52 protein-coding genes and 1 tRNA gene (1 of these 53 running past the window's edge) are annotated in these 57,671 nt (G+C 44.9%); 26 read left to right on the top strand and 27 right to left on the bottom strand.

What is annotated here, in order from left to right:
• On the top strand, window positions 1–223 hold the 3' portion of the coding sequence (locus tag H8B19_RS11580; RefSeq protein WP_186507049.1) for a class I SAM-dependent methyltransferase. Its footprint begins 623 nt before the window's first position; only the last 223 of its 846 coding nucleotides appear in the window; its start codon lies off the left edge, out of view; it ends in the stop codon at window positions 221–223.
• 37 nt (window positions 224–260) lie between these two features.
• Here the strand turns inward: H8B19_RS11580 and tusA are convergent, their stop codons facing one another.
• The 3 genes from tusA to rph are packed head-to-tail and all read right to left on the bottom strand — an operon-like array spanning window position 261 to window position 1,863.
• Window positions 261–509, bottom strand: a complete 249-nt coding sequence (gene tusA, locus H8B19_RS11575) for a sulfurtransferase TusA (RefSeq protein ID WP_186507048.1) — start codon at window positions 507–509, stop codon at window positions 261–263.
• Window positions 499–1,140 (bottom strand): orotate phosphoribosyltransferase, encoded by a 642-nt coding sequence (gene pyrE, locus H8B19_RS11570; RefSeq protein WP_186507047.1) that lies wholly within the window; start codon window positions 1,138–1,140, stop codon window positions 499–501. The genes tusA and pyrE overlap by 11 nt, the downstream gene beginning before the upstream one ends.
• A gap of 9 nt (window positions 1,141–1,149) precedes the next feature.
• On the bottom strand, window positions 1,150–1,863 hold the full coding sequence (gene rph / locus H8B19_RS11565; protein WP_186507046.1) for a ribonuclease PH: 714 nt from the start codon (window positions 1,861–1,863) through the stop codon (window positions 1,150–1,152).
• A 133-nt stretch (window positions 1,864–1,996) separates the two neighbouring features.
• Between rph and H8B19_RS11560 the strand changes: the two genes are divergently transcribed.
• From H8B19_RS11560 to H8B19_RS11550, 3 genes are all read left to right on the top strand, one after another.
• Window positions 1,997–2,860 (top strand): YicC/YloC family endoribonuclease, encoded by an 864-nt coding sequence (locus H8B19_RS11560; RefSeq protein ID WP_186507045.1) that lies wholly within the window; start codon window positions 1,997–1,999, stop codon window positions 2,858–2,860.
• Window positions 2,861–3,129: 269 nt separating this feature from the next.
• Window positions 3,130–3,417 (top strand): helix-turn-helix domain-containing protein, encoded by a 288-nt coding sequence (locus H8B19_RS11555; RefSeq protein WP_186507044.1) that lies wholly within the window; start codon window positions 3,130–3,132, stop codon window positions 3,415–3,417.
• A gap of 3 nt (window positions 3,418–3,420) precedes the next feature.
• A complete protein-coding gene (locus H8B19_RS11550) occupies window positions 3,421–4,755 on the top strand; it encodes a HipA domain-containing protein (protein ID WP_186507043.1) in 1,335 nt (444 codons plus the stop codon).
• A 68-nt stretch (window positions 4,756–4,823) separates the two neighbouring features.
• Here H8B19_RS11550 and H8B19_RS11545 read toward each other — a convergent pair whose 3' ends face one another.
• Window positions 4,824–5,834: a serine hydrolase domain-containing protein gene (locus H8B19_RS11545; RefSeq protein WP_186507042.1), complete on the bottom strand. Its 1,011-nt coding sequence runs from the start codon at window positions 5,832–5,834 to the stop codon at window positions 4,824–4,826.
• A 138-nt stretch (window positions 5,835–5,972) separates the two neighbouring features.
• On the opposite strand from H8B19_RS11545, the gene H8B19_RS11540 reads away from it, so the two are divergent.
• Both H8B19_RS11540 and H8B19_RS11535 read left to right on the top strand, forming a co-directional pair.
• Window positions 5,973–7,076, top strand: coding sequence for a helix-turn-helix domain-containing protein (locus H8B19_RS11540; protein ID WP_186507041.1), 1,104 nt, complete (start codon window positions 5,973–5,975; stop codon window positions 7,074–7,076).
• A 111-nt stretch (window positions 7,077–7,187) separates the two neighbouring features.
• Entirely contained in the window at window positions 7,188–7,904 is a 717-nt protein-coding gene (locus H8B19_RS11535) for a choice-of-anchor H family protein (RefSeq protein WP_186507040.1), read from the top strand.
• A gap of 112 nt (window positions 7,905–8,016) precedes the next feature.
• On the opposite strand, the gene H8B19_RS11530 is transcribed toward H8B19_RS11535, so the two are convergent.
• A complete protein-coding gene (locus H8B19_RS11530) occupies window positions 8,017–8,508 on the bottom strand; it encodes a helix-turn-helix transcriptional regulator (protein ID WP_186507039.1) in 492 nt (163 codons plus the stop codon).
• Between the two features lie 111 nt (window positions 8,509–8,619).
• On the opposite strand from H8B19_RS11530, the gene H8B19_RS11525 reads away from it, so the two are divergent.
• Genes H8B19_RS11525 through H8B19_RS11510 form a run of 4 tightly spaced genes read left to right on the top strand, consistent with a single transcriptional unit; the run spans window position 8,620 to window position 14,193 of the window.
• On the top strand, window positions 8,620–9,801 hold the full coding sequence (locus H8B19_RS11525) for a TolC family protein (RefSeq protein ID WP_186507038.1): 1,182 nt from the start codon (window positions 8,620–8,622) through the stop codon (window positions 9,799–9,801).
• The gene (locus tag H8B19_RS11520) at window positions 9,798–10,820 is read left to right on the top strand and encodes a hypothetical protein (RefSeq protein WP_186507037.1); all 1,023 of its coding nucleotides are present in this window, start codon (window positions 9,798–9,800) and stop codon (window positions 10,818–10,820) included. The genes H8B19_RS11525 and H8B19_RS11520 overlap by 4 nt, the downstream gene beginning before the upstream one ends.
• Window positions 10,821–13,892 (top strand): CusA/CzcA family heavy metal efflux RND transporter, encoded by a 3,072-nt coding sequence (locus H8B19_RS11515; RefSeq protein ID WP_186507036.1) that lies wholly within the window; start codon window positions 10,821–10,823, stop codon window positions 13,890–13,892.
• Window positions 13,879–14,193 carry a DUF3240 family protein gene (locus H8B19_RS11510; RefSeq protein WP_186507035.1) on the top strand — a complete coding sequence of 105 codons (315 nt, stop codon included), beginning with the start codon at window positions 13,879–13,881 and terminating at the stop codon, window positions 14,191–14,193. The genes H8B19_RS11515 and H8B19_RS11510 overlap by 14 nt, the downstream gene beginning before the upstream one ends.
• Window positions 14,194–14,396: 203 nt before the next feature.
• Here the strand turns inward: H8B19_RS11510 and H8B19_RS11505 are convergent, their stop codons facing one another.
• Together H8B19_RS11505 and H8B19_RS11500 are read right to left on the bottom strand one after the other, a co-directional pair.
• Entirely contained in the window at window positions 14,397–15,770 is a 1,374-nt protein-coding gene (locus tag H8B19_RS11505; protein ID WP_186507034.1) for a hypothetical protein, read from the bottom strand.
• 284 nt (window positions 15,771–16,054) lie between these two features.
• A tRNA-Arg gene (locus tag H8B19_RS11500) sits at window positions 16,055–16,131 on the bottom strand.
• Window positions 16,132–16,400: 269 nt separating this feature from the next.
• Between H8B19_RS11500 and H8B19_RS11495 the strand changes: the two genes are divergently transcribed.
• Together H8B19_RS11495 and H8B19_RS11490 are read left to right on the top strand one after the other, a co-directional pair.
• Window positions 16,401–16,802, top strand: a complete 402-nt coding sequence (locus H8B19_RS11495; RefSeq protein ID WP_422121158.1) for a c-type cytochrome — start codon at window positions 16,401–16,403, stop codon at window positions 16,800–16,802.
• A gap of 133 nt (window positions 16,803–16,935) precedes the next feature.
• Window positions 16,936–19,554 (top strand): sensor domain-containing phosphodiesterase, encoded by a 2,619-nt coding sequence (locus H8B19_RS11490; protein WP_186507033.1) that lies wholly within the window; start codon window positions 16,936–16,938, stop codon window positions 19,552–19,554.
• A gap of 268 nt (window positions 19,555–19,822) precedes the next feature.
• Here the strand turns inward: H8B19_RS11490 and rep are convergent, their stop codons facing one another.
• Window positions 19,823–21,838 carry a DNA helicase Rep gene (gene rep / locus H8B19_RS11485; protein ID WP_186507032.1) on the bottom strand — a complete coding sequence of 672 codons (2,016 nt, stop codon included), beginning with the start codon at window positions 21,836–21,838 and terminating at the stop codon, window positions 19,823–19,825.
• 137 nt (window positions 21,839–21,975) lie between these two features.
• Here rep and ubiK point away from each other — a divergent pair, with 137 nt between their 5' ends.
• Window positions 21,976–22,227: a ubiquinone biosynthesis accessory factor UbiK gene (gene ubiK / locus H8B19_RS11480; RefSeq protein WP_186507031.1), complete on the top strand. Its 252-nt coding sequence runs from the start codon at window positions 21,976–21,978 to the stop codon at window positions 22,225–22,227.
• Window positions 22,228–22,231: 4 nt separating this feature from the next.
• Here the strand turns inward: ubiK and ilvA are convergent, their stop codons facing one another.
• Window positions 22,232–23,776 (bottom strand): threonine ammonia-lyase, biosynthetic, encoded by a 1,545-nt coding sequence (gene ilvA / locus H8B19_RS11475; RefSeq protein ID WP_186507030.1) that lies wholly within the window; start codon window positions 23,774–23,776, stop codon window positions 22,232–22,234.
• Window positions 23,777–23,785: 9 nt separating this feature from the next.
• Window positions 23,786–25,630, bottom strand: coding sequence for a dihydroxy-acid dehydratase (ilvD, locus tag H8B19_RS11470; protein WP_186507029.1), 1,845 nt, complete (start codon window positions 25,628–25,630; stop codon window positions 23,786–23,788).
• Window positions 25,631–25,947: 317 nt separating this feature from the next.
• Here ilvD and H8B19_RS11465 point away from each other — a divergent pair, with 317 nt between their 5' ends.
• A complete protein-coding gene (locus H8B19_RS11465; protein WP_186507028.1) occupies window positions 25,948–26,556 on the top strand; it encodes a trimeric intracellular cation channel family protein in 609 nt (202 codons plus the stop codon).
• Window positions 26,557–26,577: 21 nt separating this feature from the next.
• On the opposite strand, the gene H8B19_RS11460 is transcribed toward H8B19_RS11465, so the two are convergent.
• From H8B19_RS11460 to H8B19_RS11455, 3 genes are read right to left on the bottom strand one after another with little or no spacing between them, the layout of a single operon-like run.
• Window positions 26,578–28,167: a type IV pilus assembly protein FimV gene (locus H8B19_RS11460; RefSeq protein WP_186507027.1), complete on the bottom strand. Its 1,590-nt coding sequence runs from the start codon at window positions 28,165–28,167 to the stop codon at window positions 26,578–26,580.
• An 18-nt stretch (window positions 28,168–28,185) separates the two neighbouring features.
• The gene (locus H8B19_RS18875; protein ID WP_206683184.1) at window positions 28,186–28,980 is read right to left on the bottom strand and encodes an outer membrane lipoprotein-sorting protein; all 795 of its coding nucleotides are present in this window, start codon (window positions 28,978–28,980) and stop codon (window positions 28,186–28,188) included.
• Window positions 28,973–31,279 carry an efflux RND transporter permease subunit gene (locus H8B19_RS11455; RefSeq protein WP_206683183.1) on the bottom strand — a complete coding sequence of 769 codons (2,307 nt, stop codon included), beginning with the start codon at window positions 31,277–31,279 and terminating at the stop codon, window positions 28,973–28,975. Before H8B19_RS11455 ends, H8B19_RS18875 begins: the two co-directional genes overlap by 8 nt.
• Window positions 31,280–31,500: 221 nt before the next feature.
• Between H8B19_RS11455 and H8B19_RS11450 the strand changes: the two genes are divergently transcribed.
• Window positions 31,501–33,012, top strand: a complete 1,512-nt coding sequence (locus H8B19_RS11450) for a YifB family Mg chelatase-like AAA ATPase (protein WP_186507026.1) — start codon at window positions 31,501–31,503, stop codon at window positions 33,010–33,012.
• Between the two features lie 6 nt (window positions 33,013–33,018).
• Here H8B19_RS11450 and ilvY read toward each other — a convergent pair whose 3' ends face one another.
• On the bottom strand, window positions 33,019–33,876 hold the full coding sequence (gene ilvY, locus H8B19_RS11445; protein ID WP_186507025.1) for an HTH-type transcriptional activator IlvY: 858 nt from the start codon (window positions 33,874–33,876) through the stop codon (window positions 33,019–33,021).
• A 117-nt stretch (window positions 33,877–33,993) separates the two neighbouring features.
• On the opposite strand from ilvY, the gene ilvC reads away from it, so the two are divergent.
• Both ilvC and H8B19_RS11435 read left to right on the top strand, forming a co-directional pair.
• Entirely contained in the window at window positions 33,994–35,478 is a 1,485-nt protein-coding gene (gene ilvC, locus H8B19_RS11440; protein ID WP_186507024.1) for a ketol-acid reductoisomerase, read from the top strand.
• Between the two features lie 149 nt (window positions 35,479–35,627).
• Window positions 35,628–35,948 carry an antibiotic biosynthesis monooxygenase family protein gene (locus H8B19_RS11435; RefSeq protein ID WP_186507023.1) on the top strand — a complete coding sequence of 107 codons (321 nt, stop codon included), beginning with the start codon at window positions 35,628–35,630 and terminating at the stop codon, window positions 35,946–35,948.
• 339 nt (window positions 35,949–36,287) lie between these two features.
• Here H8B19_RS11435 and H8B19_RS11430 read toward each other — a convergent pair whose 3' ends face one another.
• The 13 genes from H8B19_RS11430 to cyaY form a co-directional block, all read right to left on the bottom strand.
• Window positions 36,288–37,334, bottom strand: coding sequence for a CNNM domain-containing protein (locus H8B19_RS11430; protein WP_186507022.1), 1,047 nt, complete (start codon window positions 37,332–37,334; stop codon window positions 36,288–36,290).
• Window positions 37,335–37,403: 69 nt separating this feature from the next.
• Entirely contained in the window at window positions 37,404–38,303 is a 900-nt protein-coding gene (locus H8B19_RS11425) for a DMT family transporter (protein WP_186507021.1), read from the bottom strand.
• An 88-nt stretch (window positions 38,304–38,391) separates the two neighbouring features.
• Entirely contained in the window at window positions 38,392–39,642 is a 1,251-nt protein-coding gene (locus H8B19_RS11420; protein WP_186507020.1) for a glutamate-5-semialdehyde dehydrogenase, read from the bottom strand.
• Window positions 39,643–39,752: 110 nt separating this feature from the next.
• Window positions 39,753–40,913 carry a heme biosynthesis HemY N-terminal domain-containing protein gene (locus tag H8B19_RS11415; RefSeq protein ID WP_186507019.1) on the bottom strand — a complete coding sequence of 387 codons (1,161 nt, stop codon included), beginning with the start codon at window positions 40,911–40,913 and terminating at the stop codon, window positions 39,753–39,755.
• Window positions 40,910–42,826 (bottom strand): uroporphyrinogen-III C-methyltransferase, encoded by a 1,917-nt coding sequence (locus H8B19_RS11410; protein ID WP_186507018.1) that lies wholly within the window; start codon window positions 42,824–42,826, stop codon window positions 40,910–40,912. Before H8B19_RS11410 ends, H8B19_RS11415 begins: the two co-directional genes overlap by 4 nt.
• On the bottom strand, window positions 42,823–43,749 hold the full coding sequence (hemC, locus tag H8B19_RS11405; protein ID WP_186507017.1) for a hydroxymethylbilane synthase: 927 nt from the start codon (window positions 43,747–43,749) through the stop codon (window positions 42,823–42,825). Before hemC ends, H8B19_RS11410 begins: the two co-directional genes overlap by 4 nt.
• Window positions 43,750–43,836: 87 nt before the next feature.
• Window positions 43,837–44,613: an EAL domain-containing protein gene (locus tag H8B19_RS11400; protein ID WP_186507016.1), complete on the bottom strand. Its 777-nt coding sequence runs from the start codon at window positions 44,611–44,613 to the stop codon at window positions 43,837–43,839.
• A 61-nt stretch (window positions 44,614–44,674) separates the two neighbouring features.
• Complete coding sequence (locus H8B19_RS11395) at window positions 44,675–46,204, bottom strand: DHA2 family efflux MFS transporter permease subunit (protein ID WP_186507015.1); 1,530 nt, start codon at window positions 46,202–46,204, stop codon at window positions 44,675–44,677.
• Between the two features lies 1 nt (window position 46,205).
• A complete protein-coding gene (locus H8B19_RS11390) occupies window positions 46,206–47,270 on the bottom strand; it encodes an HlyD family secretion protein (RefSeq protein ID WP_186507014.1) in 1,065 nt (354 codons plus the stop codon).
• 21 nt (window positions 47,271–47,291) lie between these two features.
• Complete coding sequence (locus tag H8B19_RS11385; protein ID WP_186507013.1) at window positions 47,292–47,720, bottom strand: MarR family winged helix-turn-helix transcriptional regulator; 429 nt, start codon at window positions 47,718–47,720, stop codon at window positions 47,292–47,294.
• A gap of 85 nt (window positions 47,721–47,805) precedes the next feature.
• Window positions 47,806–48,195: a DUF2914 domain-containing protein gene (locus H8B19_RS11380; RefSeq protein WP_186507012.1), complete on the bottom strand. Its 390-nt coding sequence runs from the start codon at window positions 48,193–48,195 to the stop codon at window positions 47,806–47,808.
• Window positions 48,196–48,216: 21 nt separating this feature from the next.
• Entirely contained in the window at window positions 48,217–48,888 is a 672-nt protein-coding gene (locus H8B19_RS11375) for an alpha/beta hydrolase (RefSeq protein ID WP_186507011.1), read from the bottom strand.
• Window position 48,889: 1 nt separating this feature from the next.
• Window positions 48,890–49,213 (bottom strand): iron donor protein CyaY, encoded by a 324-nt coding sequence (gene cyaY / locus H8B19_RS11370; protein ID WP_186507010.1) that lies wholly within the window; start codon window positions 49,211–49,213, stop codon window positions 48,890–48,892.
• A 138-nt stretch (window positions 49,214–49,351) separates the two neighbouring features.
• Here cyaY and gmk point away from each other — a divergent pair, with 138 nt between their 5' ends.
• From gmk to H8B19_RS11325, 9 genes are all read left to right on the top strand, one after another.
• On the top strand, window positions 49,352–49,987 hold the full coding sequence (gmk, locus tag H8B19_RS11365; protein WP_422121157.1) for a guanylate kinase: 636 nt from the start codon (window positions 49,352–49,354) through the stop codon (window positions 49,985–49,987).
• 104 nt (window positions 49,988–50,091) lie between these two features.
• Window positions 50,092–50,367: a DNA-directed RNA polymerase subunit omega gene (gene rpoZ / locus H8B19_RS11360; protein WP_186507008.1), complete on the top strand. Its 276-nt coding sequence runs from the start codon at window positions 50,092–50,094 to the stop codon at window positions 50,365–50,367.
• 135 nt (window positions 50,368–50,502) lie between these two features.
• Window positions 50,503–52,623, top strand: coding sequence for a bifunctional GTP diphosphokinase/guanosine-3',5'-bis pyrophosphate 3'-pyrophosphohydrolase (gene spoT / locus H8B19_RS11355; protein WP_186507007.1), 2,121 nt, complete (start codon window positions 50,503–50,505; stop codon window positions 52,621–52,623).
• A gap of 14 nt (window positions 52,624–52,637) precedes the next feature.
• Complete coding sequence (locus H8B19_RS11350; protein WP_186507006.1) at window positions 52,638–53,018, top strand: RidA family protein; 381 nt, start codon at window positions 52,638–52,640, stop codon at window positions 53,016–53,018.
• A gap of 92 nt (window positions 53,019–53,110) precedes the next feature.
• Window positions 53,111–53,743, top strand: a complete 633-nt coding sequence (locus H8B19_RS11345) for a peroxiredoxin-like family protein (protein ID WP_186507005.1) — start codon at window positions 53,111–53,113, stop codon at window positions 53,741–53,743.
• A gap of 7 nt (window positions 53,744–53,750) precedes the next feature.
• Window positions 53,751–55,826, top strand: a complete 2,076-nt coding sequence (gene recG, locus H8B19_RS11340; protein WP_186507004.1) for an ATP-dependent DNA helicase RecG — start codon at window positions 53,751–53,753, stop codon at window positions 55,824–55,826.
• Window positions 55,819–56,580, top strand: a complete 762-nt coding sequence (locus H8B19_RS11335; RefSeq protein ID WP_241737587.1) for a class I SAM-dependent methyltransferase — start codon at window positions 55,819–55,821, stop codon at window positions 56,578–56,580. The genes recG and H8B19_RS11335 overlap by 8 nt, the downstream gene beginning before the upstream one ends.
• 70 nt (window positions 56,581–56,650) lie before the next feature.
• On the top strand, window positions 56,651–57,043 hold the full coding sequence (locus H8B19_RS11330; RefSeq protein WP_186507002.1) for a DUF3224 domain-containing protein: 393 nt from the start codon (window positions 56,651–56,653) through the stop codon (window positions 57,041–57,043).
• 32 nt (window positions 57,044–57,075) lie between these two features.
• Window positions 57,076–57,549: a peroxiredoxin gene (locus H8B19_RS11325; protein WP_186507001.1), complete on the top strand. Its 474-nt coding sequence runs from the start codon at window positions 57,076–57,078 to the stop codon at window positions 57,547–57,549.
• The last annotated feature ends 122 nt before the right edge of the window (window positions 57,550–57,671 follow it).

Below are 57,671 nucleotides of genomic sequence, written 5' to 3'. Positions count from 1 at the left end.
CGGTTACATTTCTACCGAGCGCGTTATAGCAGCGGCGGAAAAAGCCGGCTTTAAGTTAGTGGCAGAATCACAAGTGCTGGATAACCCGAAAGATAGCAAAGATCACCCCAAAGGGGTTTGGACACTTCCACCATCAATGGCAATGGGTGAAACCGACGCCGCTAAATATAAAGCAATTGGTGAAAGCGACCGCTTTTTACTCAAATTTGTAAAACCTGAATAAATATAAAATGTAGAAAAGGCGCCATTTGGCGCCTTTTTCATAATCCTTTTTTGATCAGGTAACGATAGGGGGCAGATTCGGTATCACTCTCAATTAACTGGTGATCCATAAAACGACAAAAACTCGGAATATCACGCGTGGTAGACGGATCATCCGCTGTAATCGTCAGGGTTTCTCCATCCTGCATATTTCGAATCGTTAAACGCACCATCATCACCGGCTCAGGACAGCGCAGTCCTAGCGCATCCAGCTGATGATCCGCCTCACTAAAAAGATCAGATGCCATACTGCTGACGATACGCCTGAATATTAGTTAAATGCTCCGCCATTTCCGGTTTTTGCTGCAGATATTCAACCAAATCAGCCAGTGTTACGATTGATATCACCTGCGTATTAAAATCGCGCTCCACTTCCTGAATAGCAGACAACTCACCTTTACCTTTTTCCTGACGATCAAGTGCAATTAATACACCGGCCAAAGTGGCATTGTTGTCTTCAATAATCTGCATCGATTCACGAATCGCGGTACCTGCTGTGATCACGTCATCCACTAACATCACTTTGCCAGTTAATGCACTGCCCACCAGATTACCGCCTTCACCGTGCTCTTTTTTCTCTTTGCGGTTAAAACAATAAGGTTTGTCGATATCGTGTTTATCCGCCAAAGCCACTGCCGTGGTGGTAGCAATTGGAATGCCTTTGTAAGCTGGACCAAACAACAAGTCGTAATCAATACCGGCATTGACCAACGCGGCGGCATAAAACTGGCCTAATTTGGCCAGATCACGTCCGGTATTAAACAATCCTGCATTAAAAAAGTACGGACTGGTACGGCCGGATTTCAGGGTAAATTCACCAAAGCGCAATACATTACGCTGTAGTGCAAATTCAATAAATTCAATCTGATACGCTTTCATCTGCCGCTCTTAATTTAAAGCTGATTTTTGTAGGTCGAAAATTTCACGCAGGCCGTGTTTAGCCAGTTCCATCATTTCCTGCATTTCATCAAAGCTGAACGGTTCTTCTTCTGCGGTACCTTGTACTTCGATTAGCTTACCAGTATCGGTCATGACCACGTTCATATCGGTTTCTGCGGCAGAATCTTCCACATATTCCAGATCGGCAATTGGCGTACCCTGATACACTCCGACCGATAATGCAGCAATCATATGTTTTAACGGATTGGTTTTGATTAAACCTTTGGCACGCATCCAGTTAAGTGCATCCACTAACGCCACGCAGGCACCAGTAATAGACGCAGTACGTGTACCACCATCGGCCTGAATCACATCACAATCCACTACTATGGTATTTTCACCCAGTTGTTTAAGATCAACCGCTGCACGCAAAGAACGTGCGATTAAACGCTGAATTTCCAGTGTACGACCGCTTTGTTTACCACGTGCCGCTTCACGATCACTACGAGTATGGGTAGAACGCGGCAGCATGCTGTATTCCGCCGTTACCCAGCCCTTGCCCTGACCTTTCATAAAACGTGGTACACCTTCTTCCACGGTGGCGTTACACAACACCTTGGTATTGCCAAACTCAACTAAAACTGAGCCTTCTGCATGACAGGTAAATTGACGGGTAAAACTAACTGGGCGGATTTGATTGGCGGTTCTTCCACTTGGACGCATGCTGTTTCCTTAGGGTAAATGTAATGCTTAATTATACCCACTTTACCTCGGTCAAAAAACCGCAAATGTTCGCGCTTGAGGCACAAATTGGTATACTGGCGGCTTATTTGCAGAATATGGAACGCAAAACTTTATGATCTACAGCATGACGGCCTTCGCCCGCCAGGAACAAAAAGCAGACTGGGGAACCGCAGTTTGGGAAATCCGCTCGGTTAATCAACGTTTTCTTGAAACCTACTTCCGTTTACCTGAACAATTCAGAGGTATGGAACCAGTATTAAGAGAAAAATTCCGCAAACAATTACAACGCGGAAAAGTTGAATGCACCCTGCGCTTCAGCGGCAATGACGCAGCCGTAGGTCAGTTAAATCTTAATCAGGATTTAGCCAAACAATTGCTACACGCAGCAGACTGGGTTCAGTCTCATGGCCAGTCATCTGGTGTAAACCCGGTGGATATTTTACGTTGGCCAGGTGTCATCAGTGCCGAAGAAACCGATCTCGACAGCATCCAGGCCGATCTGATCAACAGTTTTAACCAGTGTCTGGAAGAATTTATTCAGGTACGAGCCAACGAAGGTGCTGCGTTAAAACAATTAATCGAACAACGTTTAGATGGCATTGAAGTAGAAGCAGCCAAAGTTGCCGAACACATGCCAAGCATCATTGAATGGCAGAAAGAAAAACTACTAAGCCGCTTTGAAGAAGCCAAAATCGAACTTGAACCAACCCGTTTGGAACAAGAAATGGTGATGCTGGCGCAAAAGGTAGACGTAGCCGAAGAACTGGATCGCTTAAATTGCCATATTGCAGAAACACGTAAAATTCTTAAAAAAGGCGGAGCCTGTGGCCGTCGTCTCGATTTTATGATGCAGGAATTCAACCGTGAATCGAATACTTTGGGTTCAAAATCAATTAACGCAGAAGTCACTCAATCAGCTGTAGAATTAAAGGTTCTGGTTGAGCAAATGCGCGAGCAAATTCAAAACATCGAATAGTGTTTCATTAATACTCTAAGCCCCTAATTAAAGGGGCTTTTCTTTATTAGTTGCGGTGCAGCTTAAAACTATTAGTAACTCTAAACACTAGTAATATCTCACTTTACACATATTTCTCCATTTATTAATCACCATTATCGGTGAATTATCTAGTAAACTCTCCAATCGCAACCGTATATTCACCGTTATCAGTGATTATATTTGAAAATTCTTAGAACCTCCCTATAATCACCATTTATGGTGAATATAGGTTAAAAGCGTCTCATACCATGGCAAAGAAAGTGACGGTTTCAGATATGCCTGATTCAGGTTTTATCGATAACGCAGAGATACTGGGGCAATTGATCAAAGCCAAGCGAACAGAACTCGGCATTAAACTGGCCGACTGTGCAGCACTGTGTGGGATTGGAATTAACACCTTGTCACGTATTGAAAACGGTAACGCAAATTGCACCCTGGCTGCGGTTTTCTCTGTACTAAATGGACTGGGTATTAAACTGACATCGAAAGCGCTAACGCCAACAGCAAGCTCCTTATCAGACGAGGAATGGATTTAACCAATGGCGAACACCAATGCATACCAACTGAATGTCAGTTACGGCAATGATGTCATCGCTACATTGGCACTGGATAGCACCACCAACCTTTTAAAACTAAGCTATTCGCCACAGTGGCAGCAAAATGGTTTTGCCATTTCCCCTCATTTGCCGCTGAACAACCGGCATACGCCAGAAGTCGCCTATAACTACCTTGATAACGCCTTACCTGAGGGAGAAACACGCAAGTTGCTGGCTGAAAACCTGGGTGTTTCAGAAAAAAACGTATACTCGCAAGTCCGTGCCATTGGTAATGATTTAGCCGGGGCGGTGACCTTTAAACCATCCCAGGACAATCAGGTAGACGAGACTCACCCCATTTTTAGAGCGCTTGAAGACGCAGAACTCATTGAAAGGCTGGATAAAAAGGAAGAGTTTGGCCTGCTGACATGGGATGACAAGCCACGGCTCAGCGTGGCGGGCGTGCAAGACAAACTGAATGTCTTTATTGATAAAACGGGACAAATTGGTTTTGGCGACGGCGCATTGTGCTCCACCCATATTCTGAAGTTTGAAAAGAAAAACTGCCCCAATCTGGTATTAAATGAATTCTTCTGTATGAAGCTTTCCAGCGCGATTGGCTTACCCACTGCCGATGTAACGTTTAGACCTTTTGGCTCGCACCCGGCACTTATCGTCAAACGATTTGATCGCAAATATGTGAGTGACAAAAACAAAGTGTTAAGGCGTCACGTGATAGATGGTTGCCAGGCCCTCAACTTATCCAGAGATCACAAATACGAACGCAACCTTGGTGATGGGCGAGATGTTCAGCACATTCGGGATGGAGCCAGTTTACAGAAACTGTTTGAATTTTGTCAGGGCATGTCTTCACCCGTTGAAAGCACACAATGGCTGATCCAGTGGCAATTATTCAATCTAATGATCAGCAATTACGACAGTCACGGCAAAAATGTCTCGCTATATTTTGATAAACACAACGCACGATTTACGCCGGCTTATGATTTGGTAAATATCGCCCTGTTCCCTCAGTTTAAACATGTGTTAGCCATGGCAATGGGAGATGAATTTGAACCAAAGGACATCCATGCTTATCAACTGGCGGACTTTGCTGAAACCTGCAACATCGATAAAAAACTCTTGTCAAGACTACTGGTTGGACTCGCAGATAGAGTGCTGAACCAACTTTCTGGAAATGTTTTTATTAATTACCTGCAAGAACAACCGTATGTCACGGCCGACGATATTACTTATTTTGAGGCATTACGTGACAACATTGTCGAAAGAACAAAATACTTAAAAGCACAGGCAGCAGATATCCCTTTTATCACGGTTTAAGCGTGGGATAACAGCCTGAGTCTGCCAAGTACCAATTAAGCCCTGTCTTCACAGGGCTTTTTAATCAGCTATTTATATTGTTCATCCAGCCATTGCTGTTTATAAGCAGCGCGATCTACCTCTTGTGAATTTACCATCAATGCATAACCTGATTTGCGTTTTGGGTCATACATCAACACTGACTTAAAGGGGCCATTGCTGCCTGTTTGCATACTTAAAAAGTGTTGCTCGCCAGCTGCATCGGGATAAAACTGATATCGGCCACCAAAGGCATAATGCTGCTCTTCGGTATAAACCTTAGTTATCTGTTTAGTTATATCTGCCGAAAAGTGGGCAAAATGAAACTGCGATATTTTCAATAAATCGGTAGGTGTTGATGCAACCCCACCGGTACAGGCTAAAAAGGGCGGCATACCACGCGCTTTAGTCTGATTAATTAACACATCACTGTTAGTAATCTGCTGCACAAAAATACTGGTATTGCGGGTGTTTGCCGGTTTAAAAATCCGGTTTCTTAGAATGTCTGCAATTGGTTTCTGCTCAGCGTGCTCCAAAATCGCCTGCACCAAAACCCAGTTGATCGTCAAATAATCAAATTCCTGTCCAGGAGTCGCTCCCGGCTTTTTACTGATAAGTTTATTCGCGGCCTGAAGCGCACTGGCATTGGAATTAACAAACCCGGGCTCGGCTTTAAGCACCTGATGCAATTTGGTCGTTAAACCAGAGCGATTAGATAAGATGTTTGTCAGGGTAATTTTATTGGCGTCAGGATGGTCAAATCCCGGCAGCAGAGTGGTCAAAGTATCGTCAAAAGATAACTTATGTTCAGCCACCAAATCGGATGCGGCCAAGGTGCAAATATATTTCGCGATTGAACCCGCCTGAAAAGTTGTTGAGGCATCACCGTTTTCAACCTTAGTTTTGGTGCTATTGCCATCCAGCCACGCCTGACTGATAACAATCGACTCACTATCGATAGGTGTTTTACTTTCATCTGCAAAAACAGGTTGTGTTATCTGTTGTTGACTCAAAACAGCCAGCAACAAAACCAGTAAAAATTTGAATTTAATATTGTACATCAGACTACCGCCCCTTAAATTGGCATAACAAAGTGGCAATTATGTTTGCATGACAACAAATCCTAGATCGTCTCAACTTTATGAAAAACATAAAAAATTAATTTGAGACCTGTATCAAATTGAATTTTCAGGACTCAAATGAGTGAAATAAACTTCTTTAACTGGCATTCAGTGGCACTTGCAGTCATTGTGATGATGATCATTATCAATTGCATCATGCTATTACTGAGACAAGAAGAACAGCATGCAAATCACACGTTAGTTTGGCTGTTAGTTTTCACTATGGGGCTGATTGTGCCAGATGTGTTAGGTTTTGCTGGCGTCTACAATCACATATCCTTTTTCCGTCATTTGCCTCTTTCAATAGAAACCGCCATTGGCCCACTTGTGATGCTGTATTACGCCAGATTAACCAAGCAGCATATAAGCAAAATCCTCAAGTATTTGTTAATCATTCCATGCATCGAATTTATCTATCGACTGAGCATGTATTACCTGCCTTCCGGTACTCAGAGCTGGTGGTTAGAACACTGGCATGAGCCCTTGTTTGATTCAGCCATTACTATAGTCGCAGTGGCATTAATTGCAGTCAGTGTGATTTGGGTATTTGTTATGAATCGTCAGTATAACCAATGGCTGGCTGATAACAGTTCCGAGAAAGCAGATTTAGATACCAGCTGGCTCAGCCGCTCGTTATGGCTTTTACTGGCAATCGCCTTGTACTGGGCATACATCGATATTACCGATATTTTTATTACCGTGCTCAATCATCAGGCAGAATATCCCTTTTATTTTGCCTTGGGACTGGCTGCATATTTGCTGTCGCAAATGGTGATTTTTCAGGGAGAAAAAACTTATCCAAAAATGCCCCAGCGTATAACCATCCGCTCAGAGCAAAGTATTAATCATCAGCAACACAACCAAATCACCGCCCGGTTTGAATCTCAACACTTGTATTTACAACCCAGATTAAGCCTGGCCGATACGTTATCTGCGTTAGCTATAACGGACGAACAACTGGCTGGGGTAATAAAAGCAAGTCATTCAGCTAACTTTAATCAGTTTATCAATCATTACCGTGTGGAATGTGCCAAAAAGCTATTGCAGCAGGAAAATAGGGATATCCTGAGTATTGCGCTTGATTCAGGGTTTAATAGTAAGGCGTCATTTAACCGGGTATTTAAAGATCAAACGGGTAAAACCCCCTCAGAGTTCAGACATACCTTACTTAAAATCCATTAGTCAGGGCACGTTGAACTTTACTGTTTTTTCAAAGAGTTAAACTAAATTCAGTTTTGGTTCACCCAACAAACACAACACTTCACTACGTAATGATAAAAATGGAGTAAGCAAATGAATAGAATCGCTCTTGCATTTTTGATTGGATGTAGCGTTGCATCGTATTCAGTGTCGGCCGATGAACACAACTGGAAGGCCCGCTCAACCGAAGGCCAGTATTCCAAACGCAGTGAAATAACCGAAAAAAGCAGTAAAGGTGTTAAAGCCTTCAGCTCTGCAAGCAGTGCGACCCGCCAACATGCGGCAGCGAAAGTATTAAGTAGCCGAACAGTGGTCGATGACCCGGATTTCTGGATTTATGATGCATGGATCACACTGGATGTAGATACAGACGGAGATGGATATTATTCAGGGTTCAGCGTGGAATTTGATGCAGACACCATATACAGCCACGCTGATGTCTACGCGCGTTTATATTTAAGCCGTGGCGACGAAGATTTTTACGAATACCACACCACTGCAGACTTTCCCATTGATGGCGAAGACAGCACCGACAGCTTTGTCGTAGAAACCGATTTAGTTGATGGATTCCCCACAGGTGACTACGAACTGCTGATTGAATTATATGATGCAACCACTAATCAGCTAGTCGCCAGTTTAGACGGTTATGACGACGACGACTTATATTTGATTCCACTGGAAAGTGATAACCATGAATACCGTGAGCCGGTAGTGGTTGTTACCGAACATGGTGGCAGTTTTGGATGGTGGAGTGTTTTGGGATTGATAGGTATTTGGGCAACAAGAAAGTCATTTGGGGTGGTGAAATAATTCACCCTAATGCCCTTCAATAAAATGCATTGCAAAACGCGCACAGCGTTTTGCTCTAAACATAGAAGTTCTCTACCAGACAGGTAACAAAAAACAACAGTAAGAGCCTGAACTAGCTTAAAAAATCTTCCAGAAACCAGGCGGCAAATTCATGACGTCCTTCCAGACCTGACTTGGCATAAATGGAAGAAGCTTGTTGCCTTACCGTCTTCTCTTTGGTGTTTCTCAAAGAAGCGATTTCCTGAAAGTTCAATCCCTTAAGCATTAGCATAGATACTTCTTTTTCACTGTCGCTAAGTTTCCAGTCATGTAGTTGCTTTCGGATCACTTCACTGTATTGATGCCGGGCAATTTGCATTTCCTGGTTAAGTTGAGCAAATTTCTGCTCAGAGAGGGTGAGTGCCTGACCTAATTTACTCAGCGCCCGGGTGCGGCGACGCATCTCCATAATCAGATAGGCTGCCATCAGACCCGAAATAAATACAATGGTGCTCTCTTCGATAATATGCCACAACGGCACCTGTAGCCGCAGGTCTGAAACAACGTCGACCATGTTCAGGCACATGATGATCAAAAGCGTTGAAGTAATGATTTTATCTTTCATTCTAACTCATTGAAAATTATTGAATAAATATCTGTTTAGACATATGCCCGATGTGATTCACCAACCATTTCCATAGACTTAACACAACTCAGTTACTGTCAGGCTATCGCTATGAAAAAGAGTTTGTTATCCCTTGCATTATCGGTCTCGTTGCTGACGGCTTTGCCCGTCTCCGCCGCCTCAACTGTTACTTTACACGATTTACTGACCATGGCGCTAGAACGCAACAAGGGGCTGAATGACGATCAGATAACACAGATATCGGTATCACAATGGCTAACCGGCGCGACTACTCTCAGTGCCAATTATCTGAACAGTCAACAATCTCAGGGCAGTGACGAGGCAGAACTGCGCCTGACTTTCCCATTAAAATCGCCAGGCCAGCACGACAATGATCACGCCCTCACGGTCAGCAACCGGCTTATCCAGCAACGTAACAAAAACTTACGCCAGTGGTATTTCTCAGGATTGATCAGAGAAGCCATCTGGTCTTATTTACTGGTCGATACGCAAATTAAAGCCATCGAGGATAAACAGGCATTATTGCTGCAACTTAAAACTCAGTTTGCCAAACAGGTTGACGCCGGCACCAGCTCAAAACTGGGTTTGCTACTGGCGCAACAGGAATATCTGTCCACCAAAACACAAAGGGTCGGCCTGGAACAACAACAAGCCCAGTGGCTTAAACGTCTGCAGCAACTGACCGGGCATGACCGTTTGCCGGACAATGTGATTGAATCCCGCCCTGAACAACAGCAATGGCTACTCAATGAGCACCCGCAAGTCACCTTGCTTCGTGCGGAAATGCAACAGGCACTGCAGGTATTAAAAGCATCGGCGGTGGGAATGCAGCCCTGGAATGTCTCTGTCACGGCCAAGCGCATTAATAACCCGGCCTTATCTGAAAACCAGATTGGACTGGGAATCGATATTCCACTTGGTGGACGGGATACCCTGACACAGGCCGATCAAAGTGACTGGTTACGCACCCGTGCCCAGTATGAAGTTCAGCTCGATAATCTGTATCAGGATTTGCAGCAACAATGGTTAACCTTAGACCAGCAGTGGCAAACCCTGAAACAGCAACAGGCGTTACTTGGCCAGCAGGTTGTCATCAGCCATGAAATCCTGAAGCAGGTTGATCTGCTTAAACAACGCAATGAAATTGAACAGGAACTATTTCTAAACCGCACTCTGCGCGCAATGGAAATTCAATCAGCCCAGTCGATTAACCAGATCCAGCTTTATCAAAATCAGGCCAGGCTTAACCAGGCCGCAGGAGTCTCCTTATGAAAAAATTCACTATAACCCTGTTATTACTAACCGGCTTCTCTTCACTGGCCTGTGCCGAGTCTTTGTCCATCGCCGATTTAGGACAGCTTGAACTGGCGTATACTCAGGCCCGTAACGTTGATGGGTTTAACGGTACAACCTTAAGAGCGACGGTCAGTGTGCAACCCGGACAGGACTTCAGACTCCTGAGCCCGATTCGGGTGCAACAACTGCATTACCTGATTGCTGACGGCACTTTTGTCAGCCAGAATCAGGCAATTTTAAGTTTGTCTGGCAGCGAAGTTCATCATTTCAAAGAACGTTATGACGCTGGTAAGTCTATTCTGGCAGTAGCCAGCCGTCGTTATCAAAGCAATTTAAAGCTCTATCGCCAACAAGCCATCAGCGAGAGTCAGTGGCAGGAAACCAATCGCCAGTATCAGGAGGCCAGATTATCCCTTGGCCATTTGCAGCACTTTATGGAATTGGTAGTCAAAACCAGTGAAGATGGTGAAACGCTGACCATTGGTGCTCCGATCGCGGGTGTATTTCATTACGCCGATTTATCCGATTCCAGCATGGAAGAGCCGCTGCTGGCGACCATTCTGCCCCCAACATCGCTTCGCCTAGGTGTAAAAGTTCCACTATCCCTGGTCCAGGATCTGCAACAGCTGCGCACCGATCATTGTGTCGTTGAGATGACGGACAAAGGACGTTATGCCGACAACTTTTTTGTTCAGGCATGGAGTGTGCCTTTGGGCAACAATTGTCAGCTATTAGCAGGCCAGCGTGTGGCTGCGATACCCCATTATGCCATTCAGGGCTATCAGGTACCCAAACAGGCGGTATTTCGGTTGCATCAACAGCAATGGATACTGGTTCGTCAGGCAGAACAACTGCACACCATCGCGGTCAGGGTATTAGCCAGCGAACCTGAATCTTATATTGTGAGTAGTGACACACCATTATCCGGTATGGATATCCTGACGTCGTCGGTGGGTGCATTGCAAGGCATGTTATTGGGTATGGGGGGCGAATAAGTGTTGCATCATGTAATTCGATTTTCCCTGTCGCAACGGCTGTTTATCACCGTTGCGGTACTAATTGCGGTCGCGCTCGGTGCACGGGCCTGGTTTAATCTGCCGATTGATGCCTTCCCGGATATCTCACCGACTCAGGTAAAGATTATTCTGAAAGCGCCGGGCATGACCGCCGAAGAAATTGAGGCTCAGGTAACCCGGCCGCTGGAAACAGAACTGTTGGGGATCCCCAAACAATCAATTTTGCGCTCCAAAACCAAGTACGCCATTACCTCCATCACTCTGGATTTTCAGGAAGGAACGGATATTTACTGGGCTCGTCAACAGGTCAGCGAACGGCTGAATAATCTGAGAGATCAAATGCCGGCCGGGTTGCAGGGCGGTGTGGCGCCAATGAGTACGCCCTTAAGTGAGATGTTTATGTTCACTTTGGATAATCCTTCCTTGTCTTTGGCTGAGCGTCGTCACTTGCTGGACTGGGAAATCCGCCCATTGTTGAGAACTGTGCCCGGGGTGGCGGAAGTCAATAGTCTTGGTGGCTATGTTAAAACCCTGCAATTTACACCAGCCCCCCGGAAATTACATGATGCAGGGTTGGGCTACGAGCATATTGTCAGTGCCATTCAAAAAGCGAACCTGAATGGTAGTGTCGGTCGTATGGATCTGGGCAACGATTCTTTGATTATTCGTACTCAGGGCCGTTTCGCGGATTTGGATGCCCTGGCCAATCTGGTGGTGCGCTCTGACGATAAGGGAACCTATCGCCTTAGTGATTTGGGTACCGTCAGTTATGGTCATCTGACCCGTTACGGTGCGGTGACTAAAAATGGTCAGGAAGCCGCCGAGGCACTGATTATTGCGCTTAAAGACTCCAATACCGCCGATGTGGTACAGGGCGTAAAAGACAAACTGGCGCAGATTGAACCGACTTTGCCAGCTGGCACCAAATTAAACGTGTTCTATGACCGCAAAATATTGATCGATACGGCGGTAGGCACGATTTCAGAAGCACTGATCGAAGCCATTGTGCTGGTGATCGTTATTCTGGCTTTGTTCCTGGGGGATATCAGAGCGGCTTTTGTGGTTTCTCTGGCCATTCCTTTTGCCGCGTTAATGACCTTTTTGATGATGTCTTACTTTGGTTTATCTGCCAACCTGATGAGCCTGGGCGGGGTGGTAATTGCCATCGGTATGATTGTCGATTCGTCCGTGGTGGTGGTGGAAAACATCGTTTCGCAATTAAATCGCAAACTGCCCTTGCCAAGATTACATCTCATTTTCCGGGCCTGTAAAGCAGTGGCCCAGCCGGTATTTTCCGGTACCGTGATTGTGGTGATTGTGTTTATTCCTCTGCTGAGTCTGACCGGCCTGGAAGGTAAGCTCTTCTCTCCGGTGGCGATGACCATTGTGTTTGCCATGATCAGTGCGGTCTTTATTTCACTAACCATTGTGCCTGTCGTCGCCTCGTTTCTGGTCAGCAGTGAACACAGCTCGGCACCGGGCTTTATCGCTAAGATGCAGCAAATTTACACCCGTAGTCTTGAGACCTTACTGTTGATACCCAGGCGATTTGTTGTGGGCGCTTTATTCTGTCTTTTACTGAGTATTGTGGTGTTCACTCAATTAGGTAAAACCTTTATGCCAGTGCTGGATGAAGGTGACATTATCGTCCAACTGGAAAAATCACCAACCATTTCTCTGGCAGCCTCGCTGGAGCTGGATCGCCAAATTAGTCAGGCGCTGTTAAAACAGGTACCGGAAATTAAGCAGGTGGTAGCCAGAACCGGTGCGGACGAACTGGGCCTCGATCCCATGGGATTAAATGAAACTGACGTCTTTATGGAATTACAGCCCCGCGAACAATGGCGCTTTGACAGTAAAGAGCAACTGATTAAAGCCATTCGTGAGGTGATGCTGACCTTTCCGGGCATCAACTTCGGCTTTACCCAGCCCATTCAGATGCGTGTTGCCGAAATGCTGACCGGCAGTACCGGAGCCGTCAGTATTAAAGTGTTTGGTGACGATATTCCCACTTTATCCGGATTAACCGAAAAAGTCGCCGATATCACCCGCAAAACTCAGGGCGCTGTGGATGTCAAAGCGACCCTGATTGAAGGCGGCGAGTTTTTAAATATTCGTCTTAATCCGGAAATTGCGACTGAATTTGGATTGACGGTAACCGAGCTTTCCGATTATCTGCGAGCTCAGGTCGAGGGCATACAGGTGTCTGAGATGATCCAGGGCAAAGTCAAAACACCGATCATGATCAATGCCGATCGCGACGCGGGTATACAGCCGCAGGCTGATGCCGACCTTAAACATCTGTTGTTAACCATGCCGGATGGCAGCGTGGCCAGTTTATCGGATGTTGCGAGCTTATCTTACACCAGCGGACCATCGATTATTTCCAGAGAAAATGGCAATCGGTTTGCTGTAGTGACCACCAATGTCAGTGGACGCGATATTGTCGGCTTCGTCGATGAGCTCAGCCAGAATATTCAACAGGGAGTGTCGTTACCAACCGGCTATACCATCGAATACGGCGGTGAGTTTGAGAACCAGACACGGGCGACTCATAATCTGATGATGGTGATCCCCGGTGTGTTATTGCTGATTGTGATTATTCTGTTCAGTACCTTCCGCTCATTGTCCCGGGCCATGTTAATTCTGGTAAATATTCCGTTTGCCTTAATGGGCGGTATATTGGCTCTGTTTGTCAGTGGTCAGTATGTATCGGTGCCCGCCTCAGTCGGTTTTATTGCCCTGCTGGGCGTGGCGGTATTAAACGGTGTGGTGATGTTGTCTCACTTTGAACAGATTCGGGCCAAAGCCAGAGATCTGAATAAACTGGTGGTCAAAGGTGCAAAAGACAGGCTGCGTCCGATTATGATGACGGCCACCACCGCAATGTTCGGGCTGGTGCCCCTGGCACTGGCCACCGGCCCCGGCGCCGAAATTCAGAAGCCACTGGCAATCGTGGTGATCGGCGGCTTGCTGACCTCAACCATTACCACGCTCTATCTATTGCCATTGTTTTATTACAAGCTGGAGAAAAAACATGCAAACCGATGATCAGATCCTCAATATTATGGTACCCGAAAGCATCAAGGACGATGTGGTGGATTTGCTGATCGCATTAGAGGTACTGAGTGGCTTTAATTTATATCGGGTGGATGGCTTCAGCCGGGAACACAGTAAATATGATCTAAATGAGCAGGTAGAAGGCTATCGTAATTTGTACCGGTTTGAAGTAATACATAATACGCAGGATTTCGGGCAAATCTTAGATACGTTAAAACCGTTAAGCCATGCAACATCACTTCGCTATTGGATAACCCCAATACTGTCTGGCGGGCATATTGAAACCGATTGATATATTAAATCACAGCAGAAGCTGGAATTAGTGAACACTTACAAACAGATCATGAAAGAGTGTCCACACCCGAGAGGATTACAAAATACAGGATGTATTTTGCCTTTGGGGGATTGAAGGCTTAATTACTGTACATAAATGATAGTTGGAAAAAACCGGAATTATTTTTAACCCTTCACTTAAAGTTCTGTAAATTAAGTGTACTAACTCTTGTTATCTGACTGAGGCAGTTTAAATTGTTGGCTTTTGAACATTTCAATTTTTTCAAGAATAGGACTCCACCAAGATTCTTTTTGCGCAGATACCATAGAATTTAAATCTGATATATCACTCTTTGCCATTAGTTCCGACGCAAGAACTACATCCACCAATTCAAACTGATTTAAATAAATAAGACTGGACGTAACTCTGCGAATCAGAGGAGTTTTACTTAGTAAATGATACAAACATTCTTCTAATTCTTCTGGCTCATTAGATAAAAAATCTCTAGACCGCAAACCTATTTCTAGCGACTCTTCATATCCCTTACTAAAAGATAAATTGTCTGCAAAATAGTAGAGAGTAGTTAACTCAATAATCTCTTCAACTTTCAATGTGGCACTTATAGCCTTAATACATTGAGCTTGGCTGTATCTTCTAGCTCGATCTTCATCAGACCCCAAGTATTCAAGGTAATCTTCGGTGGTAATTTCCTGATCAGAAAAGTGAAATTCTGCGCCTTCATATTTTTTATACTCATTTAAAAAGTAATCTAAAGACTTCTTAGTTAGGAATTTCAAAGTTTTTTGGGGCCCGACGTTAGCCGATAGGAGAAAGTCTTCTTTGATAATGGCCATTGCTCTGCCGTATTCCCGATTAGAAATATCAAGATTAGCCGTGACATTTTCGATTGCAGATTTTATTTCAGTTGGGTTTGATAAGTAGCAATCGGATACTTGCTCTGAGAGCCACTTAATCTGAGCCCATGATAGCTCTTTAGTGTGAGTGTTTCCTTCATACTCTCGTAGTAACGAGTCATTAAAGTTACTAATTATCTTTGTAATTTTTTTTAGCTCTATGAATCTTATAGCTAGTAAATTTAAGTTTATTATCGAGACGCTAGATAGATGTTGTTCTCGGTTCAAGGTTTTTGGGTATCGAAAAGTCTCACCAGTATTATCCATATCTGCTAAACCACAAATATAAGGTTTCAGAACTTCTACCAGCTCACTATATCGATCATCTAAAGATGTAGAAAGCTGTTCAAATATTTGCCACAGCTCGCTTAAATTATGGGTTGCTGTCCGCATACTATCGACATCTCTTCCCCTAAGCTCTGCGAACTTGCATATACAGTCTAACCATCCTTTTAATCTTAATTCAATCGAATGCCTTATGTTAAAGCTTATCGGATGAATCAGTTCATCCGCGTGCGCTTCTCTAGATTTAAGCGCGAGACCAAGAAGATATTCAGCCGCTGATTCATAGCCATTGGCATAAGTTGTAAGATCTGATGTACCGTTATTACCTACACAAGCATTCATTCCAGAGAAATGTCTTGGTAAGAGTGGAAACATGAAGTTCTCGTAGTTAGCCATCAAACTTCCTTTAAAGCGTTCACGGACAATCTTATACCATGCTACAAATTTGCTACATATTTCAAAAAAGGAATTTTCAGAAGAAGATAATCGGGCTATCGCCCTTTAGAAATGGCGCACCCGAGAGGATTACAAAATACATCCTGTATTTTGCCCTAAAGGGCCATCGTCGTGCCTCCGATGTTCAAAATCGCTCCCGGCGATTTTGTCGAACCGCAGAGGTTCTCACCTGACAGGCACTGAAAAGCAAAAAACCGACACTAAAGGTCGGTTTTTTTGCTTTTTGGCGCACCCGAGAGGATTCGAACCTCTGACCTCTGCCTCCGGAGGGCAGCGCTCTATCCAGCTGAGCTACGGGTGCATATTTGTTTTGTTCGCTACGCTAATAAAGGGTTTTATCAGGTAATTCACTACCTTAGCGTGAAGCGGCGCATATGATACGCAGTGGATCTGATTGCTTCAACTTAAAATACCGACTTAAGTATAATTTTGTTTTCCCTTTGTCACTTTTACACTTAAGATCATGCACTAAAGTCTTGTAGGGCAATAATTAGTCGTTATAATCGTAGCACGATTAATCACATGATTTTTGTATGTGATTAGCCCGGTGCGTTATTTAGGGGAACCATTGTGAAACTTAATCTAAAAGCCTTTTTTATTGTATTGGCTACCTTGTTTGTCTTTTCATCTCAGGCAACGGATATGTCAGCGGCATCAATTAAAGACCGTATTAAGCCTTTAGGCCAAATATCGGTAGCGGGTGCAGTTGAAGAATCTGCAGCAGCTTCTGGTCCTCGCTCTGGCGAAGATGTATTTAAAGCATCCTGCTTTGCGTGTCATGGCACTGGTGCAATGGGTGCGCCTAAAAAAGGTAATGCGGATGACTGGGGCCCACGTATCGAGCAAGGTGAAGAAACCCTGATTAAACATGCGATCGGCGGTTTTAATGCTATGCCACCAAGAGGCACCTGCGCCGATTGTTCTGATGATGAAATTAAAGCCGCAATTGAGTATATGATTGACGGTTTATAGCACCCGATTAAAATTTGTACCCTGCGTCGTAGAAAAGATCGTCAATTGATGGTCTTTTTTACCGCATAGATGTATTCTCTAAATTCATCAATATAACTAATAATAACAGCGTAGTTGAATCGCTGAGGATCGCATGGCGGAAGACAGTCAAGCAAACGAGTTATCGGTTGCTGAGCTGAGGGAACTAGTACCCCAGTTACAGCAGTTAACCGACAAATACAAACGCGCTGAACTTATTCAGAAAGCGTTGTTCGACATATCTGAATTAGCCAGTTCAGTGAACGAACTTACTCGTCTTTACCCTGCTGTGCATCAGATTATTGCTGGTTTTATGACAGCAAGAAACTTTTTTGTCGCCTTCCATAATTCCGCCACTGAAACGGTCGATTTTGCCTATTTTGTTGATGAATTTGATGAACTTACCCTGCCGACTATCCCTGCATCTGAATTAAAAAAGAGTCTCACTGCCTACATTCTGCGTACAGGTAACCACCTGTTTTTAACTAAAGAAAATACCGATGAGCAACTTGAAGGTATTGATGCAGAGAATCTGGGTGCCGATCCTGTCGACTGGATTGGTGTACCACTCAAACGGGATGATCAGGTTATTGGGGCAATGGTGGTACAAAGCTACGATGAATCCGAACGTTACACGACTCAGGATTTGGAAGTTTTGCTGTTTGTGTCACAACACATTGTGAATGCGCTGGACAGGGTAAAAAACCGCGAAATTACCGAGCAAACCATCGTTGAGCGCACCCAGCAATTGCAGGCGATTAACGAGGACCTCGAAGAGGAAATTAACGAACGTCAAAAAGTCGAAGCGCTACAGCAGGCATTATTTGAAATATCGGAATTATCGGCAACCGCGGGCGGAGAAATTACCACCTTCTATTCAAGTCTGCATGACGTATTAGCTCGCTTGATTAGCGCACCAAACTGTTACATTGCCACCATTAATAAAGATACCCAATTCCTAGAATTCCCTTATTTCAGTGATGAAGTGGAATCTGAAATTAAGCCGCGCCCAATGGGCCGGGGCTTAACCGAATATGTATTACGTACAGGTCAGGCGGCTTTAATTGATAAATCAAAAGTACAGGATTTGGCTGAAGCAGGTGAACTGGCCAAAAGTATCCCGGAAAACATGCTTAAGTCATCTAACTCCTGGTTGGGTTCACCACTGGTGGTTGAAGGCGAGATCTACGGGGTGATTGCAGTTCAGACCTATTCTGAGGAATCCCCTTACACTTTTAAAGATCTGGAACTGTTGAAATTCGTTTCGCACCATATTGCAGTGGCAATGGAGCGTAAGCGTGCCGCTGAAAGTATTCAAAAATACAATCAACAATTAGCGGAAAAAGTTAAGGAACGCACGACTGAATTAAACCAGACCAACGAAACACTCAAAAAACAAATTGAAGAACGTAAAAAGATTGAGTTAAAACTGATCCACGATGCTCACCATGATGCCTTAACCGGTTTACCCAATCGAGTAATGTTCAGCAACCGTCTGGAGCTGGCGGTAGCCAATAAACAACGCCACAAAGAACAGAACTTTGCCGTACTGTTTATTGATTTAGACCGCTTTAAACAAATTAACGACACCATTGGCCACTATGCCGGCGATATGTTCCTGATTGAAGTAGCAAAACGCATCGGTAGTTGTATTCGCGGCCACGATTTACTGGCACGATTAGGTGGTGATGAATTTGTTATTCTGCTGGATACCTTCGAAACAGTACAAGACGCAGAAGATGTCGCCAGCCGTATTATCGATTCACTCAGTAAAGTATTTGTTTTAAATGACAAGGAAATGTATTCAGGTGCCAGTATTGGTATTGCCATTCTGGAAAGCTGGTACAAATCTGCCGATGAAGTAATTCGCGATGCTGATGCCGCCATGTACCAATCCAAATCAATGGGACGTGGGCAGTACGCTCTGTTTAACAAAAGCATGCGCGATAAATTGCTTGAAGAGCTTGAGCTGGAAAACGAATTCCGCCGTACTTTACGAGAGTCGGCATTTGAGTGCTTTTTCCAGCCGGTTCTTAATCTCGAAACCAAAGAGTCAATTTATTTTGAGGCCTATATTCGTTGGGAACACCCCAAGCTGGGTAAAATTCAGCGTGAACAATTTAGCCAGGTAGCCGAAGAAAGTGGCTTAACCCTGGAGCTGGATAATTTTCTGGTTGAACAAGCCTGTACTTTGTTGCGTCAGTGGCAGTATTCAGATGGCCCGGAAAAACGCTATCGCATAGCGATTAACATTTCTGTAGATCAAATCCTGCAGCCGCGTTTAATCAATAATTTACTCGATAAGATCCGTAAATCGGGCATCAATCCGTACTCCCTTATCTTTGAATTTGATGAAAATACCCTTAATCGACGTTCACAACATATTCTTCCGACACTGACTAAACTGAAAAAAGCCGGCATTCAGCTAGTACTGGATAACTTTGGCAGCGGATTAGCATCACTCAGCTATCTGTATTCCTATCCTTTGGATTACGTCAAAATCGATCACAGATATGTGCGTTCAATCCCACGCTCGCAAAAAAATCTGAAAATGATTCAGTCAATTCTTAATATTGGTGAGCATCTTGATTTTAAAGTGATTGCCGAAGGCATTGAAACCGCACAGCAATACCGCGAACTGGCTGGCATTGGTTGTCAGTTTGGGCAGGGCTCTTATGTGCAATCCGCTAAAAAACTGGTGGTAAAATCAGATAAAGTCCAGTCTGAATCCTAGAGCGTGTTGATCTTTGCGGTATGAATTTTGTTCTAACTAAACACTTTTTAATCGCGACGCTTATTTGCAGGCCTAATGGATTAAGTCAAAAATAAGCAACAAAGAGTGAAAAGTGTTTTAGGACGAACCCTTCGGGCAACGTTTGCGCGGCATTTCTACTGCTTCAGCACTCATTTATGTAGAACAGCTACACCACATTCGTGCTTCATGGTTTAAATACCGCGCAACTCGTTGCAAAAATATACCGCAAAGATCAACACGCTCTAATTTAGTCTTTATTTAATAAACCACGCAAATTAGCAATACCCACTTCTCCTTTACGTTGCCGCTCTTCTTTATTTACCGGCTGTTTTTTATCCTGCCATACCACATCGTCAAAAGGCAGTTCATCGAGGAAGCGGCTGTGCTCGGGGTTTATTACTTCGCCGTACTGGCGTCTTTCTCTCGCCAGCGTGAAAAATAATTCCTGCTGTGCACGTGTAATGCCCACATAAGCCAGCCGGCGTTCTTCTTCAATATTATCTTCATCAATACTCGATTGGTGTGGCAACAATCCTTCTTCCATACCAACCATAAATACAAACGGAAATTCGAGACCTTTGGATGCATGGAAGGTCATAAGCTGTACCTGATCCGAATCATCTTCATCCTCACCACGTTCCATCATGTCACGCAAAATAAGGCGATTAATGACCTCTAACAATGTCATCGGTGGATTTAACTCGTCACCTTCGAGCATACTGCTAATCCAGCCAAATAAGGTGCTGATATTAGCCATGGCCATTTCTGCCGCTTTAGGACTGGCACTGGTTTCATACAAGTATTCTTCATACTGCATGGTTTTAATTAAGTCACGCACCACGGCAATGGTATCGCCACGTTCGGCATTATCCGATAATTCCACAATCCAGCGACTAAATTGTTCAATCGCCATCAGCGGTTTACCCGAAATCACGTCCTGCAAACGCGGATGACATGCCGCTTCAAAAATACTCACACGCAATTCATTGGCAAAATTTCCCAGCTTTTCCAGACTGGTTCGCCCAATGCCTCGTGGTGGCGTGTTAATCACCCGCAACAAGGCATTGTCATCATCCTGATTCACCATCAAACGTAAATACGCCATAATGTCTTTAACTTCTGCACGACCAAAAAACGACATGCCACCACTTATTTTGTAGGGTATGCGGTTACTCATCAGTGTTTTTTCAAACAAACGGGACTGGTGATTACCACGGTACAAAATGGCGTAATCTTTGAAGTTAGAGCCGTTCATAAACTTATGTGCCATAAGTTCGGCCACTACTTGCTGGGCTTCGTGTTCTTCGTTTTTAGTGGGAATAACCTTGAGTTTTTCACCCTGACCTAACGTCGAAAATAGCTTTTTCTCGAACACGTGTGGGTTGTTTTGGATCAGGATATTTGCACAATGCAGTATTCGCTCAGACGAACGGTAGTTTTGCTCGAGCTTAATCACGCGCAAGCCTGGAAAATCTTTTTGCAGCAACTCCAGATTTTGCGGACGTGCGCCACGCCAGGAATAAATGGACTGATCATCATCACCCACCACGGTAAAATGCGAGCGCTCACCCACTATCAGTCGCACCAGTTCATACTGACTGGTATTGGTATCCTGATACTCATCCACCAGTAAATATTTAATGCGCATATTCCATTTTTTGCGCACTGCTTCATTTTGTTTTAATAACAAAGTTGGCATCAGGATCAGATCATCAAAATCCAGTGCGTTATAGGCTCGTAAGTGGTTTTGGTAATGTTGATAAAAACGTGCAAATTCGACCTCGGCGGCTGGCAATTGCATTTTAACCAGCTGTTCCGGGGTTTTTAGGTCATTCTTCCAGTTGGATATTGCAGTTTGCAGGCTTTGAAGTAACTCTTTGTCACCATCAAACTCAGCTTCAGTTAAATCCTTCAACAGCGCCATGGTGTCTTTATCATCAAACAATGAGAAACCAGGTTTGATGCCCAGATGTTTAACCTCAGATTTGATGATACTTAAGCCAAGTGTGTGGAAGGTCGCAACCTTAAGGCCTCTGGCTTCTTTTTTACCTAAGGTTTGACCTACACGTTCTTTCATTTCACGCGCGGCTTTATTGGTAAAGGTAACGGCTGCAATGTGCCTTGCTGGCAAATTACACTCACGCACCAGATAGGCAATTTTATTGGTAATAACCCGGGTTTTACCACTACCGGCACCGGCCAGCACCAGACAGGGGCCGGAAATATAAGTTACTGCTTCATTTTGCGCCGGATTAAGCTTCATGGTTTTACCTGATCACTGGGGGCGGGGATTGTAAAAAATAATCCTAATTAATTCTAGGATTCTAACCTTGCGCAACAAACTCGCGATAAAACCAATTATTCGGTTACAATAAGCACTTAACCAGCCAGGAAACAAACATGATTAACGCTCAGAAAATTGAAGACATTGCCAAGCAAATCTCAGAAGCGGTTCCACCAGGTCTTAAAAACATGGCGGAAGGTGCTGAATCTAAGGTTAAACAAATTCTGCAAAGCCAGTTAAGCAAGCTGGATGTTGTTAGTCGTGAAGAATTTGATATTCAAAGCCAGATTTTAATTCGCACCCGCGAAAAACTGACGGAGCTGGAAGCCCGCATTTCCGAACTGGAAAAACAGGCTGCCGACAAATAATCGTTTATCCTTCGATATCCGATAAAAAGAATTTATACGCCGGGTTATCGGTTTGTTCGACAAACAGGTAACCCAGCTGCTCCAGATGCTGATCAAAGTCCCCCTGAGACGCAGGAGGAATATCAAAACCCACCAACACCAAACCATCGGCTGCACCATGATTGCGGTAATGGAATAAGGTGATATCCCAGCGCTCGCCCAACGTATCCAGAAAAGTCATTAACGCGCCCGGATGCTCCGGAAACTGGAATGAATAAATCCGTTCATTTTTAAGCCCGATAGGACGTCCACCAACCATATAACGCACATGTAATTTAGCCATTTCGTTATCAGATAAATCCGACACCGGGTAGTGCTGCGCGGTTAAAGTTTGGGTGATTCGTTCAAATTCCTTACGCCCTTCCCGTAACTTTAATCCCACAAAAACATGTGCTTGTTTAGGATTAGCATAGCGATAGTTAAACTCAGTGATTGCGCGGCCACCTAACAGGCTGCAAAACTGACGAAATGCACCGGTTTTTTCCGGCAATTGCGTGGCGAATACCACTTCTTTTTGCTCACCTAATTCACAACGCTCCGAAACATAACGCAATGTATGGAAGTTGATGTTAGCACCACACAAAATGCCGCCAATCTGGTGGTTTTTAACCCCAGGGTTAGCTTGCAGATACTTGCGAATGGCCGCTACTGATAACGCACCGGCAGGTTCAGCAATCACACGCGTATCATCAAAAATATCTTTAATTGCTGCGCAGATTTCGTCGCTATTTACCGTGATAACTTCATCCACATATTGCTGGCATAAACGAAACGGCTCTTCACCAATTAATTTAACCGCCACACCGTCGGCGAAAATCCCCACAGACGGCAATTCCACCGGCTTACCGGCTTGCAATGCTGCTTGCAAACACGCGGATTCATCCGATTCCACCGCAATGATTTTGATGTCAGGTTTGAGTTGTTTAAGAAACACCGCAATACCGGAAATTAATCCACCACCACCGACTGCAACAAACAGAGTATCGATATCCGGTTGTTGTTCCAGCATTTCACGCGCAATGGTGCCCTGACCTGCAATCACATCCGGATCATCAAAGGGAGGAATAAGGGTATAGCCTTGTTTTGCTGCCAATTCGCGACTGTATTTACTCGCTGCATCAAAATTAGTGCCGTGCAGCACCACTTCGACCCATTCACCACCGAAATTTCTAACGGCTTCAATTTTAATTTCCGGGGTGGTTTCCGGCATCACAATGACTGCTTTAATGCCTTTACGCTTAGCAGAATAAGCCACACCCTGAGCATGATTGCCTGCTGATGCGGCAATCACACCCGCATCCAGTTGTTCCTGACTTAACTGACTAATACGATTATAAGCACCACGCAGTTTAAATGACTTTACTGGTTGCTGGTCTTCGCGTTTAAGAAAAATCTGATTGCCAAACTCTTCTGATAATCGCTCCATTTTTACCAGGTCAGTCTTAACCGCAGCCTCATATACAGGCGACAACAGTATCTTATGTAAGTACTCGCTATTACTAACTGTCACTGTATATCCTTATTCAAACAGACTTTTATCACGAACCGCGCCCTGATCGGCACTGGTAGCAAGCATGGCATAGGCTTTTAACGCCAAGGAAACTTCACGTTGGCGGCTAACGGGTTTCCAGCCTTTAGGATTGTTATCCATTTGCTGACGACGTGCTCCCATTTCCTCATCGGAAATTGCAATCTCAATTGTGCGTTTGGGGATATCAATATTGATAGTGTCACCTTCCTGCACCAGTGCAATTGCACCACCGCTGGCGGCCTCTGGCGAAACGTGCCCAATAGATAAACCCGATGTGCCACCAGAAAAACGCCCATCGGTGATCAGGGCACAGGATTTGCCCAGACCTTTGGATTTTAAATAGGACGTTGGGTACAGCATTTCCTGCATACCCGGACCACCTTTTGGCCCTTCATAGCGGATCACCACCACATCACCAGCGACAATTTTGTCATTTAAAATCGCAGCGACCGCCTCATCCTGACTTTCAAAAATTCGCGCAGGGCCACTAAAAGTTAAAATCGATTCATCCACACCAGCAGTTTTTACGATACAGCCCTTTTCAGCCAGATTACCGGATAATACCGCCAGACCACCTTCCTGACTGAATGCGTTTTCTAAGCTACGAATACAACCTTGTTCACGATCAGTATCCGCATCGGGATAACGGCAGTCCTGACTAAAGGCCTGAGTCGTGCGAATACCTGCCGGACCGGCACGGTAAAAATAGCGCGCATCGTCGTTATCAGCTTCCATCACATCCCACTGGCGAATGACCTGACCAATGCTGCCACCCAAAATATGACCGGCACTGTCCTGCAATAATCCGGCACGATTCAGTTCAGCCAGAATACCCAGCACACCGCCTGCGCGATGCACGTCTTCCATATGGTATTTCTGGGTTGAAGGGGCAACTTTGCATAAATGCGGCACTTTACGCGAAAGTTCATCGATATCTTTCATAGTAAAGTCGACTTCCGCTTCCTGCGCAGCAGCCAGTAAATGCAAAATAGTATTAGTTGAACCACCCATGGCGATATCCAGACTCATGGCATTCTGGAAAGCAGTGAAATTAGCGATATTACGCGGCAGAGCAGATTCATCATCATTCCGGTAATAACGTTCACAAAGCTCAACCACCAGACTACCCGCACGTTTAAACAGGTTTTCACGATCAGCATGAGTTGCCAGCAGAGAGCCGTTACCCGGTAAAGATAACCCCAGCGCTTCAGTTAAACAGTTCATGGAATTGGCAGTAAACATGCCTGAACAGGAACCACAGGTAGGGCAGGCAGAGCGTTCAATTTGATCGGTTTGTTCATCGGTAACTTTGTCATCAGCCGCTGCCACCATAGCATCCACCAAATCCAGCTTGATGATTTGATCAGACAGTTTGGTTTTACCCGCTTCCATCGGCCCACCGGAAACAAATACCACAGGAATATTTAAACGCAGTGCCGCCATCAACATGCCCGGAGTAATTTTGTCGCAGTTTGAAATACACACCAGCGCATCGGCACAATGGGCATTGGCCATATACTCTACGGCATCAGCAATTAATTCACGTGATGGCAAGCTGTACAACATGCCACTGTGCCCCATGGCAATACCGTCATCTACCGCAATCGTATTAAATTCTTTGGCAACGCCTCCGGCAGCTTCGACCGAGCGCGCCACCAGTTGCCCCATATCTTTTAGATGCACATGTCCGGGTACAAACTGAGTGAATGAGTTGGCAATTGCAATAATGGGTTTACCAAAATCTCCGTCTTTCATTCCGGTGGCACGCCATAGTGCACGGGCACCGGCCATATTGCGACCCTGAGTGGATGTTGCTGAACGTAATTTTGGCATGATGGTTTCCTGTTTATTTCAATCATTGATAGAAGTGTCGCTGTCTCGCGGCACTAAACTGCTTAATTTAATACAAAAAACCCCCGATGCTGGTCGGGGGTTTGGGTGTTTTACTTTTTGCCGCTCACTCCAAATCCCCAATGGGAATAATCACCACCAGGTTAATAATCAGAAGAGTAATCAGGTTAAATAATCGCGGCATGTTTGCTCCATGTGACACTATCTATACAGTTACCATGCAAAACTGAATCAAATCAAGCAATTCCTCTACAAAATTGTTATAAAGCAGTATCGCTGGCTATAAGTAGGCAACCGAAATGAAGGATTTATTGCACTGGTTTGACATACTCGGCGTGATCGTTTTTGCGATTTCCGGCACCCTGATGGCACACAAAAAACATATGGATGGATTTGGTGTGATTGTGCTGGCATCCGTTACTGCGATTGGTGGTGGCACGGTTCGCGACCTGATCCTCGATGTACCGGTTTTCTGGGTACAGGATAACAGCTATTTGTATGCCATCTTAATTGCGGCTTTTTTCTGTATATTGTGGCTGCGCCACAAACATTATTTTCCCTTACGTTTTTTACTGATTGCCGATGCCATTGGTTTGGCATTTTTTAATATTATGGGAGTGCAAAAAGCGCTAAGTCTGGGTGTGCCTATGTTGGCAGCGGTGGTAATGGGCACCATGACGGGCGTATTTGGTGGGCTTATCCGTGATGTGATGTGCCGGGAGATCCCGCTTGTACTAAAAGGCGAGCTTTATGCCACCACCTGCATAATCGGTGGCAGTTTATGTTGTTTATTATGGTCGTTGGGTTTAGATGCGGTGTTTTGCATGTTACTTGGCGGCGCCACTACCTTGATACTGCGCTTAATGGCAATTCGCTGGCACTGGCATCTGACGGTATTTAAGACCTAAAAAAGTAACCGGGCACAGATATTAGAAGTGATACTCGACACTTAACTGCACAAAATCATCCTGGCGTATCCAGTAACTCATTTCCTCAGGGGATTTACCATCAAATAACCAGATATCCAGATTAGCGGTCCACGCAGGAGATAAACGGGTTTTGGCTTCCAGCAACATACTTCGGCTATCGCTGTAATCTAAATCCTGTGCAAATCCAGCGAGAATTTCGCTGCCATCCACATCGTTAAACGCAATGCGGGTACCGATAAACAAATCGTTTTGCGACATGCTGATACCTGCACCCCGGCTGTCATACTGATGTTCCATTAACAGCCCCACATCGATCACTGAATCATTTACCCCATAAAAGGTGTATTCAAACCCAATATCACTGGCAGTGTAATCTTCAATTAAATTACCTTGGCGACGAATGGCTTCCAGCTTCCAAATCCAGCTGTTCACTATATACAGCGACTCAATACCAACCTGAGTAATTTGCGGGTAAAAGGCTAAAGCCTGCAACTGGCCATCAGCATTTTGCGAATTAATCAGTTGCGGCTCCCGTGAAGTACCTTTAAACGCTGAAAGTGCCGTTTCCCAGTTATTCCAGCTATGCGACCAGCGCATCGCATAATCCACATGTTTTTGCTCCTGAGCGGACTCATAAATAACCTTGTCGGGATCTACCGCTAAAGGCCCACGTAAACGCCCCTCCCAGCCAGGATAAGTCCGTTCACGGAAGTAAGGTAAAACAAAAAAGTCTAGGGTGCCCCAGTCATGCAGGGTTGAAAGATGCACCATAGGCTGGCCTAGTTTGTCTTCGCCATCCGGTGCTTCAACAAAATCGGTCTGATTAACAATATCAACCAGGTGTAATGTTTCAGTTACTCCCCAAAATACTTTATCGATGCCCACATGTACTTCCCAGCTATCGCCTACATGGAAATACTTTAATTCACGAATATCGGCGTGGGTGCGCTCTTCATCTTCGCTGTCGTAACGATAATAAGGACTAAAACTAATGCCATCGTATTCATCATTCCATGGCAGATAAAACTCAAGTAAAGCACTGCCAGAAAATTGCGTCTGAGATTGACCAGTGTAAGCCGCATCCTGAGGGAAATAACGTGTTTCCAGCGCAAGTTTTCCATCTGTTTGCAAGGCACTTTGTTTTGACTCTTCAGGAAAAACATAATTTGAATAATCAGTTGTATCACTGACACTGCTCACCGGCGTGACATTCTTAGGAGGCTGGGCTTTCGGTGCAGCTGTTACCGATGTTTGTGGGGTTTCAGGATTTTGCTCCTGCTCAGGCTCTAAAACCTTATTTTGCGTACTTGCAACGCTTTGCTGAGATTCAGTTTGCGGCATCACTAAAACAGAACCGGCACGCAAACTGGTGTAATCGTCACTGCTAAACGCCTGCGGATTAGCAAAAAATATAAGTTCCATCATCTTATCAACGCTCAAATTTCCCCTTTGCGGATAAGTATAGGCAATGCGCCACAAAGTGAGTCCGGGCTCAACTTTAATGCCGGTACTGTTAGTTTGAGCCTGCGCAGGTTGCGCGGTAAGACAACCCACCAAAGCAAGTGATAATGCAGATAACTTAAAACCCATACTGCAGAGTCCTGATCATTAACGCACGCGTTTTAAACTGTTTTTATTAAAATCGTTATCATCTAAATCCACATTAAAATTGATTTGTTTCACGATTAAACTGGTACTTTTACCTGTCTGATGATTAATCACATCCAGTCTTTTAGGGCGCCAGTATTTATCCAGATACAGCTGGTAATCGGACATAGTCATGGTCTTAAGTAACGCCTTTTTACGGTCGTAAAATTCGTTTTTCATGACGCGGTAATGCTGTTTATCAATCCAGCTAATAATTTTGGTATAACCGGAAAAACGGTCTGTGGGTGTGGCTTCCACCACAAAACAATCCAGGCCGTTAAGCTTTTCATCACGCAGATAGTTAAATTTGTATTTAGCCAGTTCAAAAGAACTCATATCCTCATAAGCAAACTCACTGCTCATAAAGGGGCCTGATTTATTGTTAGACGAAATACGTTTTACCCGCTTGATCGCTGGTAAATACAACCATTGCTCATCGGCATCTTCAATATGTGAAAAGGATAAAAACGCAGTACCTTTTACATCCGCTGGCTGGTCAAAAACAGTCAGGCTTTTATCACCATCACCTTTTACTTCCAACGCTTTAGCACGAATGGCCCTGACACTTTCATTACCTTGTGCGTCACGCAATACCATCAGCGTATCAGATTCACTGCTGCCCCAACCGGCATCACGCGCCTTACGTTCTTTTGCAATTTCCAGTCCTTTGGCAGCATCATCAGCCAGCGACAATGGCGATATTACCAACGCGGCCACTAACAATAGTGAGGCTGTAATTCGTTTTAGATTAAGCATGTGAATTTCCTTCCTGATAAACCCGTTTATCCAGCAATAATAAAAAGGCTGGTAAGAACAAAAAGTCTACAACCAACGCCAGTAAAATAATCACTGCGGTCAGTAATCCCAGATAACTATTGAGTGTAAATGCTGACAGCGTTAGCACCATAAACCCAACAAACAATACCAGCGTCGTGATCCACAGCGCTCTGCCAACAGACGAGAATGCATAACGGATTGCATCTTCGGCATTATTGCCCTGACGCCGCGAATACTGATATTTACTTAAAAAATGTACTGTATCATCAACCACTATGCCCAGGCACATGGATGTCACCACTGACAAACCCAAATTAATATTGCCGTTATACAAAGCCCATAAACCAAAACCAATACCGGCTGGTGCCAAATTAGGGATCAGGCTGATTAACCCCAGACGTAAATCTTTTAAAGCAAAGATCAGTAAAACAGAAATGAGAATCGCAGCAACACTGGTTCCTAACAACATACTGGCCATATTACGCTCACCAATATGTGCAAACATCAAAGCCACACTAGACATCTCAATTTTTTGTTCAGGATAGTGTGTAGTAAACCAATCACGAATTTTCTGTTCAAAGCCCGTTAGTTCATGGCTCCCCAGATTTTTCAACGTCAGAGTCATACGCATAGCTGATTTATCAATATTCAATTGATTATTGAGATCCAATCCATAAGGTAGTGACATTTCATACATCAGTAAATACTGAGCAGCTAAATCCTGTTGCTCAGGCAGGCGATACCAGGAATCATCATCACCATGCATATTTTTGTTTAGACGCTTAAAAATATCGGTAAGTGTGGCTAGATGGTCTAATTCAGATTGTGATCTAACCCAGTTAGAAAAGTCCTCTGCCATTTCCAGAAATTGAGGGCTGTTTACGCCACTGGCTCTTTCACTATCAAGTTCCAAATCAATTAATGTCATTCCAGACAGTCGAGCTTGCATAAAATCATTGTCCTGCCGAAACTTTAGTGAAGTATCAAAATACTCCAATGGAATGTCATTAACAGAGTTAAGCGGTGTCAGCGCAGTTCCGCCAATAATCACAATCCCCATCACAATTAACAGTGTTTTTTGCTGTTTGATTACCCATTCGGCAAATTTTTCCATTGCTCCGTTTTTTTGATTTGATTGCGGTTTTACCTTGATCGGCAACATCATCAATAATGCTGGAAATAGCGTAATTGAGAATATCCACGCAAACACAACACCAAGAGCAACCAGATTTCCTAAATCCTGCAATGGTGGTACGTCAGAGAAATTAAAGGTTAAAAAGCCAATCGCCGTGGTGATACTGGTAATAAATACCGGCTTCATGTTCAGTCGTAAACTGTGTTTGATTGCATCTGCTTTAGTACTGCCCTGTTGCATATCAAACAGCATCGAAGAGGCAATATGCACACAATCAGCTACCGCTAATGTCATCACAATAATAGGCACATTTACCGTTGCCGTTGAAAGGTAATAACCCGCCCAACCAGCAATACCCAGCGTAGTGACGTTACTCACAATAATAATCAATAAGGTACACAGGGTTGCGGTAACCGAGCGCAAAAGCAGTGCCAGCATTAGGATAATGGCAACAAACATTCCGGGGATCAGGCTGCTGGCATCTTTTTGTGACTCCTCATAAAAACCATTATTCATCATCACCACACCAATAAGGCGGAACTGTGCAGTTGGATATTGATTTTGATACTTTTTAACCAGATCACGTGTAAAACTGACGATTTCCTGAACTTCAGCCGTTTGATCAACCTTATCTGGCAACTGCACGGTAATATTTACCATGGCTACATCACCTGCCTCTGAGATCAGTTTTTTTAATAAAACCGGTTCATTTAATGCGACCTGTTTCACATGCTGAAGCTTCTCTGCATCAAGCTCTTCTGGTTCTAATACCAGAGGCTCAACCAACAAATCATCTTGTTCCGCCTGGGTATGCTGAAAATTGGTAATTGAATCCACTCTGCTGGAGTAGGGGATTTGCCAGGCATCTTCGGTTAAATTCCACAACAGAGTTAAGTTTTCAGCGGTAAATACATCCCCATCCTCCGGTGCTACCACGATGCCAATGTTGTCGTTTTTGTTGAAGGTCTTTTGCATGGACTCGAAAGCCAGCAACTGCGGATTAGAGTGACCAAAGAAAATTTTGTAGTCACCACGAAAATAAAGCTTGGAAGCGCCAAAGCCACAAAGAGCAATCAGACACAAAGAGAGTAAAAGCACACTCCATGTATAACGGGTTACAGCTTGTTGCAACAGTTTTTGCATCTCCGAACATCCCTGAGAAAAAATTTAACTTACACAGTGTATACGAAAAACATGAGCAAAAGGTATCACTGCTTACTTCCAGGTATATCGCTGAAAAATCAATTAATTTCCAAGGTACATGATGGGATTAACACATTATTTGAATAATCAGCCAATGCGACTAGTTTTATTAGTGGACACAAAAAAATATCAAGCTAAACAGACTGTTATAGGGAGAGCAGATGTCGTTAGCCAGAGTACACAGTCGTGCATCTGTTGGAGTAGATGCTCCATTAATAACTGTTGAAGTGCATTTGGCCAATGGCTTGCCCGCGTTTAATATCGTTGGATTGCCCGAAGCCTCTGTACGTGAATCCCGTGACAGAGTGCGCAGTGCACTGATCAATTCGCAATTTGAATTCCCCGCCAAACGCATCACAGTTAATCTGGCACCGGCAGATTTGCCTAAAGAAGGCGGCCGTTTCGATTTAGCCATAGCCATTGGCATTATCACCGCCAGTGGGTTATTACCTGCTGAGAAATTAGAACACTATGAATTAATTGGCGAACTTGGCTTAAATGGTGACGTTCGCCCCATCACTGGCGTATTACCCTTTGTTTATGCCTGCAGTAAAAACAACCGTAGCGCCATAGTGCCCTCACAAAATATGAGCGAAGCCAGTTTAGTACAGGATAGTGAATCTTTTGGCGCTCACGCATTAACCGATGTGTTTCATCATTTATCCGGACAAAACTCGTTACCTTTTGTCCCGGTCACAACACTTAATCATGATATCCGCTATCCAATTGATTTGCAGGACGTTGTCGGACAAACCGCCGCCAAACGCGCGTTAGAAATTGCCGCGGCCGGTCAACACAACATGTTAATGACAGGGCCTCCGGGCACCGGCAAAACTATGTTAGCCAATCGCCTGATTAGCATTTTGCCACCAATGACAGATGATGAATCGCTGCAATCTGCCGCAATTCATTCTGTTTGTGGCAAAGCCATTGATCCAGAATTGTGGCGTATCCGGCCTTTTCGCAGCCCACACCATACCAGTTCAGCCGTAGCATTAGTGGGAGGAGGTAGTATTCCACGTCCCGGTGAAATTTCGCTGGCACACAATGGCGTATTATTTTTAGATGAACTGCCAGAATTCGACCGCAAAGTGCTGGATGTATTGCGTGAACCGATGGAATCCGGTTCTGTTTCCATTTCACGCGCAGCCAGACAAGCCTTGTTCCCGGCACAATTTCAGTTAATCGCTGCCATGAACCCCAGTCCAACCGGTGCGATTGATGACGGTCGCAGTACAGGTGATCAAATCTTACGTTATTTAAATCGTATTTCAGGTCCTTTTTTAGATCGTATCGACTTGCAAATCGATGTACCGCAATTGCCCAGCGGCAGCTTTGGTCAGCAGGTAAAAGACAGAGGCGAAAGTAGCAAGGTAGTCAGAGCACGGGTAATCAAAGCCCGTGAAATGCAAATGGCACGATGCGGCAAAGCCAACGCCCATTTATCTAATAAAGAAATCGACCGCTTTTGCCCGCTGCTGGCCGAAGACCAGCAATTTCTGGAAACTGCAGTAGAAAAGCTTGGTTTATCGATTCGCAGCTATCATCGCATTATTAAAGTCGCACGCACCGTTGCCGATTTAGCCGGTTGCGACAATATTCGCCATGAACATTTGGCGCAGGCGCTGAGCTATCGTAGTTTCGATCGGCTGCTTGCACAATTGGGTAAATAATTCCGTTTAGTACGCAGCCATTAGCGACTCAACCAAAGGGTCGCCCGCTTTTTCGCTTAGACAGCAAATGCCCAGTTTGAACGATTCAATATCGTGCAACACGATGCAATTCACCTTATCGCGCGCCACCGAATTATCCACAACCACTTTAGGCACTATGCCAAGTCCACAGCCTAAGGCCACCATACTCACTATCGCTTCATGCCCGGCAACGTGACCATAAACTCTTGGACGGATGCCATGCTCAGCCAGCCAGTGATGCACAATACGTTTAGACGGTCCGGATTCTGGCAAGACCATCTGCATTTCACGCCAGTTGACTTGCTCGAGTTTAGTCACTTTACTGCTGGCTGGCGTGATCATTACCAAAGGGCGATTATCCAGATGGCGATGGTGCAGTTCCGCAGGAAAATCGGGGGTTACCACAGCAATAGCGACATCGACTTCGCGATTGAGTAACTTTTGCACCGCCATATCCGGATCACCGGTGGTCAGCTGAATCTCTACCTGAGGATGCAAATGGCTGAAATTATCCAGTAATTTAGGCAGGTGGCTGTAACTGGCTGTCACCGAGCAGAATAATTTTACTTCACCACGTAACTGCTGATTTTTGTCATTCAACTGAGACTTTAATTGAGACCACTGACGCAGGGTATCGTCGGCAAAATCCCGTAATTGTTCGCCCGCAGCTGTCAGCTTAACTGAACGATTATCACGCACAAATAGTTCACTGCCACACTCCTGCTCTAAACGTTGAATCACCCGACTCAGTGTTGAAGGACTAACGTACAAAGCATCGGCCGTCTTACCAAAATGCAAGCTGGTACTTAAATGGTGAAATAACTGCAGACTTCTGAAATCCATGCCAACTCTATATTGCAAAATATGAAATACTATTTTGCAAATATATCATTTTATACAACAAAGCCAATCCCGTATGCTCAATGACGGATTAATAACCAGATTGTTTTAAGGTTTTGTATGGCAAATTATTTTAATACCCTGTCTTTGCGTCAACAGTTGGATCAACTGGGACGCTGTCGTTTTATGCAACGCGATGAATTTTCGCAGGGTTGTGAGTTCCTGAAAGGCAAAAAAGTCGTGATCGTTGGTTGCGGTGCCCAGGGACTTAATCAGGGTCTGAATATGCGTGATTCAGGTCTGGATGTATCTTACGCGCTGCGTCAGGCAGCCATTGATGAAAAACGAGATTCTTATCAACGCGCCACTGATAATGGTTTTACAGTAGGCACCTATCAGGATTTAATTCCAACCGCCGATCTGGTGTATAACCTGACGCCGGATAAACAACATGCTTCTGTGGTTGAAGCCGTTATGCCTTTAATGAAAAAAGGCTCAACACTGGGTTATTCGCACGGTTTTAATATCGTCGAAGAAGGCCAGCAGATTCGCAGCGACATTACAGTCGTAATGTGCGCGCCTAAGTGCCCGGGTACCGAAGTACGCGAAGAATACAAACGTGGTTTTGGTGTACCTACCCTAATCGCTGTTCATCCCGAAAACGATCCTCAGGGCGAAGGCTTAGAAATTGCCAAGGCACTGGCTAGTGCAACCGGTGGTGATAAAGCCGGCGTACTGGAATCTTCTTTTGTTGCTGAAGTTAAATCAGACTTAATGGGTGAGCAAACCATTTTATGTGGTATGCAACAAACCGCCGCCGTGTTGTGTTATGAAAAAATGGTGGCTGACGGTATCGATGCTGCCTATGCAGGCGCACTGATCCAGTATGGTTTACAAACCATTACTGAAGCCCTGAAAATTGGCGGTGTAACCAATATGATGGACCGCTTGTCTAACCCGGCCAAGGTTAAAGCCTTTGAGTTATCAGAACAGCTAACAGGTTTGTTACGTCCCTTATTCGAAAAGCACCAGGATGACATCATCAGCGGAGAGTTCTCACGCACCATGATGGAAGACTGGGCCAACGGTGACGCTAACTTATTAAAATGGCGTGAAGAAACAGGCCAGACGGCTTTTGAAAATGCCCCTGAATATTCAGGCACCATTGAAGAACAGGAGTTTTTCGATAACGGCATTTTGCTGGTTGCCATGATCAAATGTGGTGTTGAACTTGCGTTTGATGTCATGGTTGAGGCCGGTATTTTGCCTGAGTCAGCTTATTACGAGTCTTTGCATGAAACCCCGCTAATTTCCAATACGATTGCGCGCAAGCGTTTGTATGAAATGAACGTGGTTATTTCTGATACCGCAGAATACGGTAACTACCTGTTTGCTAACGCAGCGATTCCTCTGTTAGCAGAAAAATTTATGCCAACCATTGGCACCGATGTGATTGGTAAAGGATTAAACAGCAAATCCAACAGCGTGGACAATAAAACTCTGGTCGATGTGAATCGTGCCATTCGTGAACACGATGTGGAATGGATTGGTGAAGAACTGCGTGGCTACATGACTGACATGAAAGCCATTGTGGATGCCAGCTAATCCCGCTAAACGACTCCCTAAGTGCGAGAGTGCACAGCGTTTAAGTTAAGCGCCCTGTCGCCCGGTTTATCCGGGCGTTTTTTTGTCTGTCAAACACCATCGCGCCTGATATCCTATTGTTCCCCCATCATTAAAATGGAAGACACCTAATGTTCGCTGACACCCCCAAGCCACCTTATTACACCGTAATATTTACCTCAGTCAAAAGTGACCAGCAGCAAGGTTATTCCGATATGGCAACCAACATGTGGAACCTGGCACACCAACAGCCCGGCTTTTTGGGTGCCGAATCAGCTTCTGCTGACTTAAGTATTACGGTGTCTTATTGGAAAGATTTAGACTCGATAAAGGCGTGGAGAAACAACGCCGAACATCAACAAGCACAGAAAATGGGCAAGGAACAATGGTACAACGCCTATAAGTTGCGCATTGCCAAAGTGGAACGGGATTACCAGTTTGCACGTTTATAGCAATTCACTATAACAGTGCACAATTCCACCCTTTTTGTGCAAAAGTCGCGTAAACAACATACACAAAAACACTAAGTTATTGTTTTTATTAATTTTTAAAAGTTGGCCTGATAGGTGCTTTATAAAGGCCAACGGGAAGATCGTGATATAACAATAATAATAATATTACAACAACGAACAGATCAGAGCGCGCTAGCTCATTCCCTATCAAAGGTATGTGTTGTAGCAATACTGCATATGCCTTTGGTTCACAAAGGGCGAAGTATCGCATTGACGGGCAGGGACGCGATTTATCCGCATTAGTCGGTCAAAATAATAATAATTAGAGCGTATTGAGCTCTAGTCACTTTGCTGAACATTTCGCAATCGCTGTTTCCACTTGGCTAACGCGACTTTTTGCATACTGACATTCTTGTCTTTTTCATCGATTATCTCGAGACCCAGCAGGGTCTCGAGTAAATCTTCCATCGTTAATATGCCTTCCAATCCACCGTATTCATCTACCACTAAAATCATATGATTGCGCCCCGGGAAGAAGTGTTCCAAGGTGCGTGATAATGGCATGCTACTGCTGACGGTTACCATTTCCTTGAGATATGCGCGCACTGATTTGTCACCATTGCCACGCGCCTGCGCCACTAATAAGTCTGACTTAAGCACAAAACCACAAATTTTCTCGGTATCGCCCTGCTCATACACCGGAATACGCGAAAAACTCTGTTTGGAATGCTGATGATAAAAGGACTCAACTGTCATGTTTTCATCAATCGAAAAAACTACAGTACGCGGTGTCATGGCAGACTTGACCCTGGTTTGATGCAGACTCATCAGGTTCTGCATGATGTTTAATTCATGCAATGCCAGTTGCCCATGCTGATGGGATAGTTCAGCCAGCGCTTTAAGCTCGGTACGGCTTAAACCACTTAATTCATCCTGATTGGTAAATTTGCTGGTCATTTTTTCCAGCACATAAACAATTGGGTACAAAGCAATACATAAATAATGCACAAAATAAGCAGTGGCAGGCGCCAAAGCTCGCCAGTAACTGGCACCAATGGTTTTTGGGATCACTTCAGAAAAAATCAGAATCAATAAAGTCAGTACGGCGGAGGCCACACCCAGATAACCATCCCCAAACACGATTGCAGCTTGTGCTCCGGCACCAGCCGCTCCCACGGTATGCGCGATGGTGTTTAAGGTTAAAATCGCTGACAGGGTTTTGTTTATATTGTTGTTCAAACCTCGCAGTAAAATGCCGCTGTGCTTTTGTTTGCCTTCAAGCACCGCAATGTAAGATTGCGACACACTTAATATGACAGCCTCAGAAACAGAGCACAAAAACGAAAAAAACAATGCAACAAAGACATAGATGATTAGAAGTAACATGCTTGGTTTAATTAATCCTTATTTAATCCGGCAGCCCACTACAGCAAACTTTGCATTTTTGTACAACATTTAACCGGCAGCCATAACAGGTGTTTTGCGTTTTAATTTTCCCATGGCAATTGCATTGCCGAGTAAAATACACAATACGCCGACACCGGCTTGCCAGTGCCAGACATACCCTTCGTATAACGTCGATAAAATCAGCGACACCACCGGATACATCAACACCACATAAGCGGCTTTATCAGAACCGATCTGTTGTACCAGTCGCATGTAGGCACCAAAGGCAAACACAGAGCCAAATACCGCTAAATAGATTAATGACCACCAATATTCATGAGATGACGGTAAAGAAAACGGCAAATCCATAATAAGTGCGTAGCTTGAGGTAAAAACAATGCCATAGGTCATTGCCCAGAAATTCATTTGCACCACAGGTGTGCCACGGTCGAGAATTTGTTCAGATACCACATTGCCACTGGCAGCAAAAAAGAACGACGCGGCAGCAAAACTAATACCCAGCCAAAGACCTGCATTTTCCTGCAGCATCGCAAATTCAGGCCAGAAAATAAGTATAACGCCAAGCAAACCAACCGAGGCGCCCTGAATTACTTCCATACGCATCGGTTTGCCTAATAAAGCACGACGCAGCACAACATTGATGTAAATAATGCTCGAGCTCAATACTGCAACTAACGCGCTAATAATATAGTGCTCGGCATGATAGAGCAGGGTGTAATCCAAAGTGTATAAACAGAAACCAACTAATGCCATGCGCAGATGTATGCCGACCGGTAAACGCATTGGCAATCTTTTGACTAAACAAAACGCCAGTAATACCAGCGCAGCGATACTAAAACGCAGCGCCACCGACACAATCGGAGGCACATCACCTAACTGGAAGGTAATGGCAATCCAGGTTGATCCCCAGATCACAACACAAATAAAAAACAACAAAGGGTTAGACATAATGCAGGCAATAAAAAGGCTCAGATGAATGAGCCTTAGTGTATCGCGATTATTGTGAATTTAGTCAGAAATTCAGCGCCTTAAAACTTTATGCGCGAACTTCTCCATCACCTAACACCACAAATTTTTCGGTCGTTAGTGACTCCACGCCCATCGGGCCGTAAGCATGTAATTTACTGGTTGAAATACCAATCTCTGCACCCAGACCAAGTTCACCACCGTCAGAAAAACGCGACGACGCATTGGCCATCACCACGGCTGAGTTAATGCTGCGAATAAATTGCTGCGCACGTGAATAATCCTGCGACACAATGACTTCGGTATGACCTGAACTATACAAGTCAATGTGGGCAATGGCCGCATCAAAATCATCAACGATTTTAATCGCGATTTCCAATGCCAGATATTCAGCATGCCAGTCTTCGTCTGTGGCGGCGGTGGCACCTTCAAAGTAACCGAGACTTTGTTCACAGGCGTGCACTTTAACCTGACGTTGCTTCAACAGTGCAGCTGCTTTAGGTAAAAACTCGGCGGCAATGTCTTTATGCACCAACATGGTTTCCAGTGCATTACAGGCGCTCACACGTTGCGCTTTACCATTATCTAAAATGTTCAGCGCTTTATTGATATCGGCGGCATCATCCACATACAAATGACATACACCTTTAAAATGCTGGATCACAGGAACCCGACTGTTTTCACTCACAAAGCGGATCAGGCCTTCACCACCACGCGGAATAATTAAATCCACATACTGATTTAAGGTCATCAGTTCGTTCATAATAGCGCGATCGGGGTCTGGCACCACTACCACCGCGTCCGGATTAATCTTATGTTCCTGCAAAGCCTGTTCTATGCACTTAGCTAAAGCCAGATTGGAATTAATCGCTTCTTTACCACCACGTAAGATCACCGCATTACCGGCTTTTAAACAAAGTGCTGCAGCGTCTATGGTTACATTTGGACGTGACTCATAAATCATAGCAATTACCCCCAGAGGGATACGCATCTTGCCAACTTCAATACCGCTTGGACGTCGTTCAATTTTGCTAATGCTGCCAACGGGATCAGACTGACCGGCAATTTCGTTAACAGCCTGGGCAATTTTTTCCAGCGCACTACGATCAAGACGCAGGCGATCAACCATGGCGGACGCTAAATTAGCCTGTTGTGCCGCGGAAATATCAAGTTGGTTTGCAGCTAAAATAGCATCTTCATGATGCAGAATGAGAGCAGCAATTCGGTTTAAAATTGAATTTTTTTCAGATGAAGTAAGTCGGGCAAGTTGTCTGGAGGCGATTTGCGCCTGATGCGCCTTATCTGCCATAGAAAAAGTCATAATATCCTCATTAAGTGTTACTCAAAGACCAATTAAAAACTGATCACACACTAACCGATATCGACCAAAATGAATCGAATCTGTTACCTAACAACATAGCATGGGGATGATTAAGCATTATTCAATGCCTGTTTATATAATTCCATCGCCTGTTGCGTCTGACCGGACATTTCTTTGGTTTTGGCTAGCAACAATAGATCATCACGATCGGCCTCAAGTCCCAGACGTTTTTGCAGAACTTTTTCTGCCAAAACAAAATTGTCGCTATAAAACGCCACACTGGCCAGAGCGCTTAATAACTTCAGATTGTTTTCATCTTTACGCAACCAACCTTCAAGTTGTTTGATCACCGCAGCAGGAGCTTTACAGCGAAGTTGGCTATACAAGGGCAGTAATTGTGGTTGTGGGTGATTCTGAAATTCCACTAGTGCAGCGGCAGCGTCATTGTGCATGCCCTGTCCAATAAGTTGTTTTACATAAGCGGCTTGCTGTGCATGATCTTTACGATCGGAGCGCGGTAGCGCTTGCCATACATTTTTCAGTTGAATGGCGCCTTGTTTGCTGGCGATTTCAGCAAATACGCCAAAGGAGCAGCGCTGCATCCACTGACTGTAACTTTCCATTCCCAGTATTTTTTTCCACCCCTTAAGACGATCTTTAAGCTCGTGCCAATTACCTTTAGCTGCCAGCCCTTCACACCAATATTGCGCAACAGTAGGATGTTGGCGATATTTCTCGGGTAAATGTTGCAACAGTTGCAATGCTTTATCGAATCGCTTTTCCTGCAAATGTAGCTGAATAAAATGCAATTTTGCTGCGAGCTCTGTTGCAGGATCAAGCAAGGCCTTTTCCCACAACTCGGTGGACGTTTGAGTCTGATTCAGTAACGCTGTGGCATCTGCTGCATGTAATAAATCCACACCATGCAACGACTGACTATTTAAGCGCGTGAAATATTTTTGGGCTTCCACCAAATGTTGCTCTTTTAACGCAATCATTCCGTTAATGTAAGCACTGTGACGACGACGTTCACGCCAGCGACTAACCAGATTAAGACTACCACCCAATCCTCTCCAGCCTTTCTTAAACAGCCACTCCGCCACCAAAAACAACACCATGGAACCGACAATTAGCGAGAGCAAAGTAACCACACTCATTTCTATGGTCCAGTTATCCAGTGCGATTAATACATAACCCTGCTGGTCGGTCAGCAGTCGCCCTGCGACCAAACCGGCAATTAACAACACAAAAAGCAGCAGCAGGCGGATCATAATGCTTGCTCTTGCTTAATTGCACCAGAAAGGCGCTGTTGTGTGAGTTCGCGCAAGGGCTGCGCAGCACTTAATTGCTGTGGGTACTGTCGATGAATATCGGTTTTGCTTAGCTCCAATAGTTGTTGTTCCACCTGACGCACAGCGGCAGAACTAAAATCGAAATACTGCTGTAAATTTACCAGGGCGGCCTGCACTGACTGCACAAAATAATCAGCTTTTTCCTGCTGCAATGCCCATTCGGCCTGCTGTAAATAATGCTTAAACTGTTGTTTAACCAGCCACTGCTCCTGTGCATTCATTAAGGGCTGCACCTTATCTACCCGCGGTTTAATGGTAATAAAGTTTTGTTTGAACTTTTCCCAGCTGCGACTCAGGTTCGCCTGCCAGTCATCCACCGAGTCACTTAGTTCACTCTGTTGAGCAGCATCCTCGGCTTTTGGCAATGCCACCATAGCAACCGGCAACGCTTCGGCGCGATTGCGTAAACTGGATAAATTTAAGACTAAACTGTCGAAAGGCACCGGGTTTATCAGTTGCAGAGTCTGAATATCATCATTTATGTTGGCGCGCACCGGCAACAAACTCGGATCGTCCAGTTCAGCCAAACGTACATCGGCAGCTTTCAACATGGCAATAGCTGTATCAGTATCGTGTTCCAGCCATAATTTACGGCCAGCCATTTTGACTAAATAATCCGCTTCAGCAATCACCCAGTCACTGGGACGTTGTCCCGACATCTGATTAAGATGCTGTGTATTGGCGGCAGATTGTTGCACCAATTGCTCAACCTGCTGTGTTAATTCACTATTCTGTGCATCTTGTTTATTTAACATTTGCTGACGCGCCAGCTCAATGGATTGCATTAATTCACGTTGCTGTTGGCTGAATTGATCCTGCTGTTGTTGTTGACGAGCCTGCTGCTGTGACCACCACCAGTAAGCACCTGCGGCCAGGGCAATCACAGCAATGAAATTAATTAAAACCAGTAGTTTAAGCCAGGCACTGGTGCCTTTATTGCCTTGAGGTATCGATTGGGACTGAGGCTTATTAATCTTAGGCGCGGGCTCTGGTTTAACCTCTGATTCAGGCGCAACTTTGGATTCAGAGGCAGCAGCCTGACTCTGTTTAACCTGTGATTCCAATTCTTTCAGCTTGTCCTGATCAGTATCCTGAGACATTTGCTGCTCCTCAAATTCTACAGCACATTTAATGACGGCTTCATCCGTCGCGTTATCACTGACGGTTATTTTTTTAACACCATGCTGTGACAGCATATCTGCAATACGCTGGCTAATACATATCCAGCTAACCGCGGTTAACCATGACGCCGGCCAGATCGAAAAAGCCTGTTCAACCTGTTCACCACTAGTAGCAATAATGCAATTAATCTGCTGTTTTTGCCACGATTTATCATCTGCCGCGGGGCTAAGATTTTCACGTTTATACAGCTCTGCCAGCTGCACCGTTGCACCACGCTCAGTCAGCTCCTGCTGCAAGGTTTGACGTCCGTTTTGACCTTTAACAATCAATACCTGCCGCTGGCTAACATCAATCAGTTCGGCCATTTCTAACAGGCCTTCACTGTCAAAACGTTTGGGCAGACGAACTTTAATGTCCGTATTCTGCAAACAATCAGCTGTGCTGCTGCCTACAGCGAAATAATTTAGTTGCTGCGGCCAGATATTCCCCTGCATGGCTTTGATGGCATATTCTGCGGCAAAGGTGCTGGTAAAAATCACGCAGCTTTTTTGTGGCAAGGATGTTAGTTGCTGAACAAAAACACTGAACTGACTACTATCTTCAACAATTTGCTGCAAAGGCTCAGCCACAACCGTTAAACCAGCCTGTTGCATAACATCCAGGGTTTTAATTACCTTGGGCTGTGGCTTTAACAGCAAAAACCGGGTCATAGATATGCTTCAGCCAGTAATTTATCTGCACCCTGCGCTAATAACTGCTCGGCAACGTCGATACCCATTTCTTCAGCCTGATCTGCGTGTGCAGTTTGCTGGGCTGTCACTATTTTTTCACCGTTAACCGAACCGACCAAACCACGTAAAAAAACGTTTTTGCCTTCAAGTATTGCAAAGCTGCCAATGGGCACCTGACAACCACCTTCAAGGCGTTTATTCAAGGCACGTTCGGCGCTGACACAGATTGCAGTTGGCACATGATGCAAAGGTGCCAGCAATCCAATTAATTCCTGATCATCATTACGGCATTCAATGCCGACGGCACCTTGTCCAACGGCAGGTAACGAAAATTCAGGCTCAATATAACAAGTAATCCTTGTTGGCATCCCAAGTCTTAATAAACCTGCTGAGGCCAGAATAATGGCATCGTATTGTCCATCGTCCAGCTTCCCTAAACGGGTATTCACGTTGCCGCGTAAATCTTTGATCGTCAGATCTGGACGGTGTTTTTTAAGTTGCACCTGGCGGCGTAAACTGGACGTGCCCACCACCGCACCTTGTGGCAAAGCATCGATTGAATCGTAGTTATTGGAAACAAAGGCATCACGCGGATCTTCACGCTCACATATGGCATGTAAACCAAAACCGTCAGGCAGCTCAACCGGAACATCTTTCATTGAATGCACAGCAATATCCGCACGGCCTTGTTGCATCGCCACTTCCAGTTCTTTAATAAACAACCCTTTACCACCGACTTTTGCCAGTGGTGAATCGAGAATTTGGTCACCTTTGGTGGTCATAGGAAGCAACTCAACCTGCAGTTGAGGGTGAGCTTGTTGCAGTGCATCTTTAACATAATTGGCCTGCCATAAAGCCAGTGCACTTTCGCGGGTAGCAATGCGGATCACACGCTGTGTCATGCTGTTTCCTGTCACAGAAAATTTCAAATAAGTGACTTAATCTTAACAGAAAAGCCACTGGTCAGGACAGTACAGGCTTGTGTGATTTTACTGCGGTTGATCAAAAACCGCAGGGTTAATTGCTGGCAGCATTTCAAAACCGGGACGCGCTATGTAATAACCTTGCATATAGACCACACCGGCTTGTTTTAAAAAGGCAAATTCCTGTTCAGTTTCCACCCCTTCGGCAAGTAACCGGATTTTCAGCTCACTGCACAAAGCGGCCATATGTTTAACAATGGATTGCTTAACCGGATTACTATCAATATCCCGTATTAATTCAATATCCAGTTTGAGCAGATCAGGGTGAAAGTTAGCCAGCAAGTTTAATCCGGAGTGCACTGAGCCAAAATCATCCAGCGCAGTAAGAAACCCCATTTGCTGATAGGCCTCTATGATATTTTTCAGGTGCGGCATATCCACAATGCGCTCATCTTCAATCAACTCAAACAGGATACGTTCAACCGGAAAATTGTATTCCTTTGCTGCTTTTAAGGTAGTGCGAATACACAACTCCGGTTTATACACCGCATTAGGCAAAAAATTGATACTGACAAAACAATCGATACCCAGTTGAGCTGCAAGTGAAATAGCCTTCACCCGACAGGTTTGATCAAACCGATAACGGTTAGACTCATTTACCTGACTAAGTATCGAATAGGCTGATTCACCTTTTACACCTCGAACCAAGGCTTCATAGGCAAAAACCGAACGGTTTTGAATATCGATAATTGGCTGAAATGCCATCGAAAAATCAAACCCCAGAGACTCTCCGTTGCGACATTGTTGACAACTTAGTTCTGAAAAATCACAGGGCTTTTGCATGTTTTACTCATTTTTAGAAAATGTTTTATCCACTATAGCGCAAAGCAAATTAACTAAAAACTTAACCAGGCTTTTTATTAAGCTTAAATAACAACAACATAGGTATGGCTATCAGGGTGACATACATCATCAGACGGAAATCCTGTAAATAGGCCATAACCGCCGCTTCGCGCGTTACCATATTATTCAATTGCTCCAATCCAGCCATGCTCGAGATATTCAGTGCACCGATTTCTGTCGCCTGAGTTAATGCCTGATTATCAATCGACATAAATCCTGCAAAGGCTGCATGATTAGCCTGAGTTTTCTGGGCAAAATAAGTCATCACCACGGAAATACCAATACTACTGCCAATGTTACGCATCAGACTAAACAGCGCCGTTCCTTCATTGCGGTACTTAGGATTTAACGTTGCAAAGGAAAGGGTGGACAGAGGCACAAAAATAAAACCTAAACCCAGACCCTGAACCACACCAGTACGAATAATGTCAGATGCAGTGCTATCTGCGGTAAACAAGGTCATCTCCCATAACGAAAAGCTGGTCAGGATCAGGCCCAGTAAAATGTTCCAGCGTACATCGACTTTGCCCGCCAGTTTACCGACCGTCATCATTGCAGCCATGGTGCCAAAGCCACGAGGCGCTAAAATCATGCCTACATCAATGACCGGATAACCCATCAGGTTTTGCATAAAGGGCGGAAGTAACGCCATGGTCGCCAACAGAATGATGCCCACCACAAATATAAATAACAGTCCGACACTAAAATTGCGGTCTTTAAAAATGCCCGGCTCAATAAAAGGGTTCTTTGAGGTGAACATATGCGCAATAAACAGATAAAAACACAGCGCAGCCAGCCCACATTCAATCACCACTTCCATACTATTAAACCAGTCAAGCGTGTGACCACGATCCAGCATCATCTGCAATGCACCAATTGCCAGACTCAACAAACCAAAACCCAGATAATCAAAGCGGCGGTTGTTATCGATCGGCGTTTCTTTTACATAGGCCATCAACCCAAACCAGGCCAGCAGACCAAATGGCAGATTGATATAAAACACCCAGCGCCAGTTGTAGTATTCCGTTAACCAGCCACCCAACGAAGGTCCAAGAATAGGGCCAAGCATCACGCCCACACCCCACATTGCCATCGCCGAGGCATGTTTTTCTTTTGGATAGGTATCGAGTAAAACCGACTGGGATAAGGGCACTAACGATGCGCCAAACACGCCTTGTAACAGACGAAAAATAACAATTTGCTCAAGGCTTTGCGCGGCACCACATAACATGGAGGTTAAGGTAAATCCGACCACCGACCATAAAAATAAACGCTTGCGCCCGAAACGTGCCGATAAAAAACCGGTCAGCGGCATACAGATCGCCGCCGCCACAATATAAGAAGTAAGTACCCAGGCAATCTGATCCTGAGTTGCGCCCATTGAACCCTGCATATGTGGCAACGCCACATTAGCTATGGTGGTATCGAGCGCCTGCATTATGGTGGTTAACATTACCGATAAGGTAATTAAGCCCCGGTGCTCGCCGCTTTTTTCCAGACCGGCAGCACCTGAAATGGTTTGCGTACTCATATTACAGGCTGTAACCAAACAGCTGACGCTTAAATCCTGTGTCTATTTGAGTAATTGCGCTTAATCCTGCGCGCAGCTTAGGTAAGTGAGTATTTGCTTTAATTTTGATTTTAACCGGCACACGCTGGGCAATTTTGACCCAGTTGCCTGTGGCGTTTTGTGCGGGCAATACCGAAAATTCCGCACTGGTTGCCGGGCTTAAACTTTCGACTGTGCCCTGCCAGATGTCATCCGGATAGGTATCGATATGAATAGTCACCTGTTGTCCGGGGCTAACATGGGTTAGGTCTGTTTCGGTATAATTGGCTTCAACCCATAAATAATCAGTCACCACTAAGGTCATCGAGGTTTGACCCGCATTAAGATATTGACCAGGTTTAGGAGGAATACGCACCATACCCGACATTGAGGCATGTACTTCAGTACGCGCTAAATCCAGTTTGGCTTCGTCCAGTTCAGCCAGAGCTGCCAGATAATTGGGATGTTGCTCAACGGGTAAGTCCACGCTACCACCTAAGCTCACCGCAATACGTTGTAAGTCTTTGTTGGCTGCTTCAAGTTTCAACTTCGCCAGTTCTGTATTTTGTTTTGCATCATCGAAATTTGCAGGTGAGATGTAATCCTTTTTCAGCAAACCTTCAATGCGGTTCTGTTCTTTGATCTGATAAGCATACTGACTTTTTGCCAGCGAAATTTCCGCCAGCTTTTCCTGATAACTGGCTTTTAATGCATCCAGATCTGTTGTTACCTGAGCAACATGTGATTGCGCTTTGTTTACCGCCACCTCAAATGGTTTTGCATCGAGTTTAAATAGCAGCTGGCCGGCGGCAACTTGCTGGTTTTCTTCCACCAATACTTGCCTGACCGTACCAGCTACCTCCGCGCTAACCTGTACTTTATCTGCTTTCACATAGGCATTATCCGTGTCCACATAGCGTCCGTCCCTGAGATAAATATATCCCGCAGCCAATAATCCAATGGCTGGCACAACCAGCATCAAAATCCAGCGTTTAACTGAGGATTTTTTTGCTGGTTGTTGACTTTGTGCTTGTTGTTCACCGCTCATTTAACCTAACACTCCACGCATTTAAATCTGATTGAGTTTCTGACGCGCATTGGTTAATGCGCTTATAAATTGCTCGGTTTGCTGACTATCGAGCTCGCTAAAGGCAAATGCCTTTATTTCTTCAGCCACTTGCTTTATTTGCGCTAGCTGTGGCTCAGCCTGGGGGGTGAGATAAATATCGTAAGCACGTCTGTCACTGGGATTGGCGCGGCGTTCCACCAGGCCTTGTTTTTGCAAACCGTCAATTAATCGCACTAACGTCATAGGTTGCAATTCCAGATAATCGGCTAAATCCACCTGACGCACACCTTCATGCCGCGATACAAACACCAGCGCTTTAGCCTGAGCCATTGTGAGATCACTGCCTTCCAGTTTTCGCTGAAACGCGCGTCGCATTAACCGGGAAACATCGGCGATTAAAAAGCCCAGAGAATTTTCATGCTCTTGCATATCATCTACACACCATATAATAAGTATACGTTATTATATTTATAAGTGATGACCAGTCAATGATCAAAAAAGTTCACAAAGAGAGTTAGGTGTCGCTGTTAACTACCGAAAAGTTATGACTGGCAACCACCCCATTATTGAGTACAACCTGTACTTGCCATTGCCCTGACCAGTCTGGACGAATACGTTTACTTGAATAGGTACGCCAGTAATCGCTGCCAATATTAAGTGATACTTCCGCCTTTAGCTCACCTTGATAAAACCAGCGATGAAGCAACTGCTGGCCTTTTAAGTTGCGGGTTTGATTATAAAAGTAAACAGTGACGATATCCTGACCAACCTCAACCTGATTGGCCAGGTCGTCAACAGGTTCTCGATTTACAATAGCTGAAGTAAGTTGAGTGCGGGGGATCTGACTTTGTGCAGAAGCTTGCAAAGAAAACAACATCAGTAAAATCATCAGTATATTTTTCATCGGGATCCCCTGATTAAAGTGTTATGACAAAACCTCAAGTAACCAATTACGGATAAACGCAATTTGCTGCTGACATAAACTATGCCCCATTGCATATTCCTGCCATTTAACCTGATAACCACTTTCAGACAGTGTTTGATAGGCTTTACGACCATATTCTAATGGCACAACATCATCCATACTGCCATGGCACATAAGTATAGGTGTGTTTTGATTGGCATTATGTTTTTGTGTGGATAGCATTTTAGGTTCAGCCATATAAGTGGATAACGCCAGCACACCCGCTAGTTTGTAGGGTAATCGCGGCGCCAGATGCAGGGTGATCACACCACCTTGAGAAAATCCAGCCAACACAATATTCTCAGCGGTGATACCTTGCGTTATTTGTTGTTCAATCAATTGCTGGATATGTGCGCTGGATTGCAATACCCCCTGAGCATCAGCACGACTTTCCAGTTGCAGCGACTTAATGTCGTACCAGGCGCGCATTTCGTAACCATTATTAATGGTTACGGGGCGCACGGGCGCGTTAGGGAAAATAAATTTAACGGCCAGCTCATTGGGTAAATTAAGTTCAGGCACAATAGGCGCGAACCCCTGACCTGAATCTCCCAGTCCATGTAGCCATATCACACAGTTTTTTGCAGGCAGCGCTGACTCTACCACTACGGCATCAAATTCGGTTTGTGACATATTACGCGCCCTGGCTTAAGGTGACAGCTTTGCCCGCTTGTTTGCTGGCGGCTTCATCCAGAAACGTCCAGAATTCAACACCGGTGCGCTCGTCAATCCATTGACCGTCCTGATAGTTAAAATGATGACCATTAAATTTGGTTGCTACCCACAACTGTAATAAGGGTGCCTGTTTATTCAGGATGATTTTACTGCCATTTTCAAAAATAAGCGTCAGGATGCCGCCTGCTGATTCATAATCAATATCAACCGGGCATTCATCTAACGATTCTTCAATCACCAGTAACAGGTCGTCGACCATTTGATGGTATTCGGATTCTTGCATTGTATAACCGTGCTGTTGTTCAGATAACCTAATGGTCAGGAAAATTAAAGCGCATAGCAAGCATTGTTGTGACTTTTAGGCTAAATATTCAAAAACAGGTGATTATGGTAACATCGCGCCAATTTTATTTTGGGTACAATGAAAATGAGTCAGGCACCGGGCAATTTGTTTATTTTGGCCGCCCCATCAGGCGGCGGGAAGTCCAGCTTAATTAAAGCCTTATTGGCAAAGTACAACGATGGCAGCATGCAGGTGTCGGTATCCACCACTACCCGCAATATGCGCCCCGGTGAACAAGATGGCGTGCATTATCACTTTGTTAGTAAAGATCAGTTTCAACAACAAATTGAAGCTGGAAACCTGTTTGAATGGGCAGAAGTATTCGGTAACTTTTATGGCACATCCAAAATTGTCATAGAGCAAACGCTGCAACAAGGTATCGATGTATTCCTTGATATTGACTGGCAGGGCGCCAGACAAGTCAAAAAAGCGTTACCACAAACCCATAGCATTTTTATCGCTCCTCCCTCGCAGGAAACGCTGCGTAAACGCCTGACCGGACGTGGTCAGGATTCCGAGGAAGTGATAGAACAGCGCATGGCCGCGGCCCGCTCAGAAATAGAACATTTTAACGAGTTTGATTACATTATTGTTAACGATGATTTTGAACAGGCGCTGAGTGAGCTGGAACATATCGTGCTGGCACAACGTTGTTTGCAAACCCAACAAAGTGCAAAACATCAGCAACTTTTTAAAAATTTATTGCAAAAATAACAGGCTACAAAGCCTTTAGGTTGCATTAATCTCTGGTATTAGAATTGATTACTGAGTAAACTATGCAACCTTTTTTCAACCACAAGACCCAGACGGAGATTTAAATGGCTCGAGTAACAGTTGAAACCGCTATTGATAAAATTGGTAATCGTTTTGATTTGATCCTGGTAGCTGCACGCCGCGCCCGTCAAATCGCAACTGAAGGTAAAGATCCTAAAGTGGATATGGGCAATGACAAGCCAACCGTGGTTGCACTGCGTGAAATCGAAGCCGGTCTGGTTAATGCTAAAACACTGGAACAGGACGAAATGGACGATCAACGCGTTCAGGATGAAGCGGATTTCAGTGCTGTAGCCAGCATTTTGTCAGAACAGCAGTAAGCTTCTCATATTTTCTGATCATTTCGTCTCTGCGAATTGAAAAAAACCGGTTGCCAGTGGCATATCTGCCGTTGGCAACACCCACAATTAAACGTATCCTTTAAAATATCGTCACTTACCGTTAGTTGTTGATTTGTGTATCTGTTTGAAGGCCTGAAAAACAAGATTAGTGAATACTTACCGCTGGAACAGGTTGCGGATGTGCAACGTGCTTTTCGTGTGGGTAAGGATGCACACGAAGGCCAGATGCGCAGCAGTGGTGATCCCTATATTACTCACCCGATTGCCGTCGCTGGCATTCTCGCGGATATGCGACTCGATTACGAAACGCTGGTTGCCGCAATACTGCATGACGTTATCGAAGACACCGAGCTGACTAAAAGCGATCTGGCCGAGCAGTTTGGCGAAACCGTAGCTGAACTGGTGGAAGGGGTATCTAAACTGGATAAACTGCAATTTGGCAGCCAGAAAGAAGCCCAGGTCGAAAACTTCCGCAAAATGATTATGGCCATGGTGCAGGATATTCGGGTGATCCTGATCAAACTGGCCGATCGCACCCATAACATGCGTACGTTGGGTGCATTACGTGCGGAAAAACGCCGCCGTATTGCGCTCGAAACGCTGGAAATTTATGCGCCAATTGCCCACCGCCTGGGTATTCATGACATCAAAAATGAACTGGAAGACTTAGGTTTTAAAGCCATGTATCCCATGCGTTATCGCGCATTAGGTGGTGCAGTAAAACAGGCGCGTGGTAACCGTAAAGAAATTATTGATAATATTTATCACGAAATTTGCAGCCGCCTCGAAGAAGTCAGTATTCAGGCCCATGTATCCGGTCGTGAAAAACACCTGTATTCCATCTATCGTAAAATGAAAAACAAAGAGCTGAATTTCCATGAAGTCATGGATATTTACGCCTTCAGGGTAGTAGTGGAATCAAATGACAATTGTTATCGTGCTTTAGGCGCCATGCATGGTCTGTACAAGCCAATCGAAGGTCGCTTTAAAGATTATGTCGCTATCCCACGCACCAATGGTTATCAATCGTTGCATACGTCACTGGTTGGCCCACACGGGATCCCGATTGAGATCCAAATCCGCACCGAAGAAATGGATCATATGGCTGACAAAGGTGTTGCCGCGCACTGGATGTATAAACAACCAGGTGAAGAAAAAGGCACCACAGCTCAGGTTCGTGCGCGTAAATGGATGAATACCATTATAGAATTACAGCAAAGCGCCAGTTCGTCAGTGGAATTTATCGAAAACGTTAAGTCTGAGCTATTCCCAGACGAAATTTATGTCTTCACCCCTGATGGCCGCATTATCGAATTACCCATGGGAGCCACGGCGGTCGATTTTGCTTATGCGGTGCATTCAGATGTAGGCAACTCCTGTGTTGGTGTTCGCGCCAACCGACGTCCCTGGTCGTTAAGTAAACCGCTTGAAACCGGGCAGTCGATTGAGATTATCACCTCACCACGCGCAAAACCCAACGCCAACTGGCTGAATTTTGTCGTGAGTGCCAAAGCCCGTTCCTATATTCGTCAGTATCTGAAAAAACAGCGCTCGGAAGAAGCGATTAACATGGGAACCCGTTTATTACGTCATGCACTTGGCAACACCAAACTGGAAACCATACCGCTCTGTGATATCGAACGGGTTGTTAAAGAGACCAAACACAACACCTTCAATGCGCTTTTGGCAGATATTGGCCTTGGTAACGAAATGAGCGCCATCATCGCACGCCGCCTGATTGGTGAAACCGAAGAAGAAATTTCAACCGGCGGACGTCGAGTTGCGATAAAAGGAACTGAGGGTTTGCTGGTGTCTTATGCCCGATGCTGTCATCCGGTGCCAGGCGATGAAGTTATTGCCCTGCTAAGCCCGGGTAAAGGCATGGTAATTCACCAAACCGGTTGTCGAAATATTGCACGCATTAGCCGTGAAGAACCCAATCGTCTGCTGGAAATGCACTGGGATAGTGATCCGGTGGGTGAATTTAAAGCCGCCCTGCGAGTTGAATTGATTAACCGACAAGGCACCTTAGCGCGCCTGACCAATGCTGTGGTTACCAGTGACTCGAATATTGTGTCGATGCAGACCGAAGAAAAAGAAAGCAACGTTTATTACATTGATATGGAACTGACTATCCATAACCGCATACATCTTGCCAACATTATGCGTAAGATTAGGGTAATGCCCGAAGTACAAAGAGTATCGCGTCATAGTCAGTCCCGCCCCAGCCACTAACCCAAGGAATTATCATGGCAAAAACTGTTATCAATACCGACAAAGCACCCAAGGCGATTGGTACTTATTCCCAAGCAGTAAAAAGTGGAAATACCGTATACTTATCCGGACAAATTCCTTTAGTACCGGAAACCATGGAAGTGATTTCACAGAACTTCGCCGAGCAAACTCATCAGGTGTTTAAAAATTTGCGCGCTGTCTGTGAAGCGGCCGGAGGCGGTTTAAATGACATGGCTAAGGTAAATATCTTTATGACTGACCTGAGTAATTTTGCCACGGTAAATGAAATTATGAGTCAGTATTTCGAGCAACCTTATCCAGCCCGGGCAGCCATTCAAATCAGCGCTTTACCTAAAGCCGTGCAAATTGAAATCGATGGCGTAATGGAGCTTTAATCATATTTATTTTGGCTGATTTCGCTGTAAGGTGAAATCAGCCTCACCTTTTCATGGTCTATCAGAACACATTACTCTGAATTAGGAATACCATGAAAAAACTCCTTGTTAGTCTGTTACTTATCCTTCCTTCTTTTTTCACATTGGCATTCGATCGCAGTGAGATCGCCAATAAGTCTGCAGAAGTCACCCCACTACTCAATGGTCAGACTCTGCCGGATATCACGGTTAAGAATTTGCAGAATGATACGCTACAACTCAAACAGCTGATCAGTAAAAAACCCACTATTATGGTGTTTTATCGCGGCGGTTGGTGTCCTTACTGTAATGCACAGCTGGCGGGTCTGAAAGAAATAGAATCTAAACTAACCGATCTGGGTTATCAGATTCTGGCCATATCACCTGATTCCCCTGAGCGCCTGAAAGCGCAACAAACCAAGCAGCAATTTAACCTGACGTTATTATCTGATTCCTCCTTGGATGCAATACGCAAAATGGGCATTGCCTTTTTGCTTGACGAAAAAACCTCTGAATATTATCGCGATAAAGTCGGTGTCGAATTTATGGATATAGAGGGCACCAGCCGTGTTGCTTTGCCTGTTCCCGCAGTTTACATCGTTGATCAGCAGGGTCTGGTGCAATTTAACTACGTAAATCCGAACTTCCGGGTGCGACTGCCAGCACAATTGTTATATGATGCAGCCAAGGTTTTAGCCGTACACTAATCATGGAATGCAATCACCAGCCCAAACTCCGCTTACCCAATTAAAAGGCGTTGGCAGTAAAGTTGCCGAAAAGCTTAAAAAGTTAGGGCTGGTTACAGTACAAGACCTGTTATTTCACCTACCCAATCGTTACGAAGATCGTACCCGTATTTATCCCATCGCGGATTTAATGCCGGGAATTCACGCCACGGTTGAAGCTGAGATTATGGCTGTGGATATCAGTTATGGTCGTAGCAGAATGCTGGTGGTGCGTGTTAGCGATGGCACCGGCACCATTAGTCTGCGTTTTTTCCACTTTACCGCTGCCCAGCGCAATAATCTGGAGATAGGTAAAACCGTACGTTGCTTTGGTGAAATTCGCGCAGGCAAATTCGGACTGGAGATGATGCACCCTGAATATAAATTGCATCAGTCCGACTCCGATGAAGAAATGGAAGAATCGCTAACGCCGGTTTATCCAACCACCGAAGGACTAAAACAAATTAGCCTGCGTAACCTGACCGAGCAGGCGCTGATATTTTTAAACAAACATGGCTTAACCGAGCTATTGCCAGAAGGCCTGTATAGCCAACAAATCAGCTTGCCTGATGCATTAAAGCTGGTACACCGGCCACCACCTGACGTGGCCCTTTCCAAGCTGGAAGAAGGCAAACATCCAGCCCAGCAACGATTGGTGATAGAAGAGTTGCTGGCGCATCATCTAAGCGTATTAAAAGTACGTCGGCAAAGTGATCAGCACCAGGCTGTTGCGATACCCGTTGCCAATGAATTTATCGGCCAGTTCCTTGATAACCTGCCGTTTAGTCCTACCGATGCACAAAAACGCGTGGTAACCGACATTCAGCGTGATATGCAAAATGCACGACCCATGATGCGGCTGGTACAAGGTGATGTTGGCTCCGGTAAAACATTAGTAGCTGCATTGGCTGCGCTGTCCACGCTGGCGCAGGGATATCAGGTTGCCCTGATGGCACCAACCGAACTGTTAGCCGAACAACACGCCAATAACTTTAATCAGTGGATGGAACCGCTGGGCATAAAACTGGGATGGCTGGCGGGCAAACTCAAAGGCAAAGCACGTCAGGCGGTGCTGGATGAATTGCAAAACGGCAAGATTCAAATGCTGGTCGGCACTCATGCTATTTTCCAGGAGCAGGTACAGTTTCATAATCTGGCACTGGTAATTGTCGATGAACAACACCGCTTTGGTGTACATCAACGGTTAGCATTACGTGAAAAAGGCCAGCAACAAGGTTATTACCCACACCAGTTAATTATGACTGCAACGCCTATTCCACGCACGCTGGCCATGACAGCCTATGCTGATTTGGACACGTCAATTATCGATGAACTGCCACCAGGCAGAACACCGGTTAAAACCGTAGTGGTACCCGATAGTCGTCGCGCTGAAATTATTGAAAGAGTCAGACAAGCCGCTACAACTGAAAAACGCCAGATCTACTGGGTTTGCACCCTGATTGAAGAATCGGAAGTACTGCAATGTCAGGCCGCAGAAGATACTGCAATTGCACTTAATACCGCCTTGCCCGAGTTAAAAGTAGGTCTGGTACATGGTCGTTTAAAACCGGCAGAAAAGCAACTGTTAATGCAACAATTTAAAGATGCAGAACTCGATCTACTGGTCGCCACAACCGTAATTGAAGTGGGCGTGGACGTACCCAATGCCAGTTTAATGATCATTGAAAATCCGGAGCGACTGGGACTGGCACAGTTACACCAGTTACGTGGACGGGTAGGGCGAGGTTCGGTAGAAAGCCATTGTGTACTAATGTATCAACATCCGTTGTCTAAAACAGCCAACAAACGCCTTGCAGTCTTACGTGAAAGTAACGACGGTTTTTACATCGCCCAACGCGATTTGGAAATTCGCGGACCGGGTGAACTGCTCGGAACCAAACAAACCGGACTAGCCGATTTAAAAATCGCCGATTTAGTGCGGGATGCCGAATTGATCCCGCAGGTAAACAGTATGGCTGAGCATTTGTGGCATCAGTACCCGTCGCATGCTCAGGCGATTATTAATCGCTGGCTGGCGCATCGCGAGGATTATGGAAATGCCTGATTTTCCATTACTCATTCCCGATAGCGCGTTGAAAGAACAAGGCCAGCAATTGGCACAGCGCTGGCAGCTATCTATACAAGATGATTTACAAAGAGGCCTGGCGTTATTATTGGATGGCAATGGCCTGAGTTTAAAGCAACTGGATGAACCTAAAACCGGAGCTGTACAGGTGGATTTTGCCAGTGATGCCATGAACTATCGCAGACAACATGGTGGTGGTAAAAAAGAAGCCGTGGCCAAAGCGGTGGGCATTAAAACATCTCAACGCCCGAGTATTTTGGATTGCACCGCGGGTTTAGGCCGTGACGCATTTGTCCTGGCCAGCCTGGGTTGTCAGGTTAAAATGATTGAACGCAGTAATGTGGTCGCCGCCTTACTCGACGACGGATTGCAGCGAGCAGCCAGTCATCCTGATTTAATGCATTGGTTGCCACAACATATGCAATTGTTAACCGGCACTGCGGTGATGGTTATGCAGCAATGGCAAGGTGATAATCCTGACGTAGTTTACCTTGACCCTATGTTTCCGCATCGTAAAAAAGCTGCACTGGTTAAAAAGGAAATGCGCCTGTTCCAGCAATTACTCGGGCCGGATGAAGATGCAGATGCTTTGCTACCACCCGCACTGGCATTAGCAGCAAAAAGAGTGGTAGTAAAACGTCCGGCTGGTGCACCTCACCTTAACCAACAAAAACCACAAATTGAGATGGCAGGCAAAGCTAATCGCTTTGATATTTACCTGATTAACCAATAAATAACAGCGTATCTTCGTCAAATTGGCCGTGATATGCTGATATTCTTTGTCGTTATTTCAGGATACAAAAATGCAAATTTCCGGAGAGTTTGATGTCAAACTCGCGCCAGTTGATAATTACGCAACAGGCCAGCATGGTATTAATCTTGGTCGCATGTCTATCGATAAAATCTTTCATGGCGACTTAAATGCCAGCAGTCAGGGCGAAATGTTAAGCGCGATGACCCGTGTTCAGGGCTCTGCCGGATATGTTGCAATAGAACAGGTAACAGGTTCACTTAACGGTAAAAAAGGCAGCTTTGTATTACAACATTTTGGCACGATGAATAAAGGTCAGGACAGATTAATACTTGAAGTCGTACCTGATTCTGCCACCGGAGAACTAACCGGATTAACGGGCAGCATGCAAATTGAACGTGCCGACGGTAAACATTTTTACCATTTCAACTACAAGCTTGATTAAACGTATTCACTCAGAAAACCAAGGAGTTTCCGATGATTTCAGTAGGCGATACATTACCCGATGTCACCTTTTCACTACGTGAAAATGATGACATAACTAATCCCACTACACGTGAATTATGCAACGGCAAAAAAGTACTGATATTTGCCGTGCCCGGTGCTTTTACCCCAACCTGCAGTAACGCGCATTTGCCAGGCTATGTCACATTAGCTGATAAATTTTTTGATAAAGGCATCGATCAGATTATTTGTGTCGCCGTTAACGACGCTTTTGTGATGCAGGCCTGGGGCAAACAGCAAAATGCTGACCATATCACTATGCTGGCTGACGGTGCAGGCGATTTTGCTAAAGCAATTGGTCTGGAAACTGACACAGGTGCGTTTGGTGGCATTCGCTCCAAACGATATGCCATGCTGGTTGAAAATAATATTGTGAAACAACTACAGGTTGAAAAACCAAAAAGCTTTGAAGTCAGTAGTGCGGAAAATATGCTGTCACTGATTTAAAAATTTACTTATTAAGACAACAAAAAACGGCCAATAGGCTAATGTCAGTCAGTTAAGCTGACTGGCATTTTTCTTTTTATGGGGATATCGATTTGTTTTCGGTTTTACCCATCTTGGATAAG

The sequence above is a fragment of the Neptunicella marina genome, from assembly GCF_014270035.1.
Classification (GTDB): domain Bacteria; phylum Pseudomonadota; class Gammaproteobacteria; order Enterobacterales; family Alteromonadaceae; genus Neptunicella; species Neptunicella marina.
This window is presented reverse-complemented; position numbering and strand designations above follow the sequence as displayed.

What these genes read in the sequence shown, in the direction of transcription:
- tusA (WP_186507048.1), bottom strand. Translation starts at nt 509, where the DNA reads ATGGCATCTGATCTTTTTAGTGAGGCGGATCATCAGCTGGATGCGCTA.
- pyrE (WP_186507047.1), bottom strand. Translation starts at nt 1,140, where the DNA reads ATGAAAGCGTATCAGATTGAATTTATTGAATTTGCACTACAGCGTAAT.
- rph (WP_186507046.1), bottom strand. Translation starts at nt 1,863, where the DNA reads ATGCGTCCAAGTGGAAGAACCGCCAATCAAATCCGCCCAGTTAGTTTT.
- H8B19_RS11560 (WP_186507045.1), top strand. Translation starts at nt 1,997, where the DNA reads ATGATCTACAGCATGACGGCCTTCGCCCGCCAGGAACAAAAAGCAGAC.
- H8B19_RS11555 (WP_186507044.1), top strand. Translation starts at nt 3,130, where the DNA reads ATGGCAAAGAAAGTGACGGTTTCAGATATGCCTGATTCAGGTTTTATC.
- H8B19_RS11550 (WP_186507043.1), top strand. Translation starts at nt 3,421, where the DNA reads ATGGCGAACACCAATGCATACCAACTGAATGTCAGTTACGGCAATGAT.
- H8B19_RS11545 (WP_186507042.1), bottom strand. Translation starts at nt 5,834, where the DNA reads ATGTACAATATTAAATTCAAATTTTTACTGGTTTTGTTGCTGGCTGTT.
- H8B19_RS11540 (WP_186507041.1), top strand. Translation starts at nt 5,973, where the DNA reads ATGAGTGAAATAAACTTCTTTAACTGGCATTCAGTGGCACTTGCAGTC.
- H8B19_RS11535 (WP_186507040.1), top strand. Translation starts at nt 7,188, where the DNA reads ATGAATAGAATCGCTCTTGCATTTTTGATTGGATGTAGCGTTGCATCG.
- H8B19_RS11530 (WP_186507039.1), bottom strand. Translation starts at nt 8,508, where the DNA reads ATGAAAGATAAAATCATTACTTCAACGCTTTTGATCATCATGTGCCTG.
- H8B19_RS11525 (WP_186507038.1), top strand. Translation starts at nt 8,620, where the DNA reads ATGAAAAAGAGTTTGTTATCCCTTGCATTATCGGTCTCGTTGCTGACG.
- H8B19_RS11520 (WP_186507037.1), top strand. Translation starts at nt 9,798, where the DNA reads ATGAAAAAATTCACTATAACCCTGTTATTACTAACCGGCTTCTCTTCA.
- H8B19_RS11510 (WP_186507035.1), top strand. Translation starts at nt 13,879, where the DNA reads ATGCAAACCGATGATCAGATCCTCAATATTATGGTACCCGAAAGCATC.
- H8B19_RS11505 (WP_186507034.1), bottom strand. Translation starts at nt 15,770, where the DNA reads ATGGCTAACTACGAGAACTTCATGTTTCCACTCTTACCAAGACATTTC.
- H8B19_RS11490 (WP_186507033.1), top strand. Translation starts at nt 16,936, where the DNA reads ATGGCGGAAGACAGTCAAGCAAACGAGTTATCGGTTGCTGAGCTGAGG.
- rep (WP_186507032.1), bottom strand. Translation starts at nt 21,838, where the DNA reads ATGAAGCTTAATCCGGCGCAAAATGAAGCAGTAACTTATATTTCCGGC.
- ubiK (WP_186507031.1), top strand. Translation starts at nt 21,976, where the DNA reads ATGATTAACGCTCAGAAAATTGAAGACATTGCCAAGCAAATCTCAGAA.
- ilvD (WP_186507029.1), bottom strand. Translation starts at nt 25,630, where the DNA reads ATGCCAAAATTACGTTCAGCAACATCCACTCAGGGTCGCAATATGGCC.
- H8B19_RS11465 (WP_186507028.1), top strand. Translation starts at nt 25,948, where the DNA reads ATGAAGGATTTATTGCACTGGTTTGACATACTCGGCGTGATCGTTTTT.
- H8B19_RS11460 (WP_186507027.1), bottom strand. Translation starts at nt 28,167, where the DNA reads ATGGGTTTTAAGTTATCTGCATTATCACTTGCTTTGGTGGGTTGTCTT.
- H8B19_RS18875 (WP_206683184.1), bottom strand. Translation starts at nt 28,980, where the DNA reads ATGCTTAATCTAAAACGAATTACAGCCTCACTATTGTTAGTGGCCGCG.
- H8B19_RS11455 (WP_206683183.1), bottom strand. Translation starts at nt 31,279, where the DNA reads ATGCAAAAACTGTTGCAACAAGCTGTAACCCGTTATACATGGAGTGTG.
- H8B19_RS11450 (WP_186507026.1), top strand. Translation starts at nt 31,501, where the DNA reads ATGTCGTTAGCCAGAGTACACAGTCGTGCATCTGTTGGAGTAGATGCT.
- ilvY (WP_186507025.1), bottom strand. Translation starts at nt 33,876, where the DNA reads ATGGATTTCAGAAGTCTGCAGTTATTTCACCATTTAAGTACCAGCTTG.
- ilvC (WP_186507024.1), top strand. Translation starts at nt 33,994, where the DNA reads ATGGCAAATTATTTTAATACCCTGTCTTTGCGTCAACAGTTGGATCAA.
- H8B19_RS11435 (WP_186507023.1), top strand. Translation starts at nt 35,628, where the DNA reads ATGTTCGCTGACACCCCCAAGCCACCTTATTACACCGTAATATTTACC.
- H8B19_RS11430 (WP_186507022.1), bottom strand. Translation starts at nt 37,334, where the DNA reads ATGTTACTTCTAATCATCTATGTCTTTGTTGCATTGTTTTTTTCGTTT.
- H8B19_RS11425 (WP_186507021.1), bottom strand. Translation starts at nt 38,303, where the DNA reads ATGTCTAACCCTTTGTTGTTTTTTATTTGTGTTGTGATCTGGGGATCA.
- H8B19_RS11420 (WP_186507020.1), bottom strand. Translation starts at nt 39,642, where the DNA reads ATGACTTTTTCTATGGCAGATAAGGCGCATCAGGCGCAAATCGCCTCC.
- H8B19_RS11415 (WP_186507019.1), bottom strand. Translation starts at nt 40,913, where the DNA reads ATGATCCGCCTGCTGCTGCTTTTTGTGTTGTTAATTGCCGGTTTGGTC.
- H8B19_RS11410 (WP_186507018.1), bottom strand. Translation starts at nt 42,826, where the DNA reads ATGACCCGGTTTTTGCTGTTAAAGCCACAGCCCAAGGTAATTAAAACC.
- hemC (WP_186507017.1), bottom strand. Translation starts at nt 43,749, where the DNA reads ATGACACAGCGTGTGATCCGCATTGCTACCCGCGAAAGTGCACTGGCT.
- H8B19_RS11400 (WP_186507016.1), bottom strand. Translation starts at nt 44,613, where the DNA reads ATGCAAAAGCCCTGTGATTTTTCAGAACTAAGTTGTCAACAATGTCGC.
- H8B19_RS11395 (WP_186507015.1), bottom strand. Translation starts at nt 46,204, where the DNA reads ATGAGTACGCAAACCATTTCAGGTGCTGCCGGTCTGGAAAAAAGCGGC.
- H8B19_RS11390 (WP_186507014.1), bottom strand. Translation starts at nt 47,270, where the DNA reads ATGAGCGGTGAACAACAAGCACAAAGTCAACAACCAGCAAAAAAATCC.
- H8B19_RS11385 (WP_186507013.1), bottom strand. Translation starts at nt 47,720, where the DNA reads ATGCAAGAGCATGAAAATTCTCTGGGCTTTTTAATCGCCGATGTTTCC.
- H8B19_RS11380 (WP_186507012.1), bottom strand. Translation starts at nt 48,195, where the DNA reads ATGAAAAATATACTGATGATTTTACTGATGTTGTTTTCTTTGCAAGCT.
- H8B19_RS11375 (WP_186507011.1), bottom strand. Translation starts at nt 48,888, where the DNA reads ATGTCACAAACCGAATTTGATGCCGTAGTGGTAGAGTCAGCGCTGCCT.
- cyaY (WP_186507010.1), bottom strand. Translation starts at nt 49,213, where the DNA reads ATGCAAGAATCCGAATACCATCAAATGGTCGACGACCTGTTACTGGTG.
- gmk (WP_422121157.1), top strand. Translation starts at nt 49,352, where the DNA reads ATGAAAATGAGTCAGGCACCGGGCAATTTGTTTATTTTGGCCGCCCCA.
- rpoZ (WP_186507008.1), top strand. Translation starts at nt 50,092, where the DNA reads ATGGCTCGAGTAACAGTTGAAACCGCTATTGATAAAATTGGTAATCGT.
- H8B19_RS11350 (WP_186507006.1), top strand. Translation starts at nt 52,638, where the DNA reads ATGGCAAAAACTGTTATCAATACCGACAAAGCACCCAAGGCGATTGGT.
- H8B19_RS11345 (WP_186507005.1), top strand. Translation starts at nt 53,111, where the DNA reads ATGAAAAAACTCCTTGTTAGTCTGTTACTTATCCTTCCTTCTTTTTTC.
- recG (WP_186507004.1), top strand. Translation starts at nt 53,751, where the DNA reads ATGCAATCACCAGCCCAAACTCCGCTTACCCAATTAAAAGGCGTTGGC.
- H8B19_RS11335 (WP_241737587.1), top strand. Translation starts at nt 55,819, where the DNA reads ATGCCTGATTTTCCATTACTCATTCCCGATAGCGCGTTGAAAGAACAA.
- H8B19_RS11330 (WP_186507002.1), top strand. Translation starts at nt 56,651, where the DNA reads ATGCAAATTTCCGGAGAGTTTGATGTCAAACTCGCGCCAGTTGATAAT.
- H8B19_RS11325 (WP_186507001.1), top strand. Translation starts at nt 57,076, where the DNA reads ATGATTTCAGTAGGCGATACATTACCCGATGTCACCTTTTCACTACGT.